Consider the following 57671-nt stretch of genomic DNA (forward strand, 5'->3'; position numbering starts at 1 on the left):
TTTAAATGTACAAATTAGTGGAAACATCACTTCACGTCACCCCTTATGCCATAAAGGATTTTCATGATCTTGCCCTGTAGAAATAATACTATGCTCGATAACGAACTCCCATTCGCTTTAATAAAAAGAAGCTAACCGAAAAATAATAAAATCATACCGTTAAATGATGATATAATAGCGTGCTTTATTTCACAATGTATAGAAAAACAACCCTTGGACACTCTAGAAATTACAGGCACTCATTGACGCTTTACCTGATACCCAAGCCCTTTTGGTGTGTAGCGCATAACTTTCCAGCTCTTTAGCAGACCCAACAGCACAGCGAAATTTGCCCCCAAAGCTTTCTGAAAGCTTCAGCCACTCTTCGGCATTCATATTGAGCCGTTCAAGAATCGTATTATCACATGGCGGAATATAACCACGCTTGTTTGGCCGCACCATCTGGCCCAACGTTTCTACTAACGCTAAATAATCCAACAACGAAAACTCAATTCCACCTATTTGGGAAAAAGCCGATGGCTGCATTTGTCGCTCATTTCCTAAAAAACCAGCCAAGCCTTTTGCTGGCAAAGAGGCAATCTCACCATTGCCTTTATCTTGCCGACACGCTACTGAATGAATACGTTCATAGATAGAAGTAAACTCGGAAGCTTCAAGCGATTGAGCCATGTCAGCCCGAACGGGATTTAAATCCACATACGCCATACAGCTAAGTAGAGCCTTTTCATCTAGCAAGGCTTGAGACTTAAACCGCCCTTCCCAGAAACGGCCTTTGCAGCCTTCTTCTTTATTGGCTTCGCGAGCGACAAACTCGTTAAGATTGCGCATAAACCAAGAAATGTCTTGCAGACGCTCACGCCATTCATCAATAAGCTCAAGCGTTTTATTGATTTCAGCTTTAGATTTTAAATCACCACCTAGCCAACGGCTTACCAACAAAGGCACTTTGTATAACGTCGTCCAACGCTGCGCAACCTCTTGGTGGCTCCAAGATTCAGCCGAAGCCGTATTCACATGCAGGACCAAGTGATAGTGATTGGACATAATGGCATACGCGCACACATCAATGGCAAACACCTGACTTAGCAAGCGCATGCGTTCTACCAACCATAGCCGGCGATGCTCAAAACTTTTTCCTGAGTAAACATCTTCGCCACGGAAAAATCATGAACATCCCCGTCAATAAAGGCTTGCTAGCACCTTCAAAAGATACTCAGAATCCATGGCACACATCGCTCTTTTGTGCTTCACACTCGCTTTCAGAGTCGTTTCACTCTTGAGCATATTTAAACACGCTTGTCTGATCCTTGCGAAATTCTCTGCACTTTCTTCCGCGCGCTTACGACTCGAGTCTTCACCAAATGTGGTATCCAAGCTCCAATGCATCGACTCCACCAACCAATGTGAACACGTTGCATTTAACAATTCTTTAGCATTTAAATCCTTCGAGCTGATGTAGTATTTCACCACTAATTCTGACTCTTTCGCTACTTCCTCTTCTTGCCTTATTGAAACCACAATACCCATGGTTTTAAGACCAGGCCATTCAAACTCACGGAAAAATCATGAACATCCCCGTCAATAAAGGCTTGCTAGCACCTTCAATAGGTACTCAGAATCCATCGCACACATCGCTCTTTTGTGCTTCACACTCGCTTTCAGAGTCGTTTCACTCTTGAGCATATTTAAACACGCTTGTCTGATCCTTGCGAAATTCTCTGCACTTTCTTCCGCGCGCTTACGACTCGAGTCTTCACCAAATGTGGTATCCAAGCTCCAATGCATCGACTCCACCAACCAATGTGAACACGTTGCATTTAACAATTCTTTAGCATTTAAATCCTTCGAGCTGATGTAGTATTTCACCACTAATTCTGACTCTTTCGCTACTTCCTCTTCTTGCCTTATTGAAACCACAATACCCATGGTTTTAAGACCAGGCCATTCAAACTCAATATCACCTAAAACACTTAAATCTTTATTGGTCAATGCAAGCCTAGTTTCTTGTCTACCTCGTGATTTCTCTTGCGTGCTGTAGGAGTCACCATCGTGGTTTTGAAACATGCTCATGTCAAAATAGTTATCGAACGCTTGCTCTAAACGACCTTGGTTACCTTTAACTGCTAAAAGATAGTCCGCGTCACTATCAAGTATCTTTTGTGCAATTTTCTTTTGACAGCCCATCGCATCAATCGTGACTAAGCAGCCTGATATATCAAGCAGTTCAAGTAGCTTTGGAATGGCGGTGATCTCATTCGACTTCTGGGACACTTTTTGTTGTCCGAGGCTCACGCCATTTTCAGTGGCAAACGCGTTGACCATATGGATAGCACCAAGTCCGCGAGAGTCATCGTAAGACCCCCTCACCGTTTTACCGTCGATGGCAACCACCTCTCCTTTGGTCAACTCACAGCAATCTTTCATCCATTCAATAAAGCTCTTCTGTAATCGAGTAGCACTTATCATTCCCATCGTTCTGGCTATGGTCGATGTTGACGGAACACCATGACTAAAATCACCAAATCGCATCAAAAAATCTAGTCGAGCTTGACCGTAAAGACTGATCGCTTTCCAGTCATCTTGACCAGAAAGCACCGCGCAAATTGTTAACAAAATGATATCAGTTAACTTGTGCTCGACTTTGCCTTTTTGTCGGTAATCTGGGATAACATCGAAATGCATAAATGGGTGCTGGTTACTCATTGTTGGACCTCCAATTTGTCTATGGAGGTATTAAAAAACACTGAAAATGATCTACAAATCGATCTTCGGCCAATTGATTGTTGTGTGATTGCGCTAACTAGTGAAGTTCGAAAATTGAGAACTCAATGCGTCATGAACCCTTTAAACATGGGCATGTTGATGATTTTTCCCTGTTTTTAAAGATAAGTACCAGTCAATAGCTCACGGGTGAATAGTTACACTCAAAGTATAGTTCAGATGGCAGATTGATGATGGTAATCAGGTAGTAAGTTAACAATTACAATCTAAATAAGAATTTAGCATCAACGCTTCATCAAGTTATTCATTAATGATATAGGTGATATTGTTTTCCGAAAATTTGTCCATTCGTTTTGAATACACCCCTCTTTTTCTCCGTACAACTTAAATGCAAAATTGTGATTAACATAACGGCTAGAAAGGAAAACTTTCCTAGCAGGCACTTTCTCAAACATAGGTAACATATCGGCATCAAACAAATCTCGATCATTCATTTTTATTATCAGGTTATCGTAGTTGATACGCTGCTTTCTTTTCACCCACTTATACTCTGCTTCTAATTCATCTTTATAGTGAAGGAAATGTATCTCAACATCATTCAAGCGAGCAATAGGATATACACCTGATGATAAATCCAACTGCTCTCTATATTTAGACAATTTAGGCTCTATAAATACTAGTTCAACTTCCATATAATGTTTAACATTTTCAATTAGTTTCATATAATCAGGAGAAAAAATAAATAAACCGACAAACGGCGTTTTATATCTAAGTTGAAAATGTTGATAAACAAAACCTCCCCAGCAATTATCACTTATAATTGAAAAATCATCCCTTTTCAAAAGCGCATTTCTAACTTTATAACGTAAAGATTCTGGCAACTTGTTTAGAATAAGATCTATAACTAGTATTAAATTATCAGTAAAAGATAACAAATCACACCTCAAATATTTTATTGTACTCAAAAACAATAGCATCTTTCAAGCATTCACTTCTCAATAAAAAACCACTATTGTGTAACTCAGCGTTATAAGCAAACAAAATAGACTCTGCAAAAGAACTGATATTACCAGAATCAATCAAATATAAGTCATCGGCTTGTTTTACATAGTCAAGAGCTCCGATATTAACTGAACATAAGACTTTAGCGCCAAGATTAAGAGCTTCAAATATTGACAATGAAAAACTTTCAAATTCACTATTTAGTATAAATAACTTTGAACGTTCCATATGAAAAGCTAGTGTTTCCTTACTTTGAAACCCCATATATTCCACAAAGGTAAACGATTTAATCAGATTAGTGTCACGCCCATCTTCACCAAAAACTATAACCTTCAAGTTAGCAGGTAACCTTCTTTCTATCAGTAACTTATGAATTACATTACAAACATTAGCAATTCTCTTTTCTGGCCTCCCACCGCCAATTAAGACAATATGATTTTCCTTACCTAAATGTATACCCGTAGTATTCTTTACTGCCCGAGTCGGAATAGGGTTAGGAATAACAAATAACTTTCCAGTGCCAAAACAATAAAGCTCAATAAACTGAGTCTTTAAAATCGTTGAAACAAAAATTATCTTTTTTGAAAAAAAGAGCAAAAAAAGTTCAAGTAGGCACCTATATTTTTTTATCTTTCGATAATTTTTTTCATGCCTTAATAAACCGTGAGCCTTATATGAACAATCTACAAAAAACAACCTTGAAAATAATATTGCAAACACCCCAACAAAAGAAACCCCTGAAACATGAACATGCTTTGCCAAAATAGTTTTCAAAAATAAACTTACAATATTCTTATTTGTAGATTGCCACTTTAATACATCTAACTCAGCGACTAAAGATATATCAACACTTGATGGTCCATTGTTAGAATTGAAATCACCAACATATATAACTCTACCTCTCATCCCCCCCCCTAACTCCGCTTAAGTAATTAGCTGCAAGTGGAAAAAATAACAAATCAAGTGGGAACCTATGTCTTATAGCAGCTCCAATATAAAACTCCCAAACAGAAAAAATAACAGAGAAAGACATATATACCAAAAAATATTTGTATTTGCTCTTAGAATTAGACATAGCTGCAAAGAAAAATATCACAACCATATACAAAAAAACTAAAGCCAAAGCTTTCATACTAACAAAAGCGTTATTGTGTAAAATAGGCAAAGGCGAAAGTATAAACTGTAACGTCAAAAGAGGCATGTCAAAAATAATATCAATAAAGCTATTCCACTCAACTGAACCATATACCGAGTCTACAGGGCTATTAGAAATTTGAGAATTTCTAATATAAGCAAAAAAAGCAGGTTCAAAGTCATAACCAGTTAATGCGGTAAATGCAAAAGGTGAAAGAGCAAACATTACTACAATGAAAATAAAGTTTCTCCTCGATACACCGATGAAAAACAAATATAATAATGTATAGCAAATTATCAACTGAGGCCTTGTTAATATTGTTAAAACACAACCAATAAACAATAAGTTAATATACTTAACTTTTCCTCCTTTAAGCTTGATCAAAGAAATCGAAAATAGCGAAAGTGAGAACCCTAACAAAAGCCAAGCCTCTCTTAATGGCTGATCAATATATAACAAAACAGAAGGAAATAAAGAGACTAAAAGAATATATATTGATACGCTTCTATTTGATGCTTTATTGTTTTCAAAATTCTCGAATGCCAAAAGCATCATAATTACAGATAAATAAAAGAAAAAAACCTGCAAAAAAAGATATGAAACTAATGAAAAACCTGAAGCTAATCTAAATAAATAAGAAAGATAAAACCAAAATTCAACACCTTTACTTTGTACAATATTCCACTCTGTAGCTTTCACTAATTTAGCAAAAGTATGAGTATCAGAAAACTCTGGTAATGGAGAACTATAGATGAAAACCAGTGACAATATACAGTGAATGAGAAAAAAAACAAGAAAATATAACTGATTTCTCTCACTGAAAGATCTAGTTAATTTCACTATCAATAAAGAGAAAATACAAAACCAAAGAAAAGAGGTTATATCTATAACGGACACATATTCGCTATAATTTTTCATATACTTTCTTAACCGCACCTGTAAATACAGCTATGTAGCTTAAGCTAGTTTCTCTTTTAATCTTTTTTTTAAGAAAAAAAACAAAAAAAACTAATAAGCCCCAGAAGCTACCGAACATCCTTGAGAAAATCAATGCACGGTCAGTCATAAGTCCTAAATCATTATTAACTAAAGACCCGGTCCCTTCTATCGGATGAATTGCAGGGTAGAGACCTAAATGCATAAATATCATGCCCCTTTTTAAACAATCAGAGATAAAGATCGGCTCCTCTCCCGCCCTACAATTTGTTCCTAACCCAAAGTTGGTATCAAAATATAACCTATTTTGTTTAACAAACCTAAGATTAAGACAAAGCTCTATAGATGCCACTTTAAATAAACTTGATCTAGCAATAACCTTACCATTTTTCGGATAAACTTTCCTCAAGACTCCATCTTTGGTAATAGATCGTAGCCAATAGCTGGTCGACATATTGCCAAACCTACCTAAATATATAGATAACTCTTTAAGTTGCTCTGTATTAAACAAAACATCATCATCAGAAATAAGAAGGTAACTATGTTCAGCTTTATAAGCAGCATTAATTAATGTATTTCGACTTCTTGATAAGCCCTTTTTTTCGTCAACTAAAACAAATGCATTATTCTTTTTTACTTTTATATTATCATATTCAACGCTGTAATCTTTATCATCAAGAACTTGATGATTAACAAATAAGGATATATGTTCTGGTATTGTATCAATAATATTAACAACATTAAAGATACCAGCGTTCATCGTGGAAATGCCTATTGAAAGCACAGATTCTTACCTATACTGTTTATTATGTTTAATTAAACCCCAAAACGCATAATTAACAATACACCAAAGTGCATGAATAAAATTAAGCTTTGCGATTTTACGTAATACTTTAAATTGCCGCTTCAACTCAAGAAATTTATTTGAAGAAACTGAACTGGATGACAACCTGTAAGTTACCAATTTCTCTTTTATTCGTTTAGGTTTAATCTTTCCTGACGAAAACATATCAAGCCATAATGCATAATCTTCTTTAGCTATAATTGGAAATATTATATCAGGGAATACATCACGATCAATTAGAACTGTTGAACAACCAATGTCACATGTTTTCAACAACCTATTATAATTTGTTTTTTTTGGTAAGAACTCCCCCACATACATCTCATCCAAATAGGTTCTGTAAGCTGTATATATAAAGTTAAAACCTTGATAAACTTCGCTAATTTGATGCTTCAGCTTATTTGACTCCCAAAAATCATCACAGTCTAAAAATGCTAAAAACCTTCCTTTAGCATTTTCTATTCCATAATTTCTAGTTCTTGCAGCCCCCCCCCCTTCATCTTTGCCTAATTCAAAATAAGCTACTCTTGAATCTTTTTTAGCATAGAAAGCAGCAATATCAGCTGAGTCATCATTGCAATTATCAAGGCAAAGTAGTAATTCAAAGTGCTCATATGTTTGTGTTAATACTGACTCAATACATTGTTCAAGTGTCTGTCCTCCATTGTGCACAGGAACAACAATTGATACCAAATTACTAAAATAGTTCATATATTTGTTCTGCTGGTCTTTCATTATATGTGTAAATTTTTTCTAGATTTTCTAAATCGGAAGGATCTTTATTAACAATGTAAGCTTCCAAGTCCTCGATTTTAGTTAAAATGTGCAGCTTGTAAAAGTAGTCATACATTTCACGCCCTGAAGATACATAATCCATCAAATCTGGACAGAAAAAAGCAACATCAACGCCATAATGCATAGCCTCAAACGCTATACTAGAATAATCAGTTATAATTTTATTATAGCTTCCAACATTTACTGACTCTTTACTTAACTCTATATTTTTTAATTTACCAAAATTAGGGTTTTTTTCTTCCAAATGATAATATAAATCCCTATCGTATGGATGAGGGTAAATAGTTAATTTCTTATCATAAGAACCCAAGATATTGTCTAATTTTTTGCAATAAATTAAATTAAAAATATTAGTAGTAGCATCATCACTCTCCCGCCATGTTGGCAAATAAGCAATATCGGATTTGTTTCTTGCTATTCTAAGATCGTTCACATCCAAAAGGTAATTAGAAATATAGCCAGAAACTCTTTTCACTTTAGTTTCAGGAAAGCCAAAAGAGTTAACCAAGACATCGCTTGCTTCGCCCCTACCGGTTATTAAGAAGTTGTACGATAAATATATCCTTAACTTATACAAAATAAAAAACATTAATGACTTTTCCCTTTTACTGTCATTTTCATTATCTAAGAGGATTTTTTTTAGCGGTATCCCATGCCATAACTGAATCCTCACGCTTGAAAACAAAATTAAAGGTAACCCGCCGACACCATGAGTTAAAAAAACATGTTTACTCCTCAAAATACAGATAACATTTCTCACATAAGTGGAAAAATCATTATTTGAGTAGAGTTCATAGGTGATCTTTCCTTTAAAATTATAATAGCTATACAAATTTTTTATTGACCCATTTAAACCTACCGGCGAATAGAAACAGTACGACTGTCTCAGTCTAAACAAAGAAAGCAGCAAAACGATGAACAATAAAAATGGAAGTAAAATGACATCTAAAGCTCTTAACATCATAATTTACCTAACAATCGCTTAATTTGACTTTTAAATACCACATAAACATTATGAAAAAAATGTTCTTTTATACTATGATAATATGTAATTTCATTGCCTGTAGTACTGACATATCTCAGATCTTCATAAACCAAGGGTATCGATGGGTGTAAAACCTTTATTCCCATATTTGATAAAACATTAAAATCATCTGCTAACCAAAATACACTGTCCTGCTTAGCAATAATTTTTGCAGCAGATTTATTAATAACGTATCCAACCGTGCCACAAAAATTAACTTTAGATTCTCCAAATTCCACACCTGAAATAACACATTTATTATTCAAAGGTTGCTTCAGCCTTTGGATTATCAAGTCTTGTTCTCTAGTTTTAGAATGACCTAAAAGCAATATTTTTGCAATTGAATCTTTTGCAGGCAAATTATTAATGAGCTCAACTAAATTATCTTTTATAGTTGCATCATCTTCAAGCACACACAACCAATCTTCATTAGAGTTAGAATGCATCTTCGCTAGATTGTAATGACTCAATGTACAGCCAATCTCACCTCTACGTAACTTCCTTCCATATATCAACATAGCTAAGTTTTCATTAAACGTACTCTCCGAATCGCCTTCTACCGCATCAAAGAAATCATATTTTAATCGATCTAATGAAAAACTACTTCGTCTCTCGGAATATTTCAATGAAACCACTCTAATATCAACCATAATATACCTACATTTGCTCTCTAACATTTTACAAACATATTTGTTAGTATTTTTTTTTCTTTTACCAATAGTACTAAAAGAAGTAAAACCAACGATTCAGTAAACGTGTAAATCAAAAATACACCTTTTAATTTCCAGAAATAAGTTACAACTGGGAGTAAGACTAAATGAAGAGCAGCAGATATTGATAAAACTTTAAAAAAGCCTTTATTCTCTCCATTAGGCAATAATATCAAGGTACCAAACACATTACTCATAGGTATAATAATTAATAAAAGATAAACAATGGAAAAGTTTACACTAGTAAAATCGATTACCTCGCCAAAGAATAAAAGCAAAATATGATCATTAAGTATATTTACTGCTATGTAAACTCCTGCTGTTAAGAAAAATTGAATAGTAACTAGCATCTTAACTAAGTAACAATACTCATTAGTGTTTTCTTTTAACTTAATATTTAACCTAGGATATAGGACTGAGTGAATTGGTGATAATAATGAAACACCACCACGAATTAGCTTCTCTACTGCAGCGAAAATACCAGCAGCAACGTCACCAATCATGAGCCCTGCTACTAACACATTAGACGTGGAATATATTTTTACGCTAACTTGAGAAAAAAATATGGGCAAGCTCTCATATATAACTCTTTTTACAACTTCTATTCGTGGAAGTTTAAATTGAAAGTTTTGAAATAGAATTACTAACCCTATAATCCCTGATAAGAAAAATGAAAAACTCCATATGAACCCGTATAAAAATAAATCATCTTTACTTTTAACGAAAACAAAAATAAGAGGCAACACAATGAGCTTTGGAATAACATTATATAATGTTACCACTTTCATATTCTCTTTATATTGAAAGTACCACAACGGTGAAAATGTGAAGCCAAACAAATATAGCGATAACGACAGATAGAGGTACAAATCATCAGATTTAAAAATCAAACACCCAGTAATTAATACAGTCGTCACTGCTGCATATATAAATATTTTTATAGTAACTACAGCACTAATTATATCATCATTATCTTCACTAGCTGATTGGCATAGTATTTTTGTAACAGTTAAATTCATTCCGAATTCAGTTATTAAAACACCATAAGAAAATATCGCCAGCGCTATAGAGAATTTTCCGAAACCATCAACACCAATTGTACTTATTGCATAAGGAACTAATACTAAAGGAATTACATAATTAGCAAAGTTGACAATAAACAGATACCCTATATTTTTCACTACTTGCATTAGATAGTTATCTTTGAGCAGGTATCATCTGAGGTACTCATTGTTCTTAAGACATCAATCATTATTTTAATTTGATTTTCTATATCATCTATTTTATCATTATTTAACTTTGCTAGTTCGGTTTTAATTTTTGTTGTTGAAATATCCTTTGTTCGTTCTAAATACTTAACTTCGCATTGTTTTTTTAAAAAATCAAATTCGCCTTCCCAATCATTTCCAATTGCAAAAGTAGTGACAGAATATTTAGTCACATCATCAACTTTCTGTTCCCATCTTTCCTCTGGTACAACTAAGTCAACGTAACGACAACTTTCTAAAATTTCTTTTCTTTCCTGATAAGAGAAGAACGATGTCTTTCCTTTTATTCGATTAAACTCATCGGTAGATAACCCTACAATCAACATGTCAGCACCAGTTTTTAATCTCTTTAATAATCTAACATGACCAACGTGGAACATATCAAATGTACCATATGTTAGTACAACTTTTTTACTCTTTAATTTAACAGATTTCATAATTCTCTTATCCCGTTTTTATCATACCCAGAATACAAAATACCATTTCTAACACAAGATCACTCACGGAAAAATCATGAACATCCCCGTCAATAAACAGGGTTCCCGCATGAGTTACAAAATCGTTAAAACACCTTAAGTCACAAACAAAGCTCTCTCTCGGAACTCAAGATTTAACACGCATTTTAATTGGCGCCGTTTTAATGTCCCTTTCATCTCTACAAGCTTGATAAAATTCATGCACATTCAGGGTTCCCGCATGAATGTTTTTTAACCACCAAATAAGATCTTCTCTCTATAACTCGTATCTAAAGCACATCTCATTTGTCGTCGTTTTAGAGTCCCTTTCTCTGGATAAAGCTTAATCATATTCAGGCACATCTGACGAATTCGGGATAAGTTTTGTGCTGCTTACTTAAGCATGATACGACAGTCATCTTCTCTCATCACTGAATCTAACCACCAGTGCATACTTTCTATCTGCCAGTGTCCACGACAAAGCTGACCAAACTCTTCCGGTGTCAGGGCTTTTGATGAGATAAAGTAACGTATACCTAAGGTGCCCCACGGAAATCGCATGAACATCCCCGTTATTCAAGGGCTCTGAGAACCTTGCTTAAGTAGTTTACATCCATCGCACACTTCATTCGTTTACGTTGAATGCCTCCCTTAAAGCTCGTTTCTTGCTTTAAAAGGTTCAAACACGCCTGTCTGATCCTTGAAAAAGCCTCTGCGCGATCATCGACTCGAATGCGACATGCATCTTCTCTGAAACTAACATCCAACTGCCAGTGCATCGACTCGATTCCCCAGTGAGAACGCGTTGCATCATGCAGTTCTTTCGCACTAAGTTTCTTTGAACTGATGTAAAAGCGAACCGACATATCTTCCTCTGTCGCGGACCCTTCTGTTTTACGCATATTAACCATGATACCCACGCTTTTTAGCGCCGGCCATTCATGCTCTAAATCACCTAAAAATGACAGCTCATTCGTCACTAATGCACAGCGTGTTTCCTCACGCCCATGCCCTTTTTCTTGACTCACATAACTGTCTCCCTCTGCAAATTCCTGCAGCATCGAGGGGCGATAAAATTCACCTATCGCTTTCTCCAAAGTGCCTTGATTTCCCTTTACAGCAAGCAAGTAATCGGCATTTTTATCCACTATCTTTTGGGCAATTTTTTTCTGGCATCCCATCGCATCAATAGTGACTAAACAACCAGAGATATTTAGCAATTCCAATAACTTGGGAATTTCAGTGATCTCATTCGTCTTGTCATCAACTTTCGATTGACCAAGACAAAGGCCTTGCGCGGTTGCAAAGGCGTTCACCATATGAATTGCAGAGCGTTCTTCTGATTTGTTGTAAGAGCCTCGAACGGTTTTACCATCAATCGCAACGACTTCACCATCGGTAATTTGATGACAATCTTTCATCCAACTGATGAATGCCTTTTGCATCGCTGACGGACTCACCATACCCATGACACGTGCGATAGTATCTGACGACGGAATCCCATTCTTAAAATCACCCAGTGACTTAAGAAAATCGGTTCGGCTTTCACCAAAATCACAGATACCTTCCCATGTATCAAAACCGGATAGAACACCACAAATCGTCAGCAAGATAATGTCTGACAATTTGTGTTCCACTTTCGCGGCTTGCCGGTAATCTTTTATCACTTCAAAATGCATAAATGGGTTCGTTATTGTCGTCATAATTTGGCTCCGTTTAAGTACAGAACCATTAAAAAACACTCAAAATGATCTACAAATTGATCCTTGATGAGTTACAAATGTTGTGATGAATGTTAAAGAAACACCTTGTAAATTAGAAGATACTAATTTGACGAAAGCCCTTTAAAAATGGGCATATTCATGCGATTGCCCTGCCCTGACACGGAAATCGCATGAACATCCCCGTTATTCAAGGGCTCTGAGAACCTTGCTTAAGTAGTTTACATCCATCGCACACTTCATTCGTTTACGTTGAATGCCTCCCTTAAAGCTCGTTTCTTGCTTTAAAAGGTTCAAACACGCCTGTCTGATCCTTGAAAAAGCCTCTGCGCGATCATCGACTCGAATGCGACATGCATCTTCTCTGAAACTAACATCCAACTGCCAGTGCATCGACTCGATTCCCCAGTGAGAACGCGTTGCATCATGCAGTTCTTTCGCACTAAGTTTCTTTGAACTGATGTAAAAGCGAACCGACATATCTTCCTCTGTCGCGGACCCTTCTGTTTTACGCATATTAACCATGATACCCACGCTTTTTAGCGCCGGCCATTCATGCTCTAAATCACCTAAAAATGACAGCTCATTCGTCACTAATGCACAGCGTGTTTCCTCACGCCCATGCCCTTTTTCTTGACTCACATAACTGTCTCCCTCTGCAAATTCCTGCAGCATCGAGGGGCGATAAAATTCACCTATCGCTTTCTCCAAAGTGCCTTGATTTCCCTTTACAGCAAGCAAGTAATCGGCATTTTTATCCACTATCTTTTGGGCAATTTTTTTCTGGCATCCCATCGCATCAATAGTGACTAAACAACCAGAGATATTTAGCAATTCCAATAACTTGGGAATTTCAGTGATCTCATTCGTCTTGTCATCAACTTTCGATTGACCAAGACAAAGGCCTTGCGCGGTTGCAAAGGCGTTCACCATATGAATTGCAGAGCGTTCTTCTGATTTGTTGTAAGAGCCTCGAACGGTTTTACCATCAATCGCAACGACTTCACCATCGGTAATTTGATGACAATCTTTCATCCAACTGATGAATGCCTTTTGCATCGCTGACGGACTCACCATACCCATGACACGTGCGATAGTATCTGACGACGGAATCCCATTCTTAAAATCACCCAGTGACTTAAGAAAATCGGTTCGGCTTTCACCAAAATCACAGATACCTTCCCATGTATCAAAACCGGATAGAACACCACAAATCGTCAGCAAGATAATGTCTGACAATTTGTGTTCCACTTTCGCGGCTTGCCGGTAATCTTTTATCACTTCAAAATGCATAAATGGGTTCGTTATTGTCGTCATAATTTGGCTCCGTTTAAGTACAGAACCATTAAAAAACACTCAAAATGATCTACAAATTGATCCTTGATGAGTTACAAATGTTGTGATGAATGTTAAAGAAACACCTTGTAAATTAGAAGATACTAATTTGACGAAAGCCCTTTAAAAATGGGCATATTCATGCGATTGCCCTGCCTGCCCTGATTACTTTTCTTTTCAATTTCTCAAAGCTCACCTGCTTGTTGAATATAATCGTTTTTTCATCTCAGACAATCAAGTCAATTGAGACACTTTTTATTCATTTTGAGACAGTCCACTTTCACTATCTCATTGTAATTGCTTATTTTCGCCTAGTTTCCTAAACCCGCCCCAATGGCTTCTGTAGAGCCTAGGCTCTGGATGCTAGGTCCTCTATATCTTCATCCTTACGAAACGCAAATCGTACTAGCACGATTGCAACACCTAGCATTCCGCCCAGTAAAGTTCCTAATACACAGATCAGCGCTCGCTTAGGACCATCTTTTATTTCTGGAACAACGGCTGGATCTACTACCTTGAATACAAACTCTTCTTGAACTTCAGCCAGCATTAAGCTTTTGGTTTGTTCTTCTATAAGCTTGTAAAACGTGCTTTGCATATCGGCTACAGCCGTTTTCTGTAGCTGAGTATTCAGATAAGCCAAGTTTTGAGAAGTTTCTGCAATAGTACGTTCACGCATTACTTTGTTTATATCTTCAATCAGCCAGTTAACCCATTGCTGAGCAACATAAGGAGAGTAATGCTTCACCGATACTGTGTATAAACCACTCTCTTTATCTTGATTTACACTTAAGATATCTTTACTGAAACGTTCAAAAGCCTCTTGCGCTGTTGGTTTTGCACCGCGAAGACCTTCGGGCTCGCGTAACCACTTACCAGTATTCTGATCATATAGTTCTTCATCTAAAACTAATTGGTTATTAGATAAATCCCAGTCTTTTGCTGCCATTAACGGCACTAGCAAGTCATGTTTATTGATGAATTCGCCTACAAACTGGCGAGACTTTATGACTTGGACTGCAAGATCGGTTTGAGAAGTTTCACCACTACCAAGATTAACCCCAGCTAATGCCGCTAGGCCACCAAGTTGACCGGCCATTTTTGCTAAACCGCCACCGTTTGAGCTTTCTGCCGGGGCTAGTAAAGCATCAGCTTTGTAAATGTTCGGTAGGCTTAACGCGTACAATACCGAAGCGACCGCAAATACAAACGTTGTGGTGATGATGAGCCATTTACCTTTCCAGATAGCCTTGAACAATTCACGCAGATCGATCTCATCATCAGCAACAGGAGTCTGCGGGGGATAGGGTAAATAATTTGGTTGTGGTTCTTTGTGTGGTTCCATAGGGTTAAAAAAGTCCTAGCAGCCCAGAATCTAGTACTAATTCTAGGTTTGAAGATTGGTGAATTAGGATAATTTCGTTGTACAGCGATTATCCATTGAAGATATGACTTTCAGCTATCGAGAGCGTGTTGATTCGATTCCTAGCCTCGCTGGAATGACGTTTTATATTTCCTATACGAAGCACTTCGAGCCATACCTTCTTACTTTTGAAGCGAAGTAAGAGGTGTTTGGTCCCAGAGACCTAGCCCCTAGGACCGAAGCTTTTTTACTTCAATGCGTTGATTGCTACACCTGTTTGGTAAAGGATTTGCGTTGCGGCAGTCCAAGTGCTCAGCGCGTCACGGTAGTCCGTATCTATTGGAACAACAATCGTATCACCGGCACTTAGCTCTTCATTGTTATTACCAAACCAGTAGCCTGACGTCGGTTTATAAACAGAGCCGTCGGCACGTACGACGAAAATACGGTCTTCATCTGCTTGTTTTTTCGCACCACCCGCTTTGTTCAGGTAATCATCCACATCCAACTTACTATCTCGTAGATAAGTAATTGGAACCTGAACTTCACCCATAATCGATACGGTGTTACGGAAGGTCGGCACAAATAGGAAATCGCCGTCTTCTAGCATAAAGTCAGCAGAACGCTCATCTTTAATAATACGATTGAGCTGAACGACCATACGGCCAAGTGCTTTGCTGCGACTAGCTTCCTCGACAAATTTCAGTGTTTTATCTGGGTCAGAAATAATGGAACCTAAGTTACTGTCGGCACGGAAAGTCTTCTTGGCTGTTTCTGCACGCACGTCAGCAGCATACTCGTTAAGTAGCTTCTGCTCTTTTAGTCGAAGTGCTTCACGAGTAAATATTGCCCCTTGAGGGTGAGCAAACTCAGTAAGACCACCAGCGCGCTCGAGTAGCTCTCCGAGCGTTTCACCTTGGCGTACAGTATAGTTACCCGGGAAGCGAACTTCGCCTTGCAAAGTCACTGTGCTTTGCAATTTCACATCCTGCTTTTGGAGAACGTTTAATCTATCTCTTCCACTAATAATTACATCATGGTTAATGTCACCTTGAATGGCCTTAATAAGATTAATTCGCTCTATACCAACAGATGCTCTTTCATCAAGGTTATTAATGGTGCTTCGCGCAAGCTCTGCATTGCTGAAAGCACTATAAGTCAAACCACCTGCAGCCTCTAATAGGATAGATACTGTCATACGTGAAGTAATTGGGTAGCGTCCTGGATATTTTACTTCGCCTGTTACTTCAACGATTTGTGGTGGTATGCCCAATCGAGCTTGCTGCTGCAGCTTAAGTAAAACAGGAGCTAATAAAGCTGTACGAGTGTTCTGTTTTAAACTATTAAGTTGCTCTCTTGAAACAGGCTTACCTTGCCACATCATACGAATGTCAGTCTGAGAAACATTTTTCGCCGACTCAACAGCTTGCTCACGTTCTTTCTCCTGAGCTTGTTCTAAACTCTTCGCTTTATCTTCAGTTTCTAATAACGATTCAACATTCGTAATGCTTAATCGGTTAAAGACCAATACTCGGTCACGAGAATTAAGTTGTATGTTATCTTTGCTGCCTGGCGATAAGATCGCTTTTGCAAGGTTAACTTGATGGACTTCTATATCTCGTTGCGGATTGACTTCTCGTACGACTACGGCGTAATTAACATCTGCAGTTGAGTTGAAGGAAGAGTCAACAGAGTGAAAAAGGTCTGCAATCCGTAGTCCGCTATTCCATTCAACAAAGCCAGGATGGCGTACGTCACCTTCTATTTGAACATAGCGAGTTAACTCTGCGCTTTTTTTCAGCACATTGACTTCATCACCCACTTTAACTTTCGCTTGTTGGTCTTGGGCGTTAATAAAGTTCAGCGTTAATGCTTCTCGGCTACCTTCAGTGCCAAAGCGTTTTATATCGATTTGTTCAAAGAAGGCATTGGCTGTAAAACCACCCGCCATTTGAATTAATTGTTTGTAAGTTTCACCCGGTTTTACTTCATATATAGCTGGGCGGTTAACTTCACCATCAATTGAAACGGTTTGTGCCACCGAGCCAATAAACACCACATCCCCTGGCATTAAGCGCACATCGTTACGAGCATCGCCGTTTAGAAGCAAATCGTACATGTCTAGATTGCGAATAACTTGACCATCACGCTTCAACTGAATATTACGCAGCGCACCACTTTCGCCAAAGCCACCACTGTAGTAAATCGCCTGAGAAATCGTCGATAGAGCACTCACGGTATACGCGCCCGGTTTGTACGCATCGCCCATGACAAACACTTGCATGGTACGCATTTCACCCAATGAGATGTCGCTACGTACACCAATCATCTGCTCTTGTACACGCTGGTTTAGTGAATCACGCACTTCAGAAAAGCTCATGCCCGCCACTTGCACTGGACCCAATGACGGGAAATTGATGATACCTGCACGGTTAACACGAAGACGATGAGTGGTATTCTCTTTACCGAATAACTGGATAACGATCTCGTCACCCGCACCAACCGTATAGTCAGCCGGTACTGGAACATCGCTAATAGGAGCAAATGTACTTGGTGAGCCTGCAAAAAGTTCTAACCCAAAGCGTTTTAACCCTGTCTCTTGGTTTTTCTGATTTACTTTCCTATTTTGTTCATTGTCGTTCACAGGAGTACGAGGCTCAATCACCTGTGGGTTTTGGTAAGTATCTGGCTGAGAAGATGCTGATGGGATGGAAATACCATACTTACTTGCCAGTGCTTGTTGCTGACTGGCTGGTAAGCTCTTAAACATTTGAATTTGTTCTGGAGTTGGGTTCTGCGCTAACGTGTATGGCGCAAGCATACTGGCCAATACACAAACCGCAATGGAGAAATATCCTTTAAGCATGATCGATCGCTATAATATAATGAAGTGAAAAACCTAGACACAATGACCTAGGCGCTAGGTTTTTAATTAAAACCGGTGCTGGAAGCCAAGCGAAATTCCATTCAGACGGACTTTATCTTCTGCGAGGCTATCAATAAATTCAAAGACAATGGCACTTTGCTTATCGAGCGCGTAATGCGCGCCCATACCAAAGCTAAAGCCCTGATCTTTACCAGATCCAACATTTTGTTGATCAATTTGCACACTGGAGTAACCTGCCAATCCATATAGGGCGACTCGGTCAGAGACTGGAATATTAAACTTGGTAAAGCCGCTTACTATACTATCGACAGCTAATCCACCATCGCGTTCAAGAGAGGTGCCGTAACGGGCTTCGAATCCGAGGTAATCATTGAAGAAGTAGCCAGCTTGAGCTTGAAGAAGAAAAGGGCTTCCTTCAGCTACTGAAGATGAGGTGGTGTGGTGATATTCGGCGTTAGAGTAACTCAATAACGCACCTGCATAAAAATCAGCCGAAGCAGAAAAAGAGCACAATCCTAAGCTGATTGCACTCAACGCCCCTAGCCATGGTCGTTTATTAATCACGTAATTGTTCCCTATATATCGACCTACCGCAGCGCTTAAAGCGAGCAGTAAGGCATGTTAAATATCTCGCGTTCCACGCTACCGCCCTGCGGCACTTACGCGTTAGCCACTGTTCGCTGATTACCGATTCATTTCTCGGTTTATTTATATAAATATTTTTATTTAAGCCTTCAGCTTGTGAGATTAAACCAAAAAAATCATGATTTAAAGTGCTCTACAAAGCTGCCAAATTATGCATGGAATGACAGTAAACAGCAAGAGGGCGAATATGTCTAGAATGTAAGAATGGGATACTCGTTTTTAGAAAAGGTCTAGGTGGAGAGTGTTCTGACTATCGAGGTAACCGTCAAGTTAGTAATTTGTCGTTTGGGATTACGGATTACGGATTACGGATTACGGATTACGGATTACGGATTACGGATTACGGATTATTTTCCAACCACCCAATCACGATGTAAAACACTTCTGTAATCAGTATTCCAAGACAGTACACACCTGAACCTAAAGCCTAGCCCCTGCCCTTCCCCTAAACCTCACTTTACATCTTTCTCTTCCCCGTCATTCCGAGGAGTCATAGCGACATCAGGAATCTACTGACAATAAATGCGTAATCCGAGACATACATTCAACCACAACAAACTCGAGCAGCAAAAGCTTAATAGCTCTCCTTCGTCGCTGTTCAGGAAGACAACCTTAGGAAATACAGATTACGCGAAAGCTGCCTTTTCAGTATTCTATACAACAAGTACAAGCGAAGAATAACGTACAGATACCGCAACGCGTAAACCTAGAATCCAAGCCCCTCTCCCTTCCCTAGGTTGTTTATTTTCTTAAAATTAACAACCTAATAGATACGAAACTATTTACATGCTGATGATTTTTTAACTAGAATAGATCTTGGGCATGATTTTATGCTCCCAAACATCGATGTTTTATATACCGGATATAACAAGGATAAATAATGAAGAATACAGCTCTGGCTATTCTTATGGCTCTAAGTGCGTCAACAGCATTCGCAGCACCTGAAGCAGGCACAACTGAAGGCGCATCTGCTCTTGCTAGTGGTGAAGTTGCAGTAGGTGTTGGTGCAGCGGCGGCAGCAACTGTTGTAGCAGTTGCAGCGACAGACAGCGACACTACTACGACCACTGTTAATACTAATACTAACTAATTTTAGTTAAGTATTGAGTAGATAATCGCCCTGAATTATTCAGGGCGATTTTACTTTCAAGAGGGAATCATGAATATCTTTCGAGCCAAAAAGTGGAAGCACCTGCTACTAGTCCTACCTGCCGTTAGCCTTATGTTCGGATGTACTCAAAAATTCAATGATGTCACCGCAACCGTCCAAGAAGCCTATGGTAATTACATCGATGTCGAGCTCACACCTGAAGAAATTGAAACCGTACCGTACGCCAGCGCATACCTAAAACTAGGAAGTCAAAAACAAGTATTTGTTGTTTTAGCATTCGCAGACCATAACTCTCTAACTGGTAAAACGCAGTTGAAATGGGTTAGCGCAGACAAAACAATGGTAGTAACAGAAGACGGCCATATCGTTAAAACCGTTGGCTTACAGAAGAATAATATTGCCGGTGTCTATGGCCAAGTGCCTCGATATACTGCATCAAATACTGAGTATGTCCTTTCATACGACTGGGCTGAGCAATACCGCTATGGCTTTCCTGCTCGCATCACACGCACTTATCAAGGTAAAGAATTGGTCACAACTCCACTGTCTTCAACGTCAGCCCATGTATATAGAGAATCTGTTGAGTTTCCTAGTCTTTCTGAAACCGTTGAAAATCTTTATTGGGTAGATGGTGACGGACAAGTCGTGAAGACCCGTCAACATTTAGGTCCAAATATGGCACCTATTGAGTTAACGATATTAAAAGGATACAGCAAATCATGAATAAACGACTGTTATCTTTATTAAGCTTCGCTCTGTTGGCAAGCACAAGTGTTAATCCTGCTTCCGCTCAATCAACCCCAGATCAAACTACATATTTAAACGTTGAATTGATTGGTGTAGGCAAACAGTTACGATTCGAACAACCAGCACGTTTCGCGGATGTACTAAAGCATGCACAGCAGCAAGACCTGGTGTTACAATATCCTCTTGGTACAACGTTATTCGATGGCTCAAAACAAGCGTTGCGTGAATCGACCGCACTTAAAAACTCGGTTTTGAATCAAATGATTCAGCATAACCTGGTCGCACACCCATTCTATAAATACATACAAAAGCATCAATTTGCTCCGCGTGCATTTTCTGCTGTTGATCTAGATAACATTCGCTCAGATAAGTTTAAAAATTCTTTGATCGACGGTGAATTCTCTCTTGTATCCATGCCACGAGAAGAAAAAGTAATTTATCTTGGTAACTTAGATAACGTTTTCTCGGTTAAAGAACAAGCAGGCATCTCTTTAAAGCAACAGATTACCAACCTAAAACACGAGATTGGTGAACTGGCATACCCACCAATTTTGATTTATCCAGATGGCAACATCGTTCAGCCACACCACGGTTCCTGGCTAACGACACGATATTACTTGCCACCATTGACTATGGTTTATATCCCCTTTGAGGAATTTGAACATTCTGAAATGGATCAGGATATTGTTAAGTTGCTTACCCAACTGAAGCCAACCTCAATCAAGAGCCCGCTATGACGCTAATTAGAAATACTTTAACCCTTTCGTTAATGGGTCCGGCATTAGCTTGGGCTCAAGATATGCCATTTGAAGCACCACCGTTACAACCATCACAGATGGATTTTGGCGGTGTAGGCCTGATGCAAATGCCGACTGGTCGTATGGCGCCAGAAGGTGAATTTAATTTTTCCGCCACCTTCAGTAATGAGTATCAGTTTTACAATGTCACTCTACAAGTAATGCCATGGCTGGAAACAACCCTACGTTACACCTTAGTCAATGACTTATTCTACAGTAGTGACCCTGATTTTTCTGGTGATACAAAGTACACCGATAAAGGTGTCGACTTTAAAGTCCGCCTCTTAGAGGAATCTCAGTATTTACCAGAGCTTTCTATCGGTGTGCGTGATTTTGCTGGCACTGGACTATTTGATGCTGAGTTTCTTGCTGCAACCAAACGTTACTCTAACCCTAACTTGGGTACGTTCGACTTTACTTTAGGTATGGGCTGGGGTTACTTAGGCACGCGCGACAATATCAACAATGCTGCCTGTAAAGTATCAGATCGCTACTGTGATCGGCCATCCGATTATAAAGGTAATGGTGGCAGCGTAGATTTTGAGCGTTGGTTTAAAGGTCCTGCGGCTATCTTTGGTGGAGTAGAATACCAAACCTTGTACGCTCCACTACGCTTTAAGCTGGAATATGACAGCAACGACTACAGTGAAGACTTTCCTTTTGTTCGCGGTGGCGTAGACATGACTCCGCACACTCCATGGAACGTCGGTATGTTATACCGATTGGGTCATATGGCCGATCTACGCTTAAGTTATGAGCGTGGCGATACACTAGTAGCAGGCTTTAACCTATACACTAATTTCAATAACATGCCTTCATTCTGGCGTGATACACCAACACCAAAAGTGGAAGATAACCAACCAGCTGAACTTTCTCAGGTGGATTGGGAACGTGTTACTGAAGACTTAGATAAAATCGCGGGTTATCAAAATACCAACATCTATGCGAAGGATGATACGATATCGATTGTCGGTGAACAGAAAAAGTACCGCGACCGCGACGAAGCGCATGAAAAAGCGGCTGCCGTATTAGCCAACCAAATGCCAGAGAGTGTTGATACATTTACCATTAATGAGCGAAATGGTGGGTTAATAACAAACCAAACAGTGATCTCTAAAGATAAATATCGAGATTACGCTCAAGTAAACTATGTCGATGCAAAAATCGAAGATGCGGTTTCAACATCAAACCAAAAACCACAAGGTGAAGCGACTTATAATGGTTTTGAACGCATCGATTGGGGGGTTGCACCTAATGTTACTCAAACACTGGGAAGCGCAGAAGACTTTTATCTATTCAGCGTCGGTTTGACTGGCAGCGCCTCTTATTGGTTAACCGATAACCTAGAATTAGGCGGTTCGCTATACTGGGACTGGTATAACAACTACGACAAATTTAACTATATAACGCCAGAAGATGGCACAACCATTCCTCGTGTACGCACCATGGTTCGTGCCTACAAAAACGAACATGACATCACGATGTCCAACCTGCAGCTCACTTGGTTCCAGGAATACTCAGATACACTAGACCAGCAGTTCTACGCCGGTTACCTGGAGAGTATGTTTGCTGGTGTTGGTACAGAGTTACTATATCGCCCTCAAGGTTCAAATTGGGCCATCGGTGCTGACGTTAACTTAATATCTCAACGAGACCCACAAAGTTACTTTGGCGTTTACACTGATAAATGGCAGAACGTTCCAAAATATGGTGATCCATTCCAAGTCATTGATAAAGGCTTTACTGGCTTTGTATCAGGCTACTACTTTCCGCAGTGGGAGTTCATGTCTGATACAATGTTCCAGTTGGATGTTGGCCAATTCTTAGGTGGAGATAAAGGTGCTCAGCTTAATTTTGCCAAGCAGTTCAAGAGCGGCGTAATAGCTGGCGTCTTTGCGTCTGTGAGTGACTTATCAGCTGATGAATTTGGTGAAGGCAGTTTTACCAAAGGCTTCTATATTTCAATTCCATACGACATCATGACAGTTAAGCCAAGTAACAACCGAGCGAACTTCAGTTGGCAGCCACTAACGCGTGATGGTGGTCAGAAAATGAATCGAAAATATAATTTGATCGAGCTAACAGATGAACGCAACCCTTGGTACCAGCGACCAAACCACTCTGATGAGAAGTAACTAACGTAAGGGTCTAGGCTACTAGGCCCTACTTCCAATAACCTTTCTTTACCTCTTCAATAGCGCTGTATTACGTTTCTTGCTAAAATTCCTGAGAAAATTTTAATCTATGGTGGAAGTTCTATGATCATCGTAACTGGTGGTGCTGGCATGATCGGCAGCAACATTGTTAAAGCTCTCAACGCAGCTGGTATGAATGATATTCTGGTTGTCGACAACCTAAAAAATGGTAAAAAGTTTAAGAACTTAGTTGATCTGGACATCACAGATTACATGGATCGTGATGACTTCCTTACCCAAATCATGGCGGGTGATGATTTTGGTCCAATCGAAGCTATTTTCCATGAAGGTGCATGCTCTGCAACCACAGAGTGGGATGGTAAGTACATGATGCTAAACAACTATGAGTACTCAAAAGAGTTGCTTCATTACTGTCTAGATCGTGAAATTCCATTCCTATACGCATCATCAGCTGCGACATACGGTGAAACAGAAACGTTTGTTGAAGAGCGTGAATACGAAGGCGCACTCAATGTATACGGCTACTCGAAACAGCAATTTGATAACTACGTTCGTCGCCTATGGAAAGACGCAGAGGAGCATGGCGAGCAACTCTCTCAAATCACTGGTTTCCGTTACTTCAATGTATATGGCCCACGCGAAGATCACAAAGGCAGCATGGCGTCAGTAGCCTTCCACCTAAATAACCAGATCAATGCTGGTGAAAACCCTAAATTGTTTGCTGGTAGTGAATCCTTCAAGCGTGACTTTATCTACGTTGGTGACGTGAGCAAAGTAAACCTTTGGTTCCTAGAAAAGGGTGTTTCTGGCATCTTCAACTGCGGTACTGGTCGTGCTGAATCTTTTGAAGAAGTGGCAAAAGCAGTGATCAAACATCACAACAAAGGGGAAATCCAAACCATTCCATTCCCTGAACACCTAAAGGGCGCTTACCAAGAATTCACTCAAGCTGACCTTACTAAGCTTCGTGCTGCTGGCTGCGATGTAGAATTCAAGACGGTAGCTGAGGGTGTTGCTGAATACCTTGCGCTTCAGAATCATTAATACTTGTCAAAGGTGGTAGTGAAGCCTCTACCACCTTTACTCTGATACATTTACGAGTATCATTTCTAAACGTCTCCAGTTCTCTCTTCCGAAAATAGGTGCTTAAAACTTCATGACTGTTCAACGTGATGATTTCGATCCAAAAGCTTATAACCCTGAATTTGAGCGTCACTTTCTTGCGCCTAAATACTGGGGAACTTGGCTCGGCGCCCTACTATCGATGCCGTTGGCGCTTCTTCCATTAGGGGTGCAAAAATGGCTAGCCAAAGCAATTGCAAAAAAATTGGCTAAATCACGCAAAGGTCCAGCCCACAGAGCTCGGGTTAACTTTGAGCTATGTTTCCCAGACAAAACCTTTGAAGAGCGTGAAGCACTCATCGAAAAGACGCTTTACACAGCCGCTTTATTCTTTTTCCGCTTTAGCCTACTTACCTTACGTTCTCCAAAGTGGTTACAGCAACGCTGCCAAATTCGCGGCTTAGATATTTTGCAGAAGCATATCGAAAATGATGAAAAAGTCATTTTGATGGTACCGCACTCATGGGCGATCGACATTCCAGCTATTTTGTTAGCCTCTATGGGAATGCCGGTTTCTGCAATGGCTAAAAAGCAGAAAAATGAAGTCGGCGATTGGTTGATGCACAAACAACGAGTTCAGTATGGCGGTCGAGTTTATGAACGCTCTGGTGGTATAAAGCCTTTCCTAAAGTCTATTCGAGATGGCTATATTGGTTACTACTTACCAGACCAAGACCACGGTCCAGAGCATAGTGTGTTCGTGGACTTTTTCGCCACCCGAAAAGCAACCCTTCCTGGTCTTGGAAAAATTGCAAAGCTATCACGCTCCAAAGTGCTCCCTATGTTTGCTTCTATGAATACAGAAGACGGGTCGTTCGATATCGAAATTTTACCAGCCTTTGAGCTAGACAAAGGCGAAGAGCAAGACGCACGTACTTCGAATAAAGCGATCGAGTACTTTGTTTCCACTAAGCATGAGCAATATATGTGGGTGTTACAGCTCTTACACTCTCAAGAAGATGGCAATAACTATTACAATATCTTCAAGCCGAGATATGACACTGACTGGCAAGTAGAAAAATGAAAAAGATCTTAATTATCGGCCCATCTTGGGTTGGCGATATGGTGATGTCACAATCACTGTACATCGTTTTGAAGCAGCAATACCCAGAGAGCCAAATTGATGTGATTGCTCCTGGCTGGTGTAAACCGATCCTCGAACGTATGCCTGAGATCCATCAAGCGATTGAGATGCCTCTTGGTCATGGTGAGTTTAATCTACTTGGCCGCAGAGAGATTGGTAAGTCACTGCGTGAAAAGCAATACGATCATGCTTACGTACTGCCAAACTCAGCGAAGTCTGCTTTGATACCTTGGTTTGCAAACATCCCACAGCGCACAGGCTGGAAAGGAGAAATGCGTTATGGGCTACTCAATGATCTTCGCCCTAACAAAAAGTCTTTTCAATACATGGTAGAGCGTTATGTCGCTTTAGCCTACCCTAAGGTTGAAATGTTGGATTCGTCCTCCTTGGGAGGCTTAGAAACACTTCCTAGACCTAGCTTGTCTATCGATAAAAAGACTCAGCAAGGGACGCTTAACAAATTTTCTCTCGACCAAACGCTCCCAGTCATAGGCCTGTGTCCAGGTGCCGAATTTGGGCCTGCTAAAAAGTGGCCAGAAGCACATTACGCACAAGTCGCTACTCAAATGGCGACGATCGGCCATCAAGTATGGCTGTTTGGTTCTCAGAAGGACCTTGATACCTGTAATAACATTAAGCAGCTCGCACCGGCTGAGCTTCAACAGAGAATTCACGTTCTCGCTGGGCAAACCAGTTTGATTGAAGCGGTGGATCTGCTGGCAGCCTGCCAAACTGTCGTAGCCAATGACTCTGGTCTTATGCACGTAGCGGCCGCCGTTGGTTGTAATGTCGTTGCAGTCTATGGTTCAACATCTCCAAAGTACACGCCACCGCTTGCAGAAAAGGTGGAGATTGTTCACACCGACATTGACTGCCGTCCATGCTTTAAACGTGAATGTCAATTTAAGCACCTCAAGTGTTTAACTGAACTATCCCCAAAGCAAGTACTAGACAGCATTCAAAAACTCGAAGCAATCACTGTAAGCTCATGCTAATTCGTATTCTTTATACTTTATTACTCGCTCTTGCATCCCCTTTCCTATTGTTTGGTTTGTATAAAAGCAAACCAAACAAGCCCAAGTTTGGTCAACGATGGAGAGAGCATTTTGGTATTACACCAAAGCTAGAGGCAACTGAGCGCCCGATTTGGATTCATGCGGTTTCAGTAGGCGAAAGCATCGCCGCTATCCCCCTAATTAAAGAGTTGAAAAAGCAAAACCCAACCCAACCTATTTTGGTCACCACCACAACCAGCACTGGTGCGGAGCAAATTGCTAAATTAGGCGACTTAGTTGAACACCGCTATATGCCTATCGACTTTAGCTTTGCGGTGAAAGGCTTTCTTAAAGCAATACGACCAAAGCAAATGTTGATCATAGAAACTGAGCTTTGGCCAAATACTCTTCATACTGTCCATGACTCAGAAATACCGATTACTGTTGTTAACGCTCGCCTTTCTGAAAAGTCCTGTAAGAACTACGCAAAAGTACAGCCTCTTTTTAACCTATTAGTTCCTTGCTTGGATAAAGTACTTTGTCAGACAGAGTCTGATGCAGAACGTTTCGAACGTTTAGGTATCGAGAAAAACAAACTTTTTGTTACTGGCTCGATAAAGTTTGATATTCAGATATCCGAGGAAGTAAAACAGAAAGGAAAAGCGCTACGGACTGAGCTTGGGATAAAGCGACCAATTTGGATAGCTGCCAGTACTCATAAAGGTGAAGATGAGCAAATGCTAGAAGCTCACAAGAAAATCTTAGAATCTCACCCGAACGCACTTTTAATCCTTGTTCCTCGCCATCCGGAGCGATTCGATAATGTATTTGAGCGGTGCCAAAAGCTAGGTTTTGAAGCCGCTCGACGCACAAGCCGAACAGAAGTAACGGAGTCGACCCAAGTGTACCTTGGAGACACCATGGGTGAGATGCTGGTCTTGATGGGCGCTGCGGATATCTGTTTTATGGGTGGTAGCTTAGTTGGTGATAAAGTTGGTGGGCACAATGTTTTGGAACCCATCGCTCTAGGGCTACCTGTCATAAATGGCCCAAGCTACTTTAACTTTAAAGACATTGTAGAAGAATTTCGCTCTCTTAATAAAATCCATGTTATTGAAAACAGTTCTTTACTGGCAGAGCAGGTAACTGATTTACTGCGTCATTCTCAAGTCGAGAGTAACGTTACATTCGATAACAATGCACTTCACCTTACTATGACTCACATAGGTAATTTCTAGAAATGAATGAACAAGGCACCCTATTAGTTGTTTTATATAACAAGCCAGTTGCGGACTCGATAACACTTAATTCCTTGATGAATCACCCTAATGACTTAGGTCATCTCGATTTATTGATTTGGAATAATGGCCCTCAACTAGTGGATAGCGAACTTGCTGATAAATATCATAAAAAGTTTGGCAGCATCACCGTGCACCAAGACATTAGTAATGCTGCGTTGTCTAAAGTTTATAACTATGCTTTAGAGCATAACAACAATGGTTATTGTGTCATTCTTGATGATGACTCTACCGTCTCTGACAACTACATATCTGCTATTAGTGAAATTACGAGCAACTCGTGCCTTGTACCTATTTTGACAAATAATGGCGAAGTACAAAGCCCTTTAATCAACAAGAAAAAGGTAGAATCACCAGACCACGTTGAGCCATGTAAAAAAATAAGGGCAGTCGGTAGTGGTATTGTCTTAGGAAGAGAGTTTCAGAATACGCTCAAGAAAGCTTATGGTAGTGTTTTTGATGAGAGATTTTTACTTTATGGTGTAGACGCAACCTTTTTCACTCGAGTTGAAACCGCAGGTCTATTGGACAACATTAAGGTAATACCCGGCTTTGAGCATTCCTACTCTAGACTTGAATCTGGCAAAGATTCGCTGTCTGAATTCAGAAAAAAAGAACGAGCATACGATAAAGGATTACGAATCCGTTACTATAAGTCTAAAAGTAGTCTTTTCGTATACGTGCTAAAGCTACTAAAGAATATATTGTTAAAATCAGACAATCAAAAAGAGAAGTACATATTAGATGCTATTATAACTGGCAAGCACTATAGGGATAAGTAGCCTCTTTTTTATAAATTCAATACTCTCCCTGTGAGCTTAGTTCGACATGGGAGAGTACCAACGAAAGCCTTAAGTAGGTACTTTTAATTATGCCTTTTATTCAAAGTTAATATTTTCGAGCATTGCTTTTAATTGTACTTCCTTATCAAGGATCTTTTTTGCTCTTCTTGCCTTCTTAATACAAGGTGTTCCAGCGTAAATACTCCAACTTTCTAATCGTTCGGAAACCAAAGAGTTTGCTCCAACAGCAGTGCCTTCTTGTAACGTTGAACCAGGGAGAAGCACAGAGTGCGCTCCGACAATTGCATGTTTCCCCAGATATACAGGTAGCGATTTTACCTTTGTAAATTGCTCCGGAACCGTAGGGTTAGTCATTCCGTAGCCTAAATAATCATCTGATGAAGAGAAAATTGATACTCTTGAAGATAAACCCGAAAAGTCAGATAACGTAATGTTTTCAGCACCAATCAGACATGAGTATGCAGCTAGATGTACAAAGTTTCCAATGTTTATTCCACCGTTCCCAGCAGACAATATACAAAAGTCATCAATTCTGACGTTACTACCGATCGATATACTTCCCGGATTATAAATGCTCGCTTTATCTGAGATCCTAACATTCTCACCAACACTTGAAAAACCGAGGCTCTTAATTTCATTAACGGTTAGATATGACATGACTCGCTACCTAATTACCAGAATAAAAATAGTTTTCTGTTTCTTGCACAAACTGACAAACTAGCTTAGTTGATTCATCGTTCAATGACTCAATTCTCTCCTTCAACATAGGGACCGTCTCGCGTGCCCACTCCAGCTCAGACTCATCGGTACCATAAGCAATACCATACCTCGAGACCTCATCTGGAAACCAAGCCTCTTTAGATACGCCGTCTTCGGGAACCACAATAGATTCAGCGCCACTCAACACAGCAAAGTGTGAGTATGCTGTATAATCGTCATAGCAAATAAAACGCTTAGAGCGCTTTAATAGTTTTGCTGTCTCTATATGACTAAGACCATCAACACAAACAAAACTAGGATCATGGATAAAAGGCTTTGATTTGCCCTTCCTTACCATATAAGTAGAGATATCTCTATCTACTTCTTTATCTATCTCGTAAATGTCAGTAGGGAAGTACATAACTTTCAGAATCGTTTCAGATAACTTTGACTCAGGGTAAGTAAAATCACTAATAGCTGAGTGATAGCGAAAACAAAGCTCCCCCTTCGTATAAAAGATATCTTTAATAATGTGTCCGGGGTGATGTAAATACCATCGAACAATATTTTTGGCGTTCAATGGATTGCCAAAGGCAATTTCTGAATATACAACGACACTAGATTTATTCTTAATTAAATTTTTATCTCTCAGCACTGGCGTATTCCATGCTGGATTAACATGGAACTTCTTCAGTTTAGCTCGAGTTGCTTTAATAAACGAAGATAAGATCTTTCTAGGAGAATCAAGATTTACCTTTTCCATTACTCGCGGATGAAGAAAGGCTTGATGGTCTGTGTGCTCATTTATAAGGTGAACTAAGCGATGTAGTACAACACATCCTCCTGAGTTCTCATTATAACTTGGAGCATAAATAATAAAGTTAACTTTCATACTTAGTCATCCAAATTAATAATACTTACAATTTCTGCTAGTTTTTCATCTTCTAAATCATGATAAATAGGTAAGCAAAGGATACGTTTACTTATGTCTCTACTCACATCACACTGGATGTTTAAACTATTCAAAGCTTCAACCATATCTAAACTGGGGTAGAAATATCTTCTCGTTAATATCCCAAGATTATCTAATCGACTCTTCACTTCTAATAACAGTTTTTCGTTATCAAATAGAACTGGCATATAAGCACCTAGATTTAAGGATTGCTCGTGCCATGTCTGGAATTTGATACTCGGCAAATTTAACTTTTCTTTATATAAAGAGATAATTGCTTTTCTTCTATCAATGATATTGTGTACATCATCAAGAACACATAAACCCATTGCAGCTTCAAACTCATTCATTTTAGCATTCGTCCCTAGCCCTTCAATTGTATCTGGACCAGTGATACCAAAGTTAATTAAGTTCCTAACCTTTTCTGCGACCTCATCATTTTCAGTAATGATCGCTCCCCCTTCAATAGAGTGGAATAGTTTCGTAGCATGAAAACTTAAAGTACTAATATCACCATATTTCAAGACACTTTGTCCTTTATATTGGACTCCAAATGCATGAGCTGCATCATAAATAACCTTGAGGTTATGTTTATCAGCAATACTTTTCACGATATCAATTTCACAAGGATTACCAAAAACATGAACAGGCACGATCGCTGAGGTGCTATCTGTGATTAGGTCTTCTATACGCTCTGGATTTATATTGAACGAGTCATCTTTAATATCAGCATAGATTGGTGTTAAGCCTTCCCACATTATCGTACTCGCCGTTGCTGCAAAACTAAAAGGAGTCGTAATCACCTCTCCTTTTAAATTCAGAGCTTTATACGCGACCTGAAGGGCGAGTGAACCATTAGCGACAACAATGACATTTTTTACACCTAAGAATTTCGCTAAGCGCGCTTCAAGCTCTGATACGAGTGGCCCTCTGTTCGTCAACCACCCAGCCTCATAAATTCTATCTATGTAGCCTTTATACTTGTCTCGGGAAGGTAAGTAAGGCTTTGTTACTGGCACAACATCTTTATTCATAACACAACGTCCAACGGTTGAATCTTACCAAACTGCTGACCATCGCTGTCTTTTGCAGAAAGCGAGGGAATAAGGCCATCTCGCAGCGGCCAATCAATGCCTAACTCAGGATCATTCCAAGCAATAGAAACCTCTGCCTCAGGGTTGTAGTAGTCGGTACATTTATATACAAATTCTGCTTCTGGACTAGTGACATAAAAACCATGCGCAAAACCAGCCGGTACCCAGAGTTGACGTTTATTTTCCGCAGACAGATATTCACCAACCCATTGACCATAAGTCGGAGAGCCTTTGCGGATATCGACAGCAACATCAAAGACTTCTCCAGATATCACGCGTACCAGTTTTCCTTGTGTGTTTGCAGTTTGAAAATGCAGTCCTCGAAGGATACCTTGCTTTGACTTTGAGTGGTTATCTTGAACAAAAGGAGTAGGTTGCCCCGTAACTCGCTCTTCAAATTGCTTCTGGTTCCACGTTTCCATAAAAAAACCACGCTCGTCACCGAACACCTGAGGCTCGATAAGTTTCACATCAGGAATTGCAGTCGAAATTACCTTCATTCTTGGAATGCCTTCATATTTTTTAAGGCGTTTTGCCACAAACTAGGGGTAATGGAGAAAACTTTCTCTATCTTTCTACAATCCAACCTTGTGTCTGGTGGCCGTTTCGCTGGTGTTGGGTATTCATGAGTAGGAATCGGATTTACTACCACTTTTTTATCAGAACCAATTTGAGATACGATATTAGAGAAAATTTCTTCTGCAAATTGAAACCAGCTTACATAAGGAGTGCCTGAGTAGTGATAGATACCGGAGAGATCATCATCGGACCTCAACATCTTCTCCATCATAGTAATTAACACACTCGCTATATCCCCTGCATAGGTTGGTGCTCCGACTTGATCGTCCACGACACTGATTTCATCTCGTGTACTGGATAATCTAAGCATAGTCTTTACAAAGTTATTACCAACTTCACCAAATACCCAAGACGTCCGAAGAACAGCATATCGAGAACAAAAAGCGACGACATTTTTCTCACCTTCAAGCTTACTTTTGCCATAAACACTCTGAGGGTTTTCAGCATCGAGCTCCGTATATGGTTTGTCACTTTTACCATCAAACACATAATCCGTTGAAATATGCAGCATAAGCGCACCTACTTTGGACGCAGCTTTAGCAAGGCTTTCAACAGCATCGGCATTAACGGCATAACACTGCTGCAAATCTTGCTCAGCTTTATCTACAGCAGTATAAGCTGCCGCATTAATTATCACATTTGGCTGCACGGACTCAACACAAGAAATAACGCTATTTGAGTTTGTGATATCAAGTTCTTGCCGATCAAACGTAAACAGCTCAACATCCACTCTTTGCGTTAGTTGAGACACCAAACACGTCCCGACCTGCCCACGACTGCCAATAACAAGGACTCTAATCATCTTCGTTAGACTCCGATGCTAAACGTAATAGATACTGACCATATTCATTTTTAGACATCGGTGTTGCAATACGTACAAGGTCTTCACCAGATAACCAACGGTTGCGCCAAGCAATTTCTTCTAAGCAGGCAATTTTTAGCCCCTGAACTTCTTCAATCGTTTGAACAAACGAAGAAGCTTGATGCAAACTCTCGTGGGTACCAGAATCCAACCAAGCAAATCCTCGGCCCAATAACTCAACATTAAGAGATCCATTTTCTAGGTACATCTGATTTATCGCCGTAATTTCTAGCTCACCACGTTCAGAAGGCTCGATTGTTTTTGCCCACTCGACAACACGATTATCGTAAAAATACAATCCTGTAACCGCGAAGTTTGACTTAGGCTCTTGAGGCTTCTCTTCAATAGAAAGCGCTTTCATATTTGCATCAAACTCAACAACCCCAAAACGTTCCGGATCTTTTACTTGATAACCAAAGACAGTCGCTCCAGATGTTTGGTTAGCGGCACTTCGTAATGTCTGAGAGAAAGATTGACCATAGAAGATATTGTCGCCTAACACCAAGCAAACCGAATCATTTCCGATAAACTCTTCGCCAATAATAAATGCTTGTGCTAATCCCTCCGGTTTTTCTTGAACTGCATAGGTCAATGAAATACCAAAATCAGATCCATCACCAAGTAAACGCACAAAGCCCTCTTGATCCTCTGGAGTCGTGATAATTAATATTTCTCTGATACCCGCTAACATCAAAACCGATAATGGGTAATAAACCATTGGCTTGTCATATACTGGGAGGAGTTGCTTTGAAACACCACGAGTAATTGGATATAGACGCGTTCCAGAACCACCAGCAAGGATAATACCTTTCATTTTCTTACCTTATTCTAAATTATTGACCAAGACGCTCTAAGCTGTAGGAGCCGTCTAAAACACGTTGCCACCATTCTTTATGCGCTAAATACCACTCAACAGTTTTACGCAGACCAGTCTCAAAGGTTTCTTCTGGTGTCCAGCCTAATTCACGTTCAATTTTAGAAGCATCGATAGCGTATCGAACATCATGCCCTGGTCGATCTTTTACATAAGTAATTAAATCTTGGTAATGCGAAATGCCTTCAGGCTTATTTGGTACAAGCTCTTCTAGGATCTCGCAAATTGACTTCACAACATCAATGTTTGCTTTTTCATTGTGACCACCAATATTGTATGTCTCCCCAATAACGCCTTCTGTCACGACTTTGTAGAGCGCTTTGGCGTGGTCTTCTACAAATAACCAATCACGGACCTGCATACCATCGCCATATACTGGCAGTGGTGAACCTTTTAATGCATTTAAGATAATTAAAGGAATCAGTTTTTCAGGAAAGTGGTATGGACCATAGTTATTGGAACAGTTAGTCACAATGGTCGGAAAGCCATACGTTCTTAACCAAGCTCGAACAAGGTGATCACTCGACGCTTTCGATGCTGAATACGGTGAAGATGGTGCGTACGAGGTTTCCTCTGTAAACAAATCATCTGTTCCCTCTAAGTCACCATATACCTCATCTGTTGAGATATGGTGGAAACGAAAGGCCGCTTTGTTAGCGTCATCAAGCTGACTCCAATATCCACGAGCCACTTCTAATAGGGTATAAGTACCAACAATGTTAGTTTCAATAAAAGCAGCAGGGCCATCAATAGAGCGATCGACGTGAGACTCTGCCGCTAAGTGCATAACTGCATCAGGCTGGTGCTCTGAAAACACACGCTCTAGCGCGACACGCTCGCAGATATCCACTTGTTCAAAAGCATAGCGCGCGTGGCTGGACACCTCGCTTAAAGATTCAAGATTACCTGCGTAGGTCAGTTTGTCTAAGTTAATCACCGAGTCTTGCGTATGATTAATAATATGGCGAACAACAGCAGAGCCAATAAACCCTGCACCACCTGTCACTAAGATTTTCATTTTAAATTTATATCCACATTTACGGGCTATTTGGCATCGGTACAATTGCACGCGAGCACAGCAGAATATTTTCGGTCGAAGTTAACATCCTCATTAAACTGAGTGACTACGACAAACTTACCTTAGCCCTTTTGTTTCACTTAAGACTGATTGTAACCTAACATCAAGGATTCAAAGTCATCTTCAGACCAATGAATTTTCCGTTTACCAAGCTCTTTTCTAAATGAGCGAAGAAGACGATTCAAGTTTCGTTCTTTCCATTGTTCCCCAGATTGCTGCTTACACTTGTCAAAATCGATAATCCAGACCTTACCTTCACTATCTAGCAGGATATTGTGAATATTCAAGTCGGTATGATTAACACCAACATCGTGCATTTTACGGATTTCTAGGCCGATTTTTTGGTAGTCTTCATTAGATAAGTTTTCCACCTGTAGCTTATCAACGAGATCGCTTGCCTCTGATATTTTTTCACTCAATAAGTCTGCTCGATATAACAAACCTATTTGTTCTACTTTAGCGGCAATAGGGCGAGGAACATTAACGCCAGCGCTACGTAGTTTTTGGAGCAGAACGAACTCAGCGTAACTGCGAGTTCGCTCCAAGCCTAGGAACAAATATTGGTCCCGGACAATCTTTCCGAACAAACCACCGCGGTGATAATGTCGTAATGCAGCAATCGTACTCTGAAGCTTGATAAACCACGTAGTACCTCTCCCACTAGCGTTGCCAACGATGGCATTGCAACTGCGCCAGTAGTTAATCTCAAATAAACTCTCTATGGGCTCAGTGACCAAGCATTCGTCGTACCATACATGCGTGTTACTTTCTTGATAGTGCTTCATCATGCCCCTCAGAAAAAGAGAATATAAGACCATGTAAAGGCTGCAAACAACAACGCGACAAAGACAGCGGCAGAACCTATGTCTTTTGCTCGACCACTTAACTCATGTCTTTCCACACCAATCCTATCTACAACCGCCTCAATTGCAGAGTTAATCAGTTCAACAATCAACACCAAAACGACAGTGCCGAGCATCACTATACGTTCTATCTGAGAAACATCTAACCAGCAAAGCAGCAATACAGAGACAATGAGCAGTGCCAATTCTTGTCGAACCGCGGCTTCATGCTTTAAGGCGGCCTTTAAGCCTTGAAGTGAATAGATACTGGCTTTTAAAATCCGTTGAATGCCCGTGTTTCCAGGCTTTCCTGAAACGGCTTCTGTTTTCTGCTTGTCCTTATCCACTTGAATGTCTCGTGATCACATCATAGCGTCATTTTACATTGTTCTATTTGAGGAACAATCTAGTAAGGCTTTTTTACCGTTCTTCAATGACACGGCACCTCTTTGATTGGCTTCTTTCAGAAAATGAAGGCTTCAAGTAACATAACACCCAATACCCAACAAATTGCTGGATTACTTATGAAGATTGCACTGGTCCATTTAAGACACGCATACTCAGGCGGAGTAGAGCTGTACCTCAATCAAATGGCGAGATACATGGCAGAGAAAGGAGAAGATGTCACTATCATCTGCCGCTCTCATGCTGATACTCCTCCACACCCTAACGTTAAGTTTGTGAAACTAAGTGGTTTTAGTATTGGCAAAAGCCACCGTCTTTGGAAATTTGCGAAAGCGGTAGAGAAACACGTTAAAGAGTCTGATTATGACTTGGTGTACGGCCTAGCTCACGCGTGGACACACGATGTGTTGAGAATTGGAGCAGGCACAAGCCTTCATATGGCGCGATCATTAAATAAACCAATGCGAATCAAAGATAAAGTGACACATCTGATTGAGCAAAAAGCAATGACCCCTGGCGCCTACTACCATGTCATTAGTAATTCACGTAAGAGTGCTCAGGAAATCCAAGAAGCTCATCACGTACCTAAAGAAAAAATCACAGTAATCCATAACTTTGTCGATACGAAACGATTTGATGCACAACGAGTCGAAAAAGAGGCTTTAGAGCTTAAGCAACAAATGGAGCTTGATCCTAACAAGCCGATTTTCTTATTTTTAGGTACTGGCTACGAGAGGAAAGGGCTAAAACAAACTCTCACTGCATTTACCAAACTGAACATTGATGCTCAATTGGTGATTGTTGGTCGAGAGACTCACGAGGGCGAGTACATTAAATTTGCGGAAAACCTTGGGATACAAGACAAATGTAAGTTTATGGGGGAAGACAAACGACCAGAGCTCTACTTTACGCTGGCTGATTGCTATGTCCTGCCAACTCTCTATGAACCTTTTGGCTTTACGGTAATCGAATCTCTCGCATGTGGCACACCATCTATTACCACTGAAAACTGTGGTGCGAAAGAGGTTCTCAATCCAGAAGTGTCGAGCGTCATTGGATCTGAGGTGAACCCAGATGAACTAGCAAAAGCGATGGCGTTCTGGGCTGATAAAAAACGTACGACCAATGTGAGTGAACAATGCAGAGCATTAGCCTTAACAATGGATGTCGACACTGTACTGGAGAAAAACTACCAACAGCTGTTGGCGGTATACAAAATGAAGCAGCAGTCAGCAAACACCTAATTTGGATTTAGCTGACGCACTTGTAAAATCGTATTACTCTCTTAGCTTATTATTGTTGGCTAAGAGAGATTCTCTAACACTTTATCGAGCTTTTCTTGCACCTGCTCTACGGTAATTGCGGCCATTAAGTTATCCCCTTTAGCACGCGTGCCCCATGCAAGTGAGTCTACGGACTGACCTTTTTGTTCTTCAACATGTTGTTGGTAGACACTCGCGACATTTTCCAAATCGTTATAAGGTCCAGTACGTCTAGGATCACTATGCGCATATAAACCAATCACAGGTGTCATTTGAGTCGTCGCCAAGTGAGCGGGACCGGAGTCAGGGCTAATAACAACAGTGGCTTCACGCAATACAGCGGTCAGTTGCTTTAAACTTGTTTCACCGACGATATTAGTGACGGGCTGCTCGCACAGTGACTCAATTTTATGTGCCAATTGCTTTTCTCTTTCCGCTGGTGAGCCACATAGGATCACATGAAGTCCCAAAGACGATGCGTAATCGGCGATAGCTGCGTATCGCTCCACTAACCAGTTACGAGAGTCCTTGCTTGCCGCAGCAGAAATCACGACACACTTTCGACCTCGGGTAATACCTTTAGCGTAATCGACTGATTCACTGGGTAATGGGATATTCCACGTTGGCTGGCTGAATGGAACACCAATATACTTAGCAAATTCAGCCATGTTATCTAAGACATGCATTGCCGTTGTATTAGGTAAGTGACGATTAGTGAACCACCACTGCCCTTCTCTTGTTCTATTCTTGCTAAAACCCACTTTGTACTTTGCTTGAATGCCCAAAGACAAAACACTCGCTCTCAAGGCTGCCTGCATGTGCAGCAAAACATCAAATTTAGTGCCCTTTAGCTGTTTCCACACAGCCTTCATCCCTTTAAGGCCTTGTGACTTATCAAAAACAATCACATTAATGTCGGGCAAATCACCAATCAGTTGCGCCTCTATTTTGCCGGTAATCCAAGTTATCTTGGTTTGCGGCCAATGCTTTTGAATAGCTTGAACCACTGCGATCGCGTGGCAAACATCGCCAATGGCCGACAAACGCAATACACACAAATGAGACGGAGGTGAAGTGAATAAACTCATGATAATTTAGGCTTTTGGTTTAAGAGCATTACTGACATAGCTTGAAGTATTTCTCGAGCGTCTTGATACAGATTAAGCTTTCCAATTGTTCATCCTGAAATTGGGCCACATGTCGATGCGCATTTTCAATCATGGTTTCAGCTTTATCTGGGTTTTCAAGGTAATAATTAATTTTCTCGTCAAAGTCAGACCAATCATCTTTCACTTCAACATAATGAACTCCTGGTTGTAGCGTACCTTCCATAAACCACGTTTCAAAACGCATCTTAGGCGTCACTACGACAGAGTTCGAAGACATTGCCCACTTCAAATTAGTTGCAACATCGTTACCTTCAAGACAAATGATAAACTTGTACTTCAATTGATCTTGAATGGACATAAATTCTTTTTGCCATTCTGGGTGCTCTTGAGAAGGGTTAGATTGACCAGCATCCATCATAGGGTTGTCAAACATTGCTTCCATAAATCGAATACGATGGACCCGTTTCACAAAACCACGGAAAACCGCCATATCTTTCTTATCGTGAAAGCCTAATGCGTCGTTTACAAACTGGAAGTGTCTACGCTTGTTGAGTTTGAACAGAACTGAATTGTCGTTGTTACCCTCAATCGGCCTAGCCTTATAAAGCGTTGGGCAATCTTCTACGGCGACTTCATCCCCAAAGTAATAACAAAACGGATTAGTATCAGGGAAATAACGGAGGAACTCTTTAAGATCATACGTATATGCACTTTGACCTTTATGTGAGAAACAACTCAAACTGGTCGATTTACTGGAATCCAGCTCGCTCGGAGTATTTATTTTACAATAGTAATCCACTCGCTCTTGGACTAACTCCATTTGACCTTGAAACTTCTTTTCTAGTTTGTTTTTGTTGTAAGCAAAATACGCTTGTGGAGCAATGGTCAACAGCAGGTTTTTTATATAGTAAAAAAGTTTCATTAAAACGTTATGCCCTTATCACACCTATGTTTGTAGATGTTATCTATTCTCGAGTCGATGATGTATCATACTACTACTTTTAAGCGTTTTTTGACACTTTTGACAAACACAACGAGCTGCATATGAAACAACAAGGTCATAGTGCCACACACGTCATTTATCCGGGAACTTTCGACCCTATTACAAACGGCCACCTTAACCTCATAGAGCGCGCAGCCAAAATGTTCGACTCTATCACTATTGGTGTTGCCGCTAGTCCTTCTAAAAAAACGATGTTCACGCTGGAAGAGCGTGTACAGCTAGTAGAACGCTCTATTAGCCACCTTTCAAATGTCAATGTAGAAGGCTTTACTGGTCTACTAGTCGATTTTGCAAAAGCGCAAAACGCAAACATTCTCATTCGAGGCTTAAGAACTACCGTCGATTTCGAATATGAGTTCGGCTTAACCAGTATGTATCGAAAGCTATTGCCGGGACTAGAAAGTGTTTTCCTTACCCCAGATGACGAGTACGCATTCTTATCCTCTACGATTGTGAGAGAGGTGGCTTTACATGGTGGTGAAATTAGCCGATTTGTCCCTGCTCCCGTTGAACTCGCACTTGCTCAAAAAGCCAAGAAATAATTACTCGAACAAAAGAAAAGAATTTCTATGAACGTATTAATTGTGTGTAAAGGCACGCTACCCCCTGTAACTTATGGTGGTACAGAACGCGTTGTTTGGAGCTTAATGAAAGCGCTTCATCAACTGGGTCATAGCGTTTACATTCTTAACCCTGAACCTATGACATGCGATTGGGCGACATGTATTACCCAGCAACCAAACCTATCTATTGATGAACAAATTCCCGACGAAGTTGATGTCGTTCACTTCCATGTCGGTGGCAGTTGCACTAAAAAGCCTTATGTCATCACTCGTCACGGTAACAACACCGTGGCCCAAAAAAACGATCCTAATTCAATTTTCGTTTCTCAAAAACACGCTCTGAACCATGGTTGTGAAGCCTTTGTATACAATGGCCTAGATTGGAGTGATTATCATCAGCCCAATTTAGAACTGAATAAAAGAGATAACCGCTATCACTTCCTTGGCAAAGCCGCTTGGCGTTTAAAAAACGTGCAAGGCGCAATAGATATTACGAAAAAAGCCAATGTCGCTTTGGATGTTTTAGGTGGACATCGATTGAATTTTAAAATGGGATTTCGCCTCACTTTAGATCGCCATGTTAAATTTCACGGCATGGTTAACAACACAGAGAAGTGTACAGTACTCGAGCGCTCTAAAGGCTTGATCTTTCCTGTTACTTGGGAAGAACCATTTGGCTTAGCCATTACAGAAAGCCTGTTTATGGGGACACCCGTGTTTGCCACACCATATGGTTCACTGCCAGAGTTAATTAACGCGCCAGAGTTTGGCTCATTATCAAATATTGAAGATGAACTAGCGGACGCAATTAAACATGGAAGCTACAATCCAAAACTGTGTCACGAATACGCTCGAGACACGTTTGATCATATTTCAATGGCCAAGGCTTACATAGAGAAGTACGAAAAAGTACTCAATGGAGAAGCTCTGAACCAGTTTCTTTCTGAGCCAGTAAAACAAATAAAAAAATTACCTTACTTTAGATAGAACACCAATTCTGAGTCACTATGAAAGCATTTTGTATCACTTTAAAAGGCTGTGAAGACAGGCAAGAGACAACATTAAACACCCTAAAGAGAATCGGTTTAGATTGTGAGGTTTTCTACGGCGTCGATGCACGTAAAGACACTCATCCTTTATTGGGTCACTTAGATAGCCGCCAGTTTGAATTCAACATGGGACGCCCATGCATCATCGGTGAGGCGGGATGTTATGCGAGCCATTACCTACTCTGGCAAAAATGCGTTGAGCTCAACGAACCTATCATCATTTTTGAAGATGATCTCAGCATTGAAGACGAATTATTCCTAAACACATTGAAGGCCGTTGCCGAAAATATCGAAAGCTGTGGGTATATTCGTCCAGAAAACACTAGTAATCGCGGCATGTTCTACGATGTGAAACAATATGGTTCTCAAAGACTGGTTAAGTATCTAAAAGTACCACAGTGTACAACCTCTTATGCTATCAGCCCTTCGGCGGCACGAGCATTTATTGATGCAAGTAAAACGTTCCAATTCCCTGTAGACGTCTTCCTGCGTAATACCTGGTTGCACAGGCAAGCAATGTTTGGAGTAAGGCAGGCAGGCTTACGTGGAGGCAATAAGCCATCGGTTATTGGTAATAGAAAACGCCAAGGCGATAAAGATTATCTCGTTGCTACAATGAAACTGCTTAATAAAGCAAAAAGTATGACGCTAAATTTAGTGATGAATGGTTACCACCTCATCAAAATGGGCCGAGAATACGGCCCAAAGAAGTTTAATAACTAAAGCAGTTTACTTCTGACATTCCCCGCAGAAGAAGGTATTACGTTGGCCTATTTTCTGCTCTTGGAGAGCTTCGCCACATTCTGGGCATGGCTCTCCGGCTTTTCCGTAAACTAATAACTCTTGTGCGAAATAACCCGGTTTGCCATCTGCTTGGGCGAAGTCTTTCAGTGTGGTTCCGCCTTGTTGGATGGCGATCTCTAGCGTGGCTTTGATGTTCTCCACCAACAATCGCCATTCCTTCTTAGTTAGTTTTCCTGCAGGGCGAGTGGGATGAATGCGTGATTTAAACAATGATTCGTTGGCGTAGATATTTCCGACTCCGACGACGATTTTGTTGTCCATGATGAACTGCTTAATCGCTACGCGCTTACCTTTGGCTTTCTCTGCTACGTAGTCCGCGTTGAACTCTTCAGTTAAAGGCTCTGGTCCCATATTACCTAAAACTGCATGTGGCTCATTGGGTGCGCTCCACAGCCATGCGCCAAAACGACGTGGATCGTTGTAGCGCAGCACTTTGCCATTACTCAGTTTGAGATCCACATGATCGTGTTTTGCTGGAGGAAAATCAGCATCTAACACACGCAGTGAACCCGACATACCTAAGTGAACAATCGCAGTTCCTTCGTCCGTTTCTATCAACAGATACTTAGCGCGGCGACTGATGTTACGAATCACCTGCCCTTCTAGCTTTTTAAGCTCTTGCGGGATATCCCAACGCAGTTTCGGGGTTCTAAATACAAATGCCTTGATCGTTTGGCCAATCATATGTGGGCTGATGCCCATTCGGCTTACTTCAACTTCAGGTAATTCAGGCATTTGATTCTCCAATTCACCGGCTAATAGTTCTCGCTGCTAGCATAATCGAAAAGAAAAACGATAAATAGGGAAGCTTATTAGGGGTATAGGCGCAAAAAGGCTCTACTCTGGCATAAGGTAGTTTTCATCGACGGAGATAGCGACCCATTTGTCTTGCCAGGTTTTAAATAGCCAAAAATCAGGTAAACGAAAGAAAGTCACCCGCTGCGGCTCTTCGAGATCCTGATACCAAACTTCTACCGTTTCAGGTACCGCCAGGTTAGGTTTTAAATGATCGTACTGTTCTGAGGTAAGCTCGGTCCCTTCCAATGATTGCCAGCGTGATACAAGTTCACTGATCGGTGCATCAACTTTGATGTTGGATTGCCACCGTCCACCATGCAGCTCGAACTCCCAGCCACTATAGTACAAAGACTCCACCGTATAGTCGGAGCGAAGTACATTTGGGTAAGGGTCTGCTTGATCTGTTAATAGGTAAGTTTTGATCCACATTGGCGCATTTAAGATCACTATAAATGCGATAATGCCCAGAATAAGAATATTGTTCCATCGGCGGCGACGAGCCGGACTCACACGCATAACCATCTCTACTCTCTTATCGTTATGAGTAAATTACCAAAGAGTATTGAGCTTGACTAGAACAACGGTATGCAAGTGTGTAGGGAGTGGTGACTAAGCGGCAGAGGCGATCACTCAAAAATTCGAGTATCGAGTCGGACCAGTAGAATAACTTCAGCAGTGCCTTATAACCCGATGACGTACTGAACCTTTTCTTCAGCACTTTTATTCACGTAATAAAAAACCCAACTCGAAAGTTGGGTTTTTCAATTCATCAAAGAGACTGAAACCAATTATTTGATTTTTGCTTCTTTGTACATAACGTGCTGGCGAACTACTGGATCAAACTTTTTGATCTCAAATTTGCCTGGCATGTTACGCTTGTTCTTATCAGTTGTGTAGAAGTGGCCTGTACCTGCAGAAGATACTAGACGGATTTTCTCACGAACGCCTTTCTTTGCCATTGCTTATTTCCTCTTAAACGTTTTCGCCACGTGCACGCATGTCTGCAAGAACAGTATCAATACCTTTCTTGTCGATGATGCGCATACCTTTAGCAGATAGACGTAGTTTAACAAAACGTTTTTCGCTCTCTACCCAGAAACGATGAGTTTGTAGGTTCGGCAGAAAACGACGCTTAGTAGCATTTCGTGCGTGTGAACGGTTGTTACCCGTTACTGGACGCTTACCAGTTACTTGGCATACTCGTGACATGAATGTCTTCTCCAAAATCGTTTCAGCTCGATATCAACCTTGGTGGCCGAACCTCTCTATCTCTCGAAAAGAAGTTAGAGGTTAAGAACCGCTATGGAAAATCCATACAAGGCTATCAAAGGTCGCGCATTATACTAACTTGATATGCATTGCTCAAGACCCGAACAGATCCTTTTTACAGGTTTTCGTGATCTTTTTTTAGACAGCAGATTTTTTTAGCAGTCCAAGCTGAATTCAGTTAAAAATTTAGTGGCGTGGATGATAGCAGATTTTTAGCAACTAACAACCTAAAAAACGCACAGTTATATCCAGCCTCTTTCAGCAAAAGAGACACTTTCCCCATCTCCGATGACGAAATGGTCCAAAATACGAATATCCACCAATGCTAATGCGTCGGTGAGACGCCTTGTAATCCTTCTGTCAGCTTGGCTCGGCTCAGCAACCCCTGAAGGATGATTGTGCGCCAAAATCAAAGCCGCCGCGTTATGATGCAGAGCACGCTTGACGACTTCTCTCGGATACACCGACGCTGCATCCAACGTTCCTTCAAATAAAATTTCATCTTTTATCACTCGGTGCTGGTTATCGAGAAAAAGAATATAAAAAGCCTCTCTTTGCCGATCCCTTAAAATAGAAGACAGATATAACTTAGTTTGGTCGGGGCTGGTTAAGGCATCACCACGCTTTAGCGTCTCCGCCAAGTAACGTTGTGTCATTTCTAGTACAGCTTGCAATTGAACATACTTGGCTTGCCCTAATCCTTTGTGACGACAAAACTCTTCTTCTGATGCTGAAAATAGTTGTCTGAGCGAACCAAAGTCTTGAATAAGGAAGTCTGCGAGCTCAATCACGTTCATTCCGCGGGTGCCTGTGCGCAAGAAGATGGCCAGTAGCTCAGCATCGGTCAAAGCTTGCGGCCCTCGTTGCAGTAGCTTCTCTCTGGGCATGGACTCATTTGGCAAAGCTTTCAGTATCATCTGATGTCTCTTTATATGGAAAGTGTCCCTATTCCACAAAACAAAAAGCGAAAGTCGAGTATGACTTTCGCTTTCTTCGTACCATCAGTGCTTTCCATGCAACTTAACAGTTCATCAGAGTTTAAAGTTGCCAACCAAGCCGTGAATTTCCGTTCCAGACTGTGATAGCTGCGTGCTGATTGACTCGGCATGCTGCAACGTCTCATTAATGTTGTTCACGATCTGTTGAATAGCCACTAAGTTTTGGTTGATGTCTTCTGCAACCGCGCTTTGTTCTTCTGCGGCAGACGCGGTTTGAATACCCATATCTCGAATTGTTCCGATAGAATGATGAACACCAGAAAGAGATTGCTGAATGAGCGCAGATTCTTCCGCCGTTTTGACACCTCGTTTTTGGCTCACCGACATCGTACTGACCGCTCTTGATACACCATTTTGTAGCTGCTTGAGCATGTCGCCAATTTCATGAGTACTATTTTGCGTACGACTGGCTAACGAGCGCACTTCATCCGCAACGACGGCAAACCCTCGACCTTGCTCACCGGCTCTAGCCGCTTCAATCGCCGCATTTAGAGCCAACAAATTCGTTTGCTCGGCTATCTCGCCAATCACATCCAGCACTTTGGTTATTTTTTCGGTCTGTAAACTCAACTCAGAAGTTGCATCTGACGTGCTGTCTATCTCCGTCACGAGTTCGGTAATGCCTTCTATTGCTTGCTCAACCTCATGCTGAGCGGCGGTGACTTGACTGTTGGCATCGTCAATTGCCTGCGCGGTCGCATTAGTATTGCTGGCTACTTCTTTGGCAGTCATGCTCATTTGCGTCACTGCCGTCACGACTTTGTCCGTCTCTAAACAGTGATCCTGCATTTGACCGCTCGCTTGGCTGGTCTGAATGTTCAGGCTTTGGGAAACGGTCTGTACTGTCGTCGCAGAGCGATGAATGTCCTGCATCAGTGGGTGCAGCTTATCCATAAACTCATTAAACGCGGCCGCCACTTCACCGACTTCATCCTGACTTTCGACTTTTAAACGAGCCGTTAAGTCACCGCCGCCTGCGGCAACATCTTTTAATGAAGCCGCGACATGTTGTAATGGCTGAATGCCTTTAGACACCACGATACTGGTGAGAACACTGGTAATGATCAATCCAATAACGGAAATCAACACGGCAGATAACGTATGCTCTTTTAGCTCTTGAGTCTTTAACTCTCTGTGCATCGCAACTTGCTGGTCGATGTCATCAATATAAACGCCAGTACCTAAAACCCAGTCCCATTTCGATAGATATTCTGCATAGCCCAACTTAGGCGCTTGTGCGTCAATGGTCGGTTTGTGCCACGAGAAATAGAGGAACCCATCCCCTTTTTGAGAAGCGTCAATCAAGCCCGCAATAACTGCGACCCCATTTTCATCTTTTAAGTCGTAAAGGTTTTTACCCTCTAATGCAGGCTTGATGGCGTGCAACGTATTCACACCTTGAGAGTCGTAGGCAAAAAAGTAGCCATCGCTTTCAAAGCGCATGGCTTTCAGAATTTCTTTTGCTGCCTCTTTATTACTTCCATTTACATCCGCGTCGTATAACGGTTTTATCGCCGTCACGCCCATCATCATGTAGGCTTGTAACTCTTTCTTTTTTGTTTCGATGAGCTCTTGCCTGTCTCTTGCCAGCTCCGCTTCCAAACTTTTACTGCTGTTGATGTAATACACCACTGAGATCAACGTGGTGATCAACAACAGCGGAATTAGGGTTATCAGCAGCAATTTGTTTCGACTTTTCAACACCATGGTTTCCACTACCTCTTTTTCTTTTCAGACTTGCAAACTCCGCGCAACTTGTCTGTGAGGTAGGCGAGAATTTTCCCTTCCTCGGTCAGATTAATACTCTGGAGTTTGATGTGAATTATCTTCTCGTTATATATGCTCGGGCGGTCAGACTTTGAATTGTGTTAAAATCCGGCCATCAAATTGGAGATCTCACATGCAAACACTAGCAGGAAAGAAAATTCTACTCGGCATCAGTGGCGGTATTGCCGCGTATAAATGTGCGGAGCTAACCCGTCGCCTCATAGAGAGAGGAGCGCAAGTTCAAGTTGTAATGACGAAAGCCGCAAAAGAGTTCATTACCCCTTTAACCATGCAAGCCGTTTCGGGCCGTCCTGTCTCGGACAGTTTACTAGACCCAGCAGCGGAAGCCTCTATGGGCCATATTGAATTGGCCAAATGGGCAGATTTAGTGCTATTAGCGCCCGCGACCGCGGACTTAATCGCGCGCATGTCCGCAGGCATGGGGAACGATTTACTTACTACGCTCGTGCTCGCGACGGATTCCCCTGTTGCCGTTTCTCCTGCGATGAATCAACAGATGTATCGCAATATCGCAACCCAAGAGAACATCGCTACGTTAGCGCGTCGTGGTATGCACATCTGGGGCCCTGCGGCAGGAGAGCAAGCCTGTGGTGATGTAGGACCAGGTCGAATGCTGGAACCAATGCAGCTAGTACATCTATGTGAACAGTTCTTTCAACCAAAATTACTAGAAGGCAAGTCGATACTCATTACCGCCGGACCAACTCGCGAAGCGATTGATCCAGTGCGTTACATTACTAACCATAGCTCCGGGAAAATGGGCTATGCATTGGCGAGCGCCGCAGCGCAGATGGGAGCAAAAGTCACCCTCGTGAGCGGTCCTGTCAGTTTAAATACGCCCGTAGGTGTTGAGCGCATAAATGTTTCCAGCGCACAAGAGATGCACGAAGCCGTTATGACACATGCAAACCAGCATGATGCCTTTATTAGCTGCGCTGCCGTTGCCGACTACCGCCCACAAACGATCGCGTCTCAAAAGTTGAAAAAGACAGAAGACAACGACGAAATGGTCATTAATATGGTTAAAAATCCTGATATTGTTGCATCTGTGGCAGCAATGACGGAGAAGCGTCCGTTTACCGTCGGTTTTGCGGCTGAAACCAATGATGTAGAGACCTATGCTCGAGGCAAGTTAACGAAGAAAAACCTCGATATGATCTGTGCAAACGACGTTTCGGTTGCAGGGCAAGGATTTAACAGCAACGACAACGCGATTACCCTTTACTGGCCTGAAGGTGAACTTGCGCTCGCTTTAGAATCAAAAGAAGCATTGAGCTTTAAAATTCTCGAAAAAATGCATCAATTGATGTAACTAACGTTTGAAAACCCTGCCAATTTTTTACAAAAGCTGGCATAAATTTGGTACAAAAATGACAACTAAGGGTGTTAAATCTCCCATTCCACCCTTAGTGGTCTAGTTTGAGGCGAAATAGCGTCTTATAATCCCCTCCGCTCAACTTTGTATTTTGAAAGGAAGTAACTAATGGCCGGCAGTAAAAAATCCAACCGTCGTGAAGAGATCTTACAAGCATTAGCAGAAATGCTTGAATCAACAGAAGGCGCTTCACGCATTACTACGGCAAAACTGGCCAAGCAAGTCGGCGTTTCAGAAGCCGCGCTGTATCGTCATTTCCCAAGTAAAGCGCGCATGTTCGAAGGGTTGATTGAGTTCATTGAAGAAGCCTTGATGACACGTATCAACCGTATTCTAGACGACGAAAAAGATACACTAGAGCGTATTCGTATGGTGATGCACCTTATTTTGGCGTTCTCTGAACGTAACCCAGGTCTGACACGCATTTTGTCGGGTCATGCTCTAATGTTTGAAAATGAACGTCTACGTGAACGCATCAATCAACTCTTTGAGCGTATAGAAACACAATTGCGCCAAATCCTGCGTGAACGTAAGATTCGTGAAGGGAAGTCTTTCCCTGTCGAAGAGCGCATCCTAGCCGCGCAAATTCTGGGACAAGTTGAGGGGAGCCTAAACCGCTTTGTGCGTAGCGACTTTAAATACCAGCCGACTGCAAACTTTGACGAGTACTGGGCGCTTTTGAGTGCACAAATAAAGTAAAAGACTATGAGTAAAGACAAATACACGCAGCCCGAGTTTTCTCTTTCACTTCTTCACCCTCGTAACTGGGGCGTATGGCTTGGTTTTGGTCTGTTGGCCATCCTCGTCAATATTCTTCCTTATCGGCTGCTGCTTTCATTAGGTCGTTCACTCGGCAAACTTGGCATGCGCTACGGTAAAAAGCGTGTCCACGTTGCTCAGCGTAACTTAGAATTGGCTTTTCCAGACAAAACACCTGAAGAGATTCAACATATTGTTGAAGAGAACTTCAAAAATACCGGTATGGCACTGATAGAAACCGGAATCACTTGGTTCTGGCCGACTTGGCGCTTTAAAAACCTGATCGTCGAGAAAGATCTCGGCGCACTGCGTGAAAAAGCCAAAGAAGGTAAAGGCGTCCTACTTTGTTGTGTCCATGCTCTAAATCTAGAGATCACTGCGCGTGCTTTCGCCGTGTTAGGCGTGGCCGGGTACGGCGCGTTTCGTCCGCATAATAATCCTGCTTATAACTTTATCCAGTATTGGGGACGGACACATAACGGCAATAAACTGATTGATCGTAAAGATGTAAAAAAGATGATTCGTGTTTTACGCAGCGGTGAGCGTCTGTTCTATTTACCGGATCACGATTACGGTCGCAAAAAATCAGTATTTGTGCCCTTCTTTGCCGTAGACGATGCGTGTACGACAACAGGCACGAGCATTCTGGCGTATACCTCAAAATGTGCGATCATCCCAGGCTCAGGGTTTCGCAATGACGAAGGAAAATACGACATCATCGCCGATAAGTGCATTGAAGCCGATTATCCACAAAAAGACGAAGTCGCCGCTGCCGCTTATATGAACAAGTATGTGGAAGAAGTCATTCTACGCGCTCCAGAGCAATGGATGTGGCTCCATAAACGCTATAAAACCATGCAAGATGAGCATGTCGAGAAAGGCATTCGCTATAAGTAAGTGGTCAAGGCGATAAATCCAAAAACAAAAAAGGGCAGATGAATATCCATCTGCCCTTTTTACTTTTTCAGAAAAAGTAACCAATTAAATGCCGTATTCTGCGCGGTACGCTTTGACTGCTTCTAGATGCTCTTGGTCTGTGCCTTTCTCTTCAAGGAAAGTCACAAGGTCAGTCAGGCTAATGATTGAGATGATTGCACAACCAAAGTCACGCTCCACTTCTTGAATCGCAGACAACTCACCTTTGCCTTTTTCTTGGCGGTCAATCGCAACCAACACACCAGCAAGGTCTGCGCCATTTGCTTGAATGATTTCCATCGATTCACGAATCGCAGTACCTGCTGTGATTACGTCATCTACTAGCATGATACGACCTTCAAGCGCAGAGCCTACAAGGTTACCGCCTTCGCCGTGATCTTTCGCTTCTTTACGGTTGAAGCAGTAAGGCGTGTCGATATCGTGGTGATCCGCCAGCGCGACTGCTGTTGTCGTCGCGATTGGGATACCTTTGTACGCCGGGCCAAACAGCACATCAAACTCAATGCCAGAATCAGCAAGCGCTGCTGCGTAAAAACGACCAAGACGCGCTAGGTCACGACCAGTATTGAAAAGACCAGCGTTAAAGAAGTACGGGCTTTTACGGCCAGATTTCAAAGTAAACTCACCAAACTTAAGAACTTCTTTCTCAAGTGCAAACTCAATAAATTCACGCTGGTATGCTTTCATTATTTTCTCTCTATGTCCTTGGTTTCTTGTGTCTCTTCTCGACAATCATTCATTTCTCTATTGTCGAGATAAAAAAATAGCCCCCATAATGGGAGCTACTTAAATCAATTGGCTAACGCCGCCTTCTGCGCTGCGACAATTTCCGTAATGCCGACTTTCGCCGACTCGAGCAATGCCATCAGCTGTTCGTGACTGAACGGTTCACCTTCTGCGGTGCCCTGAATTTCAATCATCTTGCCTTCTTCTGTCATTACGACGTTCATGTCTGTGTCTGCCGCTGAATCTTCAACGTACTCAAGGTCACACAGAACATCATCACCTAGCAAACCAACTGAAACTGCCGCTACGTGGCCTTTCATTGGGTTTGCTTTTAGCTTGCCGCTATCTACTAGGTGTTGGAACGCATCGGCCATTGCAACACTTGCGCCGCTGATGGATGCAGTACGCGTACCACCGTCTGCTTGGATAACGTCACAGTCAACGGTGATCATGAACTCACCCATGGCTTTTAGATCGACAACAGCACGTAGGCTTCGCGCGATAAGACGCTGAATTTCCATCGTACGGCCGCCTTGTTTGCCACTTGCCGCTTCACGACGAGTACGAGAATGTGTTGCTCGAGGTAGCATGCCGTATTCAGCTGTAACCCAGCCTTTACCTTGACCTTTTAGCCAACGTGGCACAGATTCTTCTACGGTCGCATTACACAACACTTTGGTGTTACCGAACTCAACTAGCACTGACCCTTCAGCGTAAGCTGTGTAGTTACGAGTAATTTTGATAGGGCGAACTTGATCCGCCTTGCGATCGTTTGGACGCATGGGCATCTACCTTAAATATGAGGAGAAGACGATTTGGTTGGGCGAAGATTATAACGGAATCGATTCCGGATTCATAGGTTACGCATCTGGCACAACATAAACAATCCATACATCCCGCGCACCTATCGACGCAGCGTGATACACTCTTGAAGTAATTTTCAAAAAATGAAGACAGGAAAATTCGATGATTTACAGTATGACAGCGTATGCACGCAAAGAAGTAAAAGGCGATTGGGGTTCTGCGGTATGGGAAATCCGCAGCGTGAACCAGCGTTATTTAGAAACATACTTCCGCATGCCAGAACAATTTCGCGGATTAGAGCCCGTTTTACGTGAGCGCTTTCGTAAGCGCTTAGCGCGAGGCAAAGTAGAATGTAATCTGCGTTTTGAAGCAAACCCTGCCGCAAAAGGTGAGCTTAGCATCAACGAAGCGCTTGCTAGCCAGGTAATTAAAGCCGCTGAACAAGTCATGCACATGACTGGTGAACTGAGCCGAATCAATCCATTTCAAGTCATGCAATGGCCGGGGGTAATGGAAACGCCAGAGCAAGACATGGATGCGGTAAATAAAGTGCTACTAGAAGCGTTTGATGGCGCAATGGATGAATTTATTGAAGCGCGCGCTCGTGAAGGCGAGAACATGAAGGCGCTAATTGAGCAACGCCTAGAAGCGATCACATCAGAAGTTGTGAAAGTGCGCGCACGCATGCCAGAAATACTAGAGTGGCAACGTGAGCGTCTGTTCTCTAAATTTGAAGATGCGAAAGTAGAGCTAGACCCATCTCGCGTTGAGCAAGAGCTTATCCTTCTGGCACAGAAATCAGACGTAGCAGAAGAGCTAGACCGTCTTGATTCTCACGTAAAAGAAACAACAAACATCCTGAAGAAAGGTGGCGCAGTCGGTCGTCGTCTAGATTTCATGATGCAAGAGTTCAACCGTGAATCGAACACGCTAGCGTCGAAATCCATCAGCACCGACATCACCGCATCGGGCGTTGAACTGAAAGTTCTAATTGAACAGATGCGTGAGCAGATCCAGAATATTGAATGATTTCCATACGCCTCCATATTGTTATTTAAAGCATTTAATATCAAAAACTTAACTATAATAAAATTCCATACAGGTCCATAGAGAACCACCTTTAACCACCACCAAATGGTGGTTAAAGTGGTGGGTAAAGTAAGGTTCTGCCGATTTAATGGGTGTGGAGTTAGGTTAGGATGTCTCAGTTAACAGTTAAGAAAGTGGAAGCATTAATTAAAACTAGTGGGGATAAAACAAAGCGCTATGGTGATGGTAGTGGTTTGTATTTGGTTGTTCCCCATTCTGGCTATCCTAGCTGGATGCTACGTTTCACATCTAACAAAAAGCGCCGCGAAATGACACTCGGCAAAGTCAGTGACATATCTTTGCGTGACGCCCGACTCCTAGCTGCCGAAAAAATGAAACAAGTCCGTGAAGGGTTTGATCCGCTCATACAACGCAAGCGCGCAGAGCAAGAAAAAATAAAAACCGTTAACGACTTATTTTCAGACTGGTACCCATCCCTAGAAAAACGTTTAAAGCACCCTAACATTCCGAAACGTGTCTTCTTAAAAGATATTGCCCCTCATATCGGCGATATCCCTCTCGAGCAAGTCAACGCTCGTGATATTCGCACCACTATTAATGCCATTACTGCTGCTGGGAAACCCGCAATCGCGAATGACGCCCTTAACTATTGTAAACAACTGTTCAACCATGGAATGAAGCTCGACGTCATGCAGGGTAACCCTGCTTCTGCATTTACGGTTCGGGATGCTGGCGGTGTGGAAAAGAGCAGAGATAGAGCCTTAACTACCGAAGAACTCAAGCAGTTTTTTAATACCGCTAAACAAAACCCGATGAGCTTTACCCGTGACAACTATTTAGCATGCGCCTTACTAGTGTGCTTAGGTGTGCGTAAATCCGAGCTGTGCGAAGCCAGATGGGAAGAGTTTGATTTAGAAAAAGCAGTGTGGGAACTCCCAAAAGAACGCAGCAAAACCAATGTCGCTCTTACTATCCCTTTAGCGACAACAGTATTAGAGTGGCTTGAAGAACTGAAAGTGAGAAGCTTAGGCTCTGAGTATGTATTCCCTAGTCGCCGATCCAGTAAAAATCCACATATGGGGCCAGATACGCTTAATCGTGCGATTACCAAACTATTCGGGCATGAACCAGGTAAAAAGAAACAGCCGCCGAATCTTATGGGGGATATGCCTCACTTTACCGTTCATGATCTACGCCGTACGTGCCGCACTTTATTAGCACAACAAGGCACTCCCGGCCATGTGGCCGAAAGGTGCTTGAATCACAAGTTAAAAGGTGTTGAAGGGATTTATGACCGACATGATTATTTCGAAGAGCGGAGAGAGGCGTTAAATATGCTAGCCCTGCACATTTCTGAATTTGCAGATCTTTAAACTATCGGTCCGATCGAGTCATATCTCCGTTTCTGCTATCTAAACTATAAGCAGAAAAGCAGTTAAGTTCATCAAAGATGAAGAGTGTTGTGGGCACGCAATTCAAACAGAAACTATCTGAACATCATTAACTTGCTCCAAGCGTAGATGAATTGGACTTTTTATGTGAAGCTAAAACACCTTTCCATCTGCAATAACTCCTTTATCTTGCGTATGGTTACCAGGTTACGGTTAAATATAATCTGTCAGTCTATCTTCGAACATAATCATAAAGCGATTCAGGGCTTGTAACCAGTTTCTGATGGGCATCGTCCACTTCTTGGAAGCATCCTGGATCGCTAAGAAGATCACTTTCCTTGCCGATTCATCCGTTGGGAACAGCTTACGTTTTTTTATGGCTTTTCTAATCACACAGTTCAATGACTCGATAGCGTTGGTCGTGTTGATCGCTCTCTTGATGTCCTCAGGGTAATTAAACAAGGTATTGAGGTTATCCCTGTCGGCTGTCCAGGAACGGTTGATTTGAGGGTATTTGACGTCCTATTTATCAGAGAACATTTCTAGCGCTAACAAGGCTTCATATTCGGTCTTGGTCTTAGGCTGGAATCGAGTCTGGTACTTACGAACCAACTTGGGTTCAAAGTTCGCATCTCGGTCGCACAGCACATCAATAGGAACCTCGCCATCATCAGTGAGAATCGACTTAGATGAGTAGCCATTACGGGAGTTTGGGCTGAGTTTAGTAGCGTGCTTTTCGTAGCCAAAGTTATCATCAAGATCGGACTCTGATCTTGATTGATTTGGCAGCTTTACGAGAAAAAGCTTCAAGTGCTTTCTTATCCATGTTGTTTATCCTAAGCCTTTTTAAGGCTTAAGCTTAGACAATTACACAGAAATCAGGACAGTCTCCGACTAATTCAAAAGTCAACTACGCCAAGTTTCCGTTACTTGACTCGTCTCCTTCTCTGCTATGCCAGCATATTCCATATGCTGGCATAGCAAGCACAAGTAAGATGAGCAGCTCCGTAGCTTATTTTCCTTTAAGGATTCCAGCTCCATCGGTTGCTCTACAGACGTATATATCTTCCTTAAGGCCAGTTGCGGACTCGTATTTATTTTTAACGGCGAGTTTTAGACGCTCAACTAAATGCATAGGAACCAGAGCAACAACACAGCCACCAAAACCACCGCCAGTCATTCGCACACCACCTTGGTCACCAATCGTATCTTTCACAATTTCAACTAAAGTATCGATTTCTTTAACTGTGATTTCAAAGTCATCACGCATTGACGCATGTGACTCCGCCATAAGTTCGCCCATACGCTTTATGTCATGCGCACGAAGTGCTTGCGCTGCTTTAATGGTGCGGTCATTTTCTGTGATCACGTGGCGAGCTCGCTTCGCGACCATGTAATCCAGCTCAGACACTTTTTCATCAAACTGCTCAATAGTAACATCACGTAACGCTGCCACACCAAACGTGCGTGCCGCTTCTTCACATTGCTTACGACGCGTGTTGTATTCGCTGTCTACCAAGCCACGTTTTTTGTTCGAGTTGATTATTACAACCGCTATGCCCTCTGGCATCGGTACCGCTTCAGTTTCTAAACTACGGCAATCCAATAACATTGCGTGGTTTTCACGACCTTCTGCCGAAATCATTTGGTCCATGATACCGCAGTTACAGCCAACGAATTCGTTCTCTGCTTGCTGACCATTTAGGGCTATTTCTGTTTGGCTGATTTCTAGATTAAACAGTACTTTAAATGTTTGCCCTATCACCACTTCCAATGCAGCCGATGAGCTTAAACCTGCTCCTTGCGGAACGTTACCACTAACCGCAATATCCGCTCCAGTAAATTGGTAACCGCGAGAAAGAAGACTTTTCACCACCCCGCGAATATAGTTCGCCCACATTTGGTTAGATTGGAAGACAATCTCTTGACTGATATCGAACTCATCAATTGCATTGCCATAATCCACGGATACCACGCGTACTAGGGTGTCTTCACGTTTCGCCGCAGCGACTATCGTTTGGTAATTGATTGCACATGGCAGCACAAAACCATCGTTGTAGTCAGTATGCTCACCAATGAGGTTTACACGGCCAGGAGCTTGAATAATATGGCTCGGTGCATAGCCCAGCAATTCTTCAAAAGAGTTTTCAACATTTTGGATTAAATCAGACATAGGTGGCTTTCTCTTAAGATATAAATTTGGTGTTGGGGAAGTACTTTGAGCCTCATGTTTCATCGCAAGGTGGCACTCCCCATTTTGTTCGTTATCAATAGTTCTCGAGAGTTTATGACTCTTTATAATGCACATCACTTAAGTCGCGTAAACGTTGTGCAGCCTGTTCCGCGGTTAGGTCTCGTTGACTTTCTGCGAGCATTTCATATCCCACCATGAACTTGCGAACCGTGGCACTACGAAGTAGTGGTGGGTAGAACAGCGCATGTAATTGCCAATGGTCGATATCGGTGCCTTCTTCAAAGAATGGCGCATAGTGCCAACCCATCGAGTAAGGGAAAGAACATTGGAATAAATTGTCGTAACGACTCGTCAGCTTTTTGATAGCAACGGCAAGGTCATCACGTTGCTCATCAGTTAGCTCACTCATGCGGCGTATGTGTACTTTTGGAAGAAGCATGGTTTCGAACGGCCATGCAGCCCAGTACGGTACAACAGCAATCCAATATTCAGTTTCAACCACTGTACGTGAACCGTCTTTGAGTTCAGCTTGCACGTAGTCCACCAGCAAGTTGCTGCCATGTTCTTGGTAATACGCTTTTAAGTTGCGCTCTTTGCGCTCAATTTCGTTTGGCAAGAAGCTGTTCGCCCAGATTTGGCCGTGCGGGTGAGGCTGAGAACAACCCATGGTTTCGCCTTTATTTTCGAATGCTTGAACCCAAATGTAGTCTTTGCCTAACTCTTCGATTTGATCATTCCATGTATCAATCACGCCGCGAATTTTATCAACTGGCAATTCCGGTAAGGTTTTGCTGTGATCAGGCGAGAAACAGATGACGCGGCTCAAACCACGCACACCCTGAGATTTGAATAGCGGATTATCTGACTTAGGTGCATCCGGCGAGTCCACCATCAACGCTGCGAAGTCATTTTGGAATACGTATGTACCTTGGTAATCTGGGTTTACATCCCCAGAAATACGCTCATTCGTTGGACAAAGGAAGCACTTCTCATCGTAACTTGGTTGTTCGTCAATCTCTGGTTTCTCATCAGCCCCACTCCAAGGACGTTTAGCTCGATGTGGAGATACCAAAACCCATTGCCCAGTTAATGGGTTGTAACGGCGATGTGGATGATCTATTGGATTGAATTCAATATTTGACATATTACTTGCTCATCTTTTTTAGTCTGTCTTCGATTTGGCACACACCAAACTCATCAATTTTTTTATAAGAAGTTTCGAGTACATTAATACCCGTCAGGATTACTCGATTGCCAATTCCACGTATCTGCCGTCATTTCAGCAATGCTGCGAGTCGCTTTCCAACCGAGCTCTCTTTGTGCTTTTGTAGTACTGGCCCAACATTCTGCAATATCTCCAGGGCGCCGAGGACAAATCTCGTAAGGGATTGGATGACCACATGCCGTTGAGAACGCTTCGACCATTTCAAGTACGCTCGAACCTTTGCCCGTCC

57 protein-coding genes and 3 pseudogenes (1 of these 60 running past the window's edge) are annotated in these 57671 nt (G+C 41.6%); 18 read left to right on the forward strand and 42 right to left on the reverse strand.

Annotation, left to right across the window (positions count from 1 at the left end):
• Nucleotides 1–222: 222 nt before the first annotated feature.
• The 18 genes and pseudogenes from R7Z77_RS14415 to R7Z77_RS14500 form a co-directional block, all read right to left on the reverse strand.
• The gene (locus R7Z77_RS14415; protein ID WP_254413530.1) at nucleotides 223–1095 is read right to left on the reverse strand and encodes a transposase; all 873 of its coding nucleotides are present in this window, start codon (nucleotides 1093–1095) and stop codon (nucleotides 223–225) included.
• 84 nt (nucleotides 1096–1179) lie between these two features.
• A pseudogene (locus R7Z77_RS14420) lies at nucleotides 1180–1554 on the reverse strand (ISAs1 family transposase); the annotation flags it as partial.
• A 24-nt stretch (nucleotides 1555–1578) separates the two neighbouring features.
• Nucleotides 1579–2703, reverse strand: a complete 1125-nt coding sequence (locus R7Z77_RS14425; RefSeq protein WP_318136719.1) for an ISAs1 family transposase — start codon at nucleotides 2701–2703, stop codon at nucleotides 1579–1581.
• Between the two features lie 302 nt (nucleotides 2704–3005).
• Nucleotides 3006–3656 carry a DUF1919 domain-containing protein gene (locus R7Z77_RS14430; RefSeq protein ID WP_254413528.1) on the reverse strand — a complete coding sequence of 217 codons (651 nt, stop codon included), beginning with the start codon at nucleotides 3654–3656 and terminating at the stop codon, nucleotides 3006–3008.
• A gap of 1 nt (nucleotide 3657) precedes the next feature.
• Nucleotides 3658–4629 carry a glycosyltransferase family 4 protein gene (locus R7Z77_RS14435; protein ID WP_254413527.1) on the reverse strand — a complete coding sequence of 324 codons (972 nt, stop codon included), beginning with the start codon at nucleotides 4627–4629 and terminating at the stop codon, nucleotides 3658–3660.
• Nucleotides 4619–5776 (reverse strand): hypothetical protein, encoded by a 1158-nt coding sequence (locus R7Z77_RS14440; RefSeq protein ID WP_254413526.1) that lies wholly within the window; start codon nucleotides 5774–5776, stop codon nucleotides 4619–4621. The genes R7Z77_RS14435 and R7Z77_RS14440 overlap by 11 nt, the downstream gene beginning before the upstream one ends.
• Entirely contained in the window at nucleotides 5763–6554 is a 792-nt protein-coding gene (locus R7Z77_RS14445; RefSeq protein WP_254413525.1) for a glycosyltransferase, read from the reverse strand. The genes R7Z77_RS14440 and R7Z77_RS14445 overlap by 14 nt, the downstream gene beginning before the upstream one ends.
• Nucleotides 6555–6584: 30 nt before the next feature.
• Nucleotides 6585–7349, reverse strand: coding sequence for a glycosyltransferase family 2 protein (locus R7Z77_RS14450; protein WP_254413524.1), 765 nt, complete (start codon nucleotides 7347–7349; stop codon nucleotides 6585–6587).
• Nucleotides 7336–8397 carry a CDP-glycerol glycerophosphotransferase family protein gene (locus R7Z77_RS14455; protein WP_254413523.1) on the reverse strand — a complete coding sequence of 354 codons (1062 nt, stop codon included), beginning with the start codon at nucleotides 8395–8397 and terminating at the stop codon, nucleotides 7336–7338. The genes R7Z77_RS14450 and R7Z77_RS14455 overlap by 14 nt, the downstream gene beginning before the upstream one ends.
• On the reverse strand, nucleotides 8394–9107 hold the full coding sequence (locus R7Z77_RS14460; protein WP_254413522.1) for a glycosyltransferase family 25 protein: 714 nt from the start codon (nucleotides 9105–9107) through the stop codon (nucleotides 8394–8396). The genes R7Z77_RS14455 and R7Z77_RS14460 overlap by 4 nt, the downstream gene beginning before the upstream one ends.
• 20 nt (nucleotides 9108–9127) lie before the next feature.
• Nucleotides 9128–10357 carry an oligosaccharide flippase family protein gene (locus R7Z77_RS14465; RefSeq protein WP_254413521.1) on the reverse strand — a complete coding sequence of 410 codons (1230 nt, stop codon included), beginning with the start codon at nucleotides 10355–10357 and terminating at the stop codon, nucleotides 9128–9130.
• On the reverse strand, nucleotides 10357–10872 hold the full coding sequence (gene tagD / locus R7Z77_RS14470) for a glycerol-3-phosphate cytidylyltransferase (protein WP_318136720.1): 516 nt from the start codon (nucleotides 10870–10872) through the stop codon (nucleotides 10357–10359). Before tagD ends, R7Z77_RS14465 begins: the two co-directional genes overlap by 1 nt.
• 411 nt (nucleotides 10873–11283) lie before the next feature.
• Complete coding sequence (locus tag R7Z77_RS14475) at nucleotides 11284–11451, reverse strand: transposase (protein ID WP_318136721.1); 168 nt, start codon at nucleotides 11449–11451, stop codon at nucleotides 11284–11286.
• 11 nt (nucleotides 11452–11462) lie between these two features.
• The gene (locus R7Z77_RS14480) at nucleotides 11463–12593 is read right to left on the reverse strand and encodes an ISAs1 family transposase (protein ID WP_318136722.1); all 1131 of its coding nucleotides are present in this window, start codon (nucleotides 12591–12593) and stop codon (nucleotides 11463–11465) included.
• Nucleotides 12594–12797: 204 nt separating this feature from the next.
• Nucleotides 12798–13928 (reverse strand): ISAs1 family transposase, encoded by a 1131-nt coding sequence (locus tag R7Z77_RS14485; protein ID WP_318136722.1) that lies wholly within the window; start codon nucleotides 13926–13928, stop codon nucleotides 12798–12800.
• A 367-nt stretch (nucleotides 13929–14295) separates the two neighbouring features.
• Nucleotides 14296–15291 carry a Wzz/FepE/Etk N-terminal domain-containing protein gene (locus tag R7Z77_RS14490; protein WP_301949470.1) on the reverse strand — a complete coding sequence of 332 codons (996 nt, stop codon included), beginning with the start codon at nucleotides 15289–15291 and terminating at the stop codon, nucleotides 14296–14298.
• Nucleotides 15292–15556: 265 nt separating this feature from the next.
• Nucleotides 15557–18175, reverse strand: a complete 2619-nt coding sequence (locus R7Z77_RS14495; RefSeq protein WP_301949469.1) for an SLBB domain-containing protein — start codon at nucleotides 18173–18175, stop codon at nucleotides 15557–15559.
• Nucleotides 18176–18241: 66 nt separating this feature from the next.
• Complete coding sequence (locus tag R7Z77_RS14500; RefSeq protein ID WP_025534585.1) at nucleotides 18242–18760, reverse strand: porin family protein; 519 nt, start codon at nucleotides 18758–18760, stop codon at nucleotides 18242–18244.
• Between the two features lie 961 nt (nucleotides 18761–19721).
• Here R7Z77_RS14500 and R7Z77_RS14505 point away from each other — a divergent pair.
• The 9 genes from R7Z77_RS14505 (at nucleotide 19722) to R7Z77_RS14545 (ending at nucleotide 28933) form a co-directional block, all read left to right on the forward strand.
• Nucleotides 19722–19931, forward strand: coding sequence for a hypothetical protein (locus tag R7Z77_RS14505; protein WP_253644383.1), 210 nt, complete (start codon nucleotides 19722–19724; stop codon nucleotides 19929–19931).
• A gap of 69 nt (nucleotides 19932–20000) precedes the next feature.
• Nucleotides 20001–20675, forward strand: a complete 675-nt coding sequence (locus R7Z77_RS14510) for a YjbF family lipoprotein (RefSeq protein WP_253644382.1) — start codon at nucleotides 20001–20003, stop codon at nucleotides 20673–20675.
• Nucleotides 20672–21436, forward strand: a complete 765-nt coding sequence (locus R7Z77_RS14515; protein WP_301949468.1) for a capsule biosynthesis GfcC family protein — start codon at nucleotides 20672–20674, stop codon at nucleotides 21434–21436. Before R7Z77_RS14510 ends, R7Z77_RS14515 begins: the two co-directional genes overlap by 4 nt.
• Complete coding sequence (locus R7Z77_RS14520) at nucleotides 21433–23631, forward strand: YjbH domain-containing protein (RefSeq protein ID WP_301949467.1); 2199 nt, start codon at nucleotides 21433–21435, stop codon at nucleotides 23629–23631. The genes R7Z77_RS14515 and R7Z77_RS14520 overlap by 4 nt, the downstream gene beginning before the upstream one ends.
• A gap of 123 nt (nucleotides 23632–23754) precedes the next feature.
• The gene (rfaD, locus tag R7Z77_RS14525; protein WP_253644379.1) at nucleotides 23755–24696 is read left to right on the forward strand and encodes an ADP-glyceromanno-heptose 6-epimerase; all 942 of its coding nucleotides are present in this window, start codon (nucleotides 23755–23757) and stop codon (nucleotides 24694–24696) included.
• A gap of 112 nt (nucleotides 24697–24808) precedes the next feature.
• Nucleotides 24809–25798, forward strand: a complete 990-nt coding sequence (gene lpxM / locus R7Z77_RS14530; protein ID WP_318136723.1) for a lauroyl-Kdo(2)-lipid IV(A) myristoyltransferase — start codon at nucleotides 24809–24811, stop codon at nucleotides 25796–25798.
• On the forward strand, nucleotides 25795–26853 hold the full coding sequence (gene waaF, locus R7Z77_RS14535) for a lipopolysaccharide heptosyltransferase II (RefSeq protein ID WP_104975770.1): 1059 nt from the start codon (nucleotides 25795–25797) through the stop codon (nucleotides 26851–26853). The genes lpxM and waaF overlap by 4 nt, the downstream gene beginning before the upstream one ends.
• Complete coding sequence (waaA, locus tag R7Z77_RS14540; protein WP_318136724.1) at nucleotides 26847–28091, forward strand: lipid IV(A) 3-deoxy-D-manno-octulosonic acid transferase; 1245 nt, start codon at nucleotides 26847–26849, stop codon at nucleotides 28089–28091. The genes waaF and waaA overlap by 7 nt, the downstream gene beginning before the upstream one ends.
• Nucleotides 28092–28093: 2 nt before the next feature.
• Nucleotides 28094–28933, forward strand: coding sequence for a glycosyltransferase family 2 protein (locus tag R7Z77_RS14545; RefSeq protein WP_104975768.1), 840 nt, complete (start codon nucleotides 28094–28096; stop codon nucleotides 28931–28933).
• 96 nt (nucleotides 28934–29029) lie between these two features.
• On the opposite strand, the gene R7Z77_RS14550 is transcribed toward R7Z77_RS14545, so the two are convergent.
• From R7Z77_RS14550 to R7Z77_RS14590, 9 genes are all read right to left on the reverse strand, one after another.
• The gene (locus tag R7Z77_RS14550) at nucleotides 29030–29611 is read right to left on the reverse strand and encodes an acyltransferase (protein WP_104975767.1); all 582 of its coding nucleotides are present in this window, start codon (nucleotides 29609–29611) and stop codon (nucleotides 29030–29032) included.
• 10 nt (nucleotides 29612–29621) lie between these two features.
• Nucleotides 29622–30545, reverse strand: a complete 924-nt coding sequence (locus R7Z77_RS14555; protein ID WP_104975766.1) for a WavQ — start codon at nucleotides 30543–30545, stop codon at nucleotides 29622–29624.
• A gap of 2 nt (nucleotides 30546–30547) precedes the next feature.
• Complete coding sequence (locus R7Z77_RS14560; protein WP_045402576.1) at nucleotides 30548–31639, reverse strand: DegT/DnrJ/EryC1/StrS family aminotransferase; 1092 nt, start codon at nucleotides 31637–31639, stop codon at nucleotides 30548–30550.
• Nucleotides 31636–32199: a dTDP-4-dehydrorhamnose 3,5-epimerase gene (rfbC, locus tag R7Z77_RS14565; protein ID WP_104975765.1), complete on the reverse strand. Its 564-nt coding sequence runs from the start codon at nucleotides 32197–32199 to the stop codon at nucleotides 31636–31638. The genes R7Z77_RS14560 and rfbC overlap by 4 nt, the downstream gene beginning before the upstream one ends.
• Nucleotides 32196–33080 (reverse strand): dTDP-4-dehydrorhamnose reductase, encoded by an 885-nt coding sequence (gene rfbD, locus R7Z77_RS14570; RefSeq protein ID WP_104975764.1) that lies wholly within the window; start codon nucleotides 33078–33080, stop codon nucleotides 32196–32198. The genes rfbC and rfbD overlap by 4 nt, the downstream gene beginning before the upstream one ends.
• The gene (gene rfbA / locus R7Z77_RS14575; protein ID WP_104975763.1) at nucleotides 33073–33954 is read right to left on the reverse strand and encodes a glucose-1-phosphate thymidylyltransferase RfbA; all 882 of its coding nucleotides are present in this window, start codon (nucleotides 33952–33954) and stop codon (nucleotides 33073–33075) included. The genes rfbD and rfbA overlap by 8 nt, the downstream gene beginning before the upstream one ends.
• 19 nt (nucleotides 33955–33973) lie before the next feature.
• Nucleotides 33974–35032 carry a dTDP-glucose 4,6-dehydratase gene (gene rfbB / locus R7Z77_RS14580; RefSeq protein WP_318136725.1) on the reverse strand — a complete coding sequence of 353 codons (1059 nt, stop codon included), beginning with the start codon at nucleotides 35030–35032 and terminating at the stop codon, nucleotides 33974–33976.
• Nucleotides 35033–35172: 140 nt separating this feature from the next.
• Nucleotides 35173–35880, reverse strand: a complete 708-nt coding sequence (locus R7Z77_RS14585) for a 3-deoxy-D-manno-octulosonic acid kinase (protein ID WP_104975761.1) — start codon at nucleotides 35878–35880, stop codon at nucleotides 35173–35175.
• Between the two features lie 5 nt (nucleotides 35881–35885).
• Nucleotides 35886–36281 carry a diacylglycerol kinase gene (locus tag R7Z77_RS14590; RefSeq protein ID WP_038893825.1) on the reverse strand — a complete coding sequence of 132 codons (396 nt, stop codon included), beginning with the start codon at nucleotides 36279–36281 and terminating at the stop codon, nucleotides 35886–35888.
• Between the two features lie 177 nt (nucleotides 36282–36458).
• Here R7Z77_RS14590 and R7Z77_RS14595 point away from each other — a divergent pair, with 177 nt between their 5' ends.
• Nucleotides 36459–37583, forward strand: a complete 1125-nt coding sequence (locus R7Z77_RS14595) for a glycosyltransferase family 4 protein (protein WP_104975760.1) — start codon at nucleotides 36459–36461, stop codon at nucleotides 37581–37583.
• A 59-nt stretch (nucleotides 37584–37642) separates the two neighbouring features.
• Here the strand turns inward: R7Z77_RS14595 and R7Z77_RS14600 are convergent, their stop codons facing one another.
• Nucleotides 37643–38689, reverse strand: coding sequence for a glycosyltransferase family 9 protein (locus tag R7Z77_RS14600; RefSeq protein WP_104975759.1), 1047 nt, complete (start codon nucleotides 38687–38689; stop codon nucleotides 37643–37645).
• Nucleotides 38690–38717: 28 nt separating this feature from the next.
• Nucleotides 38718–39632: a glycosyl transferase family 90 gene (locus tag R7Z77_RS14605; protein ID WP_318136726.1), complete on the reverse strand. Its 915-nt coding sequence runs from the start codon at nucleotides 39630–39632 to the stop codon at nucleotides 38718–38720.
• 122 nt (nucleotides 39633–39754) lie between these two features.
• Between R7Z77_RS14605 and coaD the strand changes: the two genes are divergently transcribed.
• Genes coaD through R7Z77_RS14620 form a run of 3 tightly spaced genes read left to right on the forward strand, consistent with a single transcriptional unit; the run spans nucleotide 39755 to nucleotide 42048 of the window.
• Nucleotides 39755–40255, forward strand: a complete 501-nt coding sequence (coaD, locus tag R7Z77_RS14610; RefSeq protein ID WP_045368180.1) for a pantetheine-phosphate adenylyltransferase — start codon at nucleotides 39755–39757, stop codon at nucleotides 40253–40255.
• A gap of 27 nt (nucleotides 40256–40282) precedes the next feature.
• On the forward strand, nucleotides 40283–41263 hold the full coding sequence (locus R7Z77_RS14615; RefSeq protein WP_213964885.1) for a glycosyltransferase: 981 nt from the start codon (nucleotides 40283–40285) through the stop codon (nucleotides 41261–41263).
• A 20-nt stretch (nucleotides 41264–41283) separates the two neighbouring features.
• A complete protein-coding gene (locus R7Z77_RS14620) occupies nucleotides 41284–42048 on the forward strand; it encodes a glycosyltransferase family 25 protein (RefSeq protein ID WP_213967901.1) in 765 nt (254 codons plus the stop codon).
• A gap of 6 nt (nucleotides 42049–42054) precedes the next feature.
• Here the strand turns inward: R7Z77_RS14620 and mutM are convergent, their stop codons facing one another.
• The 6 genes from mutM to R7Z77_RS14650 all read right to left on the reverse strand — a co-directional run bounded on the left by mutM (nucleotide 42055) and on the right by R7Z77_RS14650 (nucleotide 46901).
• On the reverse strand, nucleotides 42055–42864 hold the full coding sequence (gene mutM / locus R7Z77_RS14625) for a bifunctional DNA-formamidopyrimidine glycosylase/DNA-(apurinic or apyrimidinic site) lyase (protein ID WP_104975754.1): 810 nt from the start codon (nucleotides 42862–42864) through the stop codon (nucleotides 42055–42057).
• Nucleotides 42865–42966: 102 nt separating this feature from the next.
• The gene (locus R7Z77_RS14630; RefSeq protein WP_318136727.1) at nucleotides 42967–43443 is read right to left on the reverse strand and encodes a hypothetical protein; all 477 of its coding nucleotides are present in this window, start codon (nucleotides 43441–43443) and stop codon (nucleotides 42967–42969) included.
• Nucleotides 43444–43715: 272 nt separating this feature from the next.
• On the reverse strand, nucleotides 43716–43886 hold the full coding sequence (rpmG, locus tag R7Z77_RS14635; RefSeq protein WP_004410866.1) for a 50S ribosomal protein L33: 171 nt from the start codon (nucleotides 43884–43886) through the stop codon (nucleotides 43716–43718).
• 13 nt (nucleotides 43887–43899) lie between these two features.
• Nucleotides 43900–44136, reverse strand: a complete 237-nt coding sequence (rpmB, locus tag R7Z77_RS14640) for a 50S ribosomal protein L28 (protein ID WP_005384783.1) — start codon at nucleotides 44134–44136, stop codon at nucleotides 43900–43902.
• Nucleotides 44137–44438: 302 nt separating this feature from the next.
• Nucleotides 44439–45113, reverse strand: a complete 675-nt coding sequence (gene radC / locus R7Z77_RS14645) for a RadC family protein (protein WP_025768320.1) — start codon at nucleotides 45111–45113, stop codon at nucleotides 44439–44441.
• Between the two features lie 114 nt (nucleotides 45114–45227).
• On the reverse strand, nucleotides 45228–46901 hold the full coding sequence (locus R7Z77_RS14650) for a methyl-accepting chemotaxis protein (protein WP_318136728.1): 1674 nt from the start codon (nucleotides 46899–46901) through the stop codon (nucleotides 45228–45230).
• A gap of 193 nt (nucleotides 46902–47094) precedes the next feature.
• Between R7Z77_RS14650 and coaBC the strand changes: the two genes are divergently transcribed.
• From coaBC to R7Z77_RS14665, 3 genes are all read left to right on the forward strand, one after another.
• Nucleotides 47095–48294 carry a bifunctional phosphopantothenoylcysteine decarboxylase/phosphopantothenate--cysteine ligase CoaBC gene (gene coaBC / locus R7Z77_RS14655; RefSeq protein ID WP_017820705.1) on the forward strand — a complete coding sequence of 400 codons (1200 nt, stop codon included), beginning with the start codon at nucleotides 47095–47097 and terminating at the stop codon, nucleotides 48292–48294.
• Nucleotides 48295–48465: 171 nt separating this feature from the next.
• Complete coding sequence (gene slmA / locus R7Z77_RS14660; RefSeq protein WP_005395778.1) at nucleotides 48466–49056, forward strand: nucleoid occlusion factor SlmA; 591 nt, start codon at nucleotides 48466–48468, stop codon at nucleotides 49054–49056.
• Nucleotides 49057–49062: 6 nt separating this feature from the next.
• A complete protein-coding gene (locus R7Z77_RS14665) occupies nucleotides 49063–50013 on the forward strand; it encodes a Kdo(2)-lipid IV(A) acyltransferase (RefSeq protein WP_033905948.1) in 951 nt (316 codons plus the stop codon).
• Between the two features lie 84 nt (nucleotides 50014–50097).
• Here R7Z77_RS14665 and pyrE read toward each other — a convergent pair whose 3' ends face one another.
• Both pyrE and rph read right to left on the reverse strand, forming a co-directional pair.
• Entirely contained in the window at nucleotides 50098–50739 is a 642-nt protein-coding gene (gene pyrE / locus R7Z77_RS14670; RefSeq protein ID WP_213964889.1) for an orotate phosphoribosyltransferase, read from the reverse strand.
• Between the two features lie 104 nt (nucleotides 50740–50843).
• Nucleotides 50844–51560 (reverse strand): ribonuclease PH, encoded by a 717-nt coding sequence (gene rph, locus R7Z77_RS14675; protein WP_017634994.1) that lies wholly within the window; start codon nucleotides 51558–51560, stop codon nucleotides 50844–50846.
• A 184-nt stretch (nucleotides 51561–51744) separates the two neighbouring features.
• Between rph and R7Z77_RS14680 the strand changes: the two genes are divergently transcribed.
• The gene (locus R7Z77_RS14680; protein ID WP_005384776.1) at nucleotides 51745–52611 is read left to right on the forward strand and encodes a YicC/YloC family endoribonuclease; all 867 of its coding nucleotides are present in this window, start codon (nucleotides 51745–51747) and stop codon (nucleotides 52609–52611) included.
• Nucleotides 52612–52781: 170 nt separating this feature from the next.
• Nucleotides 52782–54005 (forward strand): tyrosine-type recombinase/integrase, encoded by a 1224-nt coding sequence (locus R7Z77_RS14685; RefSeq protein WP_064377023.1) that lies wholly within the window; start codon nucleotides 52782–52784, stop codon nucleotides 54003–54005.
• Nucleotides 54006–54236: 231 nt separating this feature from the next.
• Here the strand turns inward: R7Z77_RS14685 and R7Z77_RS14690 are convergent.
• From R7Z77_RS14690 to galE, 5 genes and pseudogenes are all read right to left on the reverse strand, one after another.
• Nucleotides 54237–54593 (reverse strand): annotated as a pseudogene (locus R7Z77_RS14690) (transposase); the annotation flags it as partial.
• A 72-nt stretch (nucleotides 54594–54665) separates the two neighbouring features.
• Nucleotides 54666–54833 (reverse strand): annotated as a pseudogene (locus R7Z77_RS14695) (IS256 family transposase); the annotation flags it as partial.
• 202 nt (nucleotides 54834–55035) lie between these two features.
• Nucleotides 55036–56196: a galactokinase gene (galK, locus tag R7Z77_RS14700; protein WP_064377021.1), complete on the reverse strand. Its 1161-nt coding sequence runs from the start codon at nucleotides 56194–56196 to the stop codon at nucleotides 55036–55038.
• 112 nt (nucleotides 56197–56308) lie between these two features.
• Nucleotides 56309–57361 (reverse strand): UDP-glucose--hexose-1-phosphate uridylyltransferase, encoded by a 1053-nt coding sequence (locus R7Z77_RS14705; protein ID WP_064377020.1) that lies wholly within the window; start codon nucleotides 57359–57361, stop codon nucleotides 56309–56311.
• An 83-nt stretch (nucleotides 57362–57444) separates the two neighbouring features.
• Nucleotides 57445–57671, reverse strand: partial view of a UDP-glucose 4-epimerase GalE gene (gene galE / locus R7Z77_RS14710; RefSeq protein WP_064377019.1) — the 3' portion only. It continues 784 nt past the right edge of the window; the window shows 227 of its 1011 coding nt (coding positions 785–1011); the start codon falls outside the window, past its right edge; its stop codon occupies nucleotides 57445–57447.

It is taken from the genome of Vibrio sp. 1401, from assembly GCF_033340295.1.

Coding starts and splice junctions, on each gene's coding strand:
- R7Z77_RS14555 (WP_104975766.1), bottom strand. CDS start 30,545: ATGAAAGTTAACTTTATTATTTATGCTCCAAGTTATAATGAGAACTCA.
- rpmB (WP_005384783.1), bottom strand. CDS start 44,136: ATGTCACGAGTATGCCAAGTAACTGGTAAGCGTCCAGTAACGGGTAAC.
- rfaD (WP_253644379.1), top strand. CDS start 23,755: ATGATCATCGTAACTGGTGGTGCTGGCATGATCGGCAGCAACATTGTT.
- mutM (WP_104975754.1), bottom strand. CDS start 42,864: ATGCCTGAATTACCTGAAGTTGAAGTAAGCCGAATGGGCATCAGCCCA.
- R7Z77_RS14450 (WP_254413524.1), bottom strand. CDS start 7,349: ATGAACTATTTTAGTAATTTGGTATCAATTGTTGTTCCTGTGCACAAT.
- tagD (WP_318136720.1), bottom strand. CDS start 10,872: ATGAAATCTGTTAAATTAAAGAGTAAAAAAGTTGTACTAACATATGGT.
- R7Z77_RS14490 (WP_301949470.1), bottom strand. CDS start 15,291: ATGGAACCACACAAAGAACCACAACCAAATTATTTACCCTATCCCCCG.
- coaD (WP_045368180.1), top strand. CDS start 39,755: ATGAAACAACAAGGTCATAGTGCCACACACGTCATTTATCCGGGAACT.
- R7Z77_RS14520 (WP_301949467.1), top strand. CDS start 21,433: ATGACGCTAATTAGAAATACTTTAACCCTTTCGTTAATGGGTCCGGCA.
- rpmG (WP_004410866.1), bottom strand. CDS start 43,886: ATGGCAAAGAAAGGCGTTCGTGAGAAAATCCGTCTAGTATCTTCTGCA.
- R7Z77_RS14665 (WP_033905948.1), top strand. CDS start 49,063: ATGAGTAAAGACAAATACACGCAGCCCGAGTTTTCTCTTTCACTTCTT.
- R7Z77_RS14435 (WP_254413527.1), bottom strand. CDS start 4,629: ATGAGAGGTAGAGTTATATATGTTGGTGATTTCAATTCTAACAATGGA.
- R7Z77_RS14455 (WP_254413523.1), bottom strand. CDS start 8,397: ATGATGTTAAGAGCTTTAGATGTCATTTTACTTCCATTTTTATTGTTC.
- R7Z77_RS14605 (WP_318136726.1), bottom strand. CDS start 39,632: ATGAAACTTTTTTACTATATAAAAAACCTGCTGTTGACCATTGCTCCA.
- rfbC (WP_104975765.1), bottom strand. CDS start 32,199: ATGAAGGTAATTTCGACTGCAATTCCTGATGTGAAACTTATCGAGCCT.
- lpxM (WP_318136723.1), top strand. CDS start 24,809: ATGACTGTTCAACGTGATGATTTCGATCCAAAAGCTTATAACCCTGAA.
- galK (WP_064377021.1), bottom strand. CDS start 56,196: ATGTCTGATTTAATCCAAAATGTTGAAAACTCTTTTGAAGAATTGCTG.
- R7Z77_RS14615 (WP_213964885.1), top strand. CDS start 40,283: ATGAACGTATTAATTGTGTGTAAAGGCACGCTACCCCCTGTAACTTAT.
- waaA (WP_318136724.1), top strand. CDS start 26,847: ATGCTAATTCGTATTCTTTATACTTTATTACTCGCTCTTGCATCCCCT.
- R7Z77_RS14440 (WP_254413526.1), bottom strand. CDS start 5,776: ATGAAAAATTATAGCGAATATGTGTCCGTTATAGATATAACCTCTTTT.
- R7Z77_RS14650 (WP_318136728.1), bottom strand. CDS start 46,901: ATGGTGTTGAAAAGTCGAAACAAATTGCTGCTGATAACCCTAATTCCG.
- R7Z77_RS14505 (WP_253644383.1), top strand. CDS start 19,722: ATGAAGAATACAGCTCTGGCTATTCTTATGGCTCTAAGTGCGTCAACA.
- R7Z77_RS14705 (WP_064377020.1), bottom strand. CDS start 57,361: ATGTCAAATATTGAATTCAATCCAATAGATCATCCACATCGCCGTTAC.
- rph (WP_017634994.1), bottom strand. CDS start 51,560: ATGCGTCCAAACGATCGCAAGGCGGATCAAGTTCGCCCTATCAAAATT.
- rfbB (WP_318136725.1), bottom strand. CDS start 35,032: ATGAAAATCTTAGTGACAGGTGGTGCAGGGTTTATTGGCTCTGCTGTT.
- R7Z77_RS14480 (WP_318136722.1), bottom strand. CDS start 12,593: ATGACGACAATAACGAACCCATTTATGCATTTTGAAGTGATAAAAGAT.
- R7Z77_RS14445 (WP_254413525.1), bottom strand. CDS start 6,554: ATGAACGCTGGTATCTTTAATGTTGTTAATATTATTGATACAATACCA.
- R7Z77_RS14550 (WP_104975767.1), bottom strand. CDS start 29,611: ATGTCATATCTAACCGTTAATGAAATTAAGAGCCTCGGTTTTTCAAGT.
- slmA (WP_005395778.1), top strand. CDS start 48,466: ATGGCCGGCAGTAAAAAATCCAACCGTCGTGAAGAGATCTTACAAGCA.
- coaBC (WP_017820705.1), top strand. CDS start 47,095: ATGCAAACACTAGCAGGAAAGAAAATTCTACTCGGCATCAGTGGCGGT.
- R7Z77_RS14560 (WP_045402576.1), bottom strand. CDS start 31,639: ATGAATAAAGATGTTGTGCCAGTAACAAAGCCTTACTTACCTTCCCGA.
- R7Z77_RS14630 (WP_318136727.1), bottom strand. CDS start 43,443: ATGCGTGTGAGTCCGGCTCGTCGCCGCCGATGGAACAATATTCTTATT.
- rfbA (WP_104975763.1), bottom strand. CDS start 33,954: ATGAAAGGTATTATCCTTGCTGGTGGTTCTGGAACGCGTCTATATCCA.
- R7Z77_RS14475 (WP_318136721.1), bottom strand. CDS start 11,451: ATGCGATTTCCGTGGGGCACCTTAGGTATACGTTACTTTATCTCATCA.
- R7Z77_RS14460 (WP_254413522.1), bottom strand. CDS start 9,107: ATGGTTGATATTAGAGTGGTTTCATTGAAATATTCCGAGAGACGAAGT.
- R7Z77_RS14685 (WP_064377023.1), top strand. CDS start 52,782: ATGTCTCAGTTAACAGTTAAGAAAGTGGAAGCATTAATTAAAACTAGT.
- R7Z77_RS14585 (WP_104975761.1), bottom strand. CDS start 35,880: ATGATGAAGCACTATCAAGAAAGTAACACGCATGTATGGTACGACGAA.
- rfbD (WP_104975764.1), bottom strand. CDS start 33,080: ATGATTAGAGTCCTTGTTATTGGCAGTCGTGGGCAGGTCGGGACGTGT.
- R7Z77_RS14415 (WP_254413530.1), bottom strand. CDS start 1,095: ATGCGCTTGCTAAGTCAGGTGTTTGCCATTGATGTGTGCGCGTATGCC.
- R7Z77_RS14545 (WP_104975768.1), top strand. CDS start 28,094: ATGAATGAACAAGGCACCCTATTAGTTGTTTTATATAACAAGCCAGTT.
- R7Z77_RS14600 (WP_104975759.1), bottom strand. CDS start 38,689: ATGAGTTTATTCACTTCACCTCCGTCTCATTTGTGTGTATTGCGTTTG.
- R7Z77_RS14515 (WP_301949468.1), top strand. CDS start 20,672: ATGAATAAACGACTGTTATCTTTATTAAGCTTCGCTCTGTTGGCAAGC.
- R7Z77_RS14510 (WP_253644382.1), top strand. CDS start 20,001: ATGAATATCTTTCGAGCCAAAAAGTGGAAGCACCTGCTACTAGTCCTA.
- R7Z77_RS14495 (WP_301949469.1), bottom strand. CDS start 18,175: ATGCTTAAAGGATATTTCTCCATTGCGGTTTGTGTATTGGCCAGTATG.
- R7Z77_RS14680 (WP_005384776.1), top strand. CDS start 51,745: ATGATTTACAGTATGACAGCGTATGCACGCAAAGAAGTAAAAGGCGAT.
- R7Z77_RS14485 (WP_318136722.1), bottom strand. CDS start 13,928: ATGACGACAATAACGAACCCATTTATGCATTTTGAAGTGATAAAAGAT.
- R7Z77_RS14620 (WP_213967901.1), top strand. CDS start 41,284: ATGAAAGCATTTTGTATCACTTTAAAAGGCTGTGAAGACAGGCAAGAG.
- pyrE (WP_213964889.1), bottom strand. CDS start 50,739: ATGAAAGCATACCAGCGTGAATTTATTGAGTTTGCACTTGAGAAAGAA.
- R7Z77_RS14595 (WP_104975760.1), top strand. CDS start 36,459: ATGAAGATTGCACTGGTCCATTTAAGACACGCATACTCAGGCGGAGTA.
- waaF (WP_104975770.1), top strand. CDS start 25,795: ATGAAAAAGATCTTAATTATCGGCCCATCTTGGGTTGGCGATATGGTG.
- R7Z77_RS14465 (WP_254413521.1), bottom strand. CDS start 10,357: ATGCAAGTAGTGAAAAATATAGGGTATCTGTTTATTGTCAACTTTGCT.
- radC (WP_025768320.1), bottom strand. CDS start 45,113: ATGATACTGAAAGCTTTGCCAAATGAGTCCATGCCCAGAGAGAAGCTA.
- R7Z77_RS14425 (WP_318136719.1), bottom strand. CDS start 2,703: ATGAGTAACCAGCACCCATTTATGCATTTCGATGTTATCCCAGATTAC.